Source organism: Bradyrhizobium sp. CCGUVB23, assembly GCF_024199885.1.
In the GTDB taxonomy this organism is placed as follows: domain Bacteria; phylum Pseudomonadota; class Alphaproteobacteria; order Rhizobiales; family Xanthobacteraceae; genus Bradyrhizobium.
Genome location: NZ_JANADQ010000001.1, coordinates 1025748 through 1081068 on the forward strand (window position 1 = coordinate 1025748; position 55321 = coordinate 1081068).

The 55321-nt window shown below is 60.2% G+C and carries 56 protein-coding genes and 5 pseudogenes (1 of these 61 running past the window's edge); 17 read left to right on the forward strand and 44 right to left on the reverse strand.

The genetic code is table 11. The annotated features are described in order from the left end of the window. Positions 1-74 precede the first annotated feature (74 nt). The 10 genes from NLN62_RS04775 to NLN62_RS04820 form a co-directional block, all read right to left on the reverse strand. Entirely contained in the window at positions 75-446 is a 372-nt protein-coding gene (locus tag NLN62_RS04775) for an MmoB/DmpM family protein (protein WP_027550986.1), read from the reverse strand. A gap of 6 nt (positions 447-452) precedes the next feature. Next, the gene (locus NLN62_RS04780; RefSeq protein WP_254107652.1) at positions 453-1523 is read right to left on the reverse strand and encodes an aromatic/alkene monooxygenase hydroxylase subunit beta; all 1071 of its coding nucleotides are present in this window, start codon (positions 1521-1523) and stop codon (positions 453-455) included. Positions 1524-1591: 68 nt separating this feature from the next. Next, a complete protein-coding gene (locus tag NLN62_RS04785; protein ID WP_254107654.1) occupies positions 1592-2632 on the reverse strand; it encodes an FAD-binding oxidoreductase in 1041 nt (346 codons plus the stop codon). Positions 2633-2715: 83 nt separating this feature from the next. Further along, positions 2716-4386, reverse strand: coding sequence for an aromatic/alkene/methane monooxygenase hydroxylase/oxygenase subunit alpha (locus NLN62_RS04790; RefSeq protein ID WP_254107656.1), 1671 nt, complete (start codon positions 4384-4386; stop codon positions 2716-2718). Between the two features lie 1862 nt (positions 4387-6248). Continuing rightward, a complete protein-coding gene (locus NLN62_RS04795) occupies positions 6249-7301 on the reverse strand; it encodes an NAD(P)-dependent alcohol dehydrogenase (RefSeq protein WP_371933098.1) in 1053 nt (350 codons plus the stop codon). Positions 7302-7950: 649 nt separating this feature from the next. After that, positions 7951-9267, reverse strand: coding sequence for an MFS transporter (locus NLN62_RS04800; RefSeq protein WP_254113337.1), 1317 nt, complete (start codon positions 9265-9267; stop codon positions 7951-7953). A gap of 88 nt (positions 9268-9355) precedes the next feature. Beyond that, a complete protein-coding gene (locus NLN62_RS04805; protein WP_254107660.1) occupies positions 9356-10018 on the reverse strand; it encodes a hypothetical protein in 663 nt (220 codons plus the stop codon). A gap of 192 nt (positions 10019-10210) precedes the next feature. Next, a complete protein-coding gene (locus NLN62_RS04810) occupies positions 10211-10648 on the reverse strand; it encodes a CopG family transcriptional regulator (protein ID WP_254107662.1) in 438 nt (145 codons plus the stop codon). 9 nt (positions 10649-10657) lie between these two features. After that, a complete protein-coding gene (locus NLN62_RS04815; RefSeq protein ID WP_254107664.1) occupies positions 10658-12658 on the reverse strand; it encodes a conjugal transfer protein TraG in 2001 nt (666 codons plus the stop codon). Between the two features lie 111 nt (positions 12659-12769). Continuing rightward, positions 12770-14521 (reverse strand): VirD2 family relaxase/mobilization nuclease, encoded by a 1752-nt coding sequence (locus tag NLN62_RS04820; RefSeq protein WP_254107666.1) that lies wholly within the window; start codon positions 14519-14521, stop codon positions 12770-12772. A gap of 451 nt (positions 14522-14972) precedes the next feature. Between NLN62_RS04820 and NLN62_RS04825 the strand changes: the two genes are divergently transcribed. The 3 genes from NLN62_RS04825 to NLN62_RS04835 all read left to right on the forward strand — a co-directional run bounded on the left by NLN62_RS04825 (position 14973) and on the right by NLN62_RS04835 (position 17593). Then, positions 14973-15665 carry a transposase gene (locus NLN62_RS04825; protein WP_254107667.1) on the forward strand — a complete coding sequence of 231 codons (693 nt, stop codon included), beginning with the start codon at positions 14973-14975 and terminating at the stop codon, positions 15663-15665. Continuing rightward, positions 15659-16012 (forward strand): IS66 family insertion sequence element accessory protein TnpB, encoded by a 354-nt coding sequence (tnpB, locus tag NLN62_RS04830; protein WP_247833365.1) that lies wholly within the window; start codon positions 15659-15661, stop codon positions 16010-16012. Before NLN62_RS04825 ends, tnpB begins: the two co-directional genes overlap by 7 nt. A gap of 69 nt (positions 16013-16081) precedes the next feature. Further along, a complete protein-coding gene (locus tag NLN62_RS04835; protein WP_254107668.1) occupies positions 16082-17593 on the forward strand; it encodes an IS66 family transposase in 1512 nt (503 codons plus the stop codon). Here NLN62_RS04835 and ltrA read toward each other — a convergent pair. Then, a complete protein-coding gene (ltrA, locus tag NLN62_RS04840; RefSeq protein ID WP_371933099.1) occupies positions 17521-18849 on the reverse strand; it encodes a group II intron reverse transcriptase/maturase in 1329 nt (442 codons plus the stop codon). The two genes, NLN62_RS04835 and ltrA, sit on opposite strands and share 73 nt — an antisense overlap. Before the next feature lie 511 nt (positions 18850-19360). Between ltrA and NLN62_RS04845 the strand changes: the two are divergent. Together NLN62_RS04845 and NLN62_RS04850 are read left to right on the forward strand one after the other, a co-directional pair. Then, positions 19361-19612, forward strand: a pseudogene (locus tag NLN62_RS04845) (transposase domain-containing protein); the annotation flags it as partial. 224 nt (positions 19613-19836) lie between these two features. Beyond that, positions 19837-20058, forward strand: a complete 222-nt coding sequence (locus tag NLN62_RS04850; RefSeq protein WP_254113339.1) for a hypothetical protein — start codon at positions 19837-19839, stop codon at positions 20056-20058. Positions 20059-20115: 57 nt separating this feature from the next. Here NLN62_RS04850 and NLN62_RS04855 read toward each other — a convergent pair whose 3' ends face one another. The 8 genes from NLN62_RS04855 to NLN62_RS04885 all read right to left on the reverse strand — a co-directional run bounded on the left by NLN62_RS04855 (position 20116) and on the right by NLN62_RS04885 (position 24918). Continuing rightward, complete coding sequence (locus tag NLN62_RS04855; protein ID WP_254107669.1) at positions 20116-21027, reverse strand: lytic transglycosylase domain-containing protein; 912 nt, start codon at positions 21025-21027, stop codon at positions 20116-20118. Beyond that, complete coding sequence (locus NLN62_RS04860) at positions 21024-21533, reverse strand: S26 family signal peptidase (protein ID WP_254107670.1); 510 nt, start codon at positions 21531-21533, stop codon at positions 21024-21026. The genes NLN62_RS04855 and NLN62_RS04860 overlap by 4 nt, the downstream gene beginning before the upstream one ends. Then, positions 21530-21994 (reverse strand): DUF2840 domain-containing protein, encoded by a 465-nt coding sequence (locus NLN62_RS04865; RefSeq protein WP_254107671.1) that lies wholly within the window; start codon positions 21992-21994, stop codon positions 21530-21532. Before NLN62_RS04865 ends, NLN62_RS04860 begins: the two co-directional genes overlap by 4 nt. Before the next feature lie 425 nt (positions 21995-22419). Continuing rightward, a complete protein-coding gene (locus tag NLN62_RS04870; RefSeq protein WP_254107673.1) occupies positions 22420-23316 on the reverse strand; it encodes a replication initiator protein A in 897 nt (298 codons plus the stop codon). A 2-nt stretch (positions 23317-23318) separates the two neighbouring features. Beyond that, the gene (locus tag NLN62_RS04875) at positions 23319-23597 is read right to left on the reverse strand and encodes an AlpA family transcriptional regulator (RefSeq protein WP_254107675.1); all 279 of its coding nucleotides are present in this window, start codon (positions 23595-23597) and stop codon (positions 23319-23321) included. Positions 23598-23747: 150 nt separating this feature from the next. Then, on the reverse strand, positions 23748-24269 hold the full coding sequence (locus NLN62_RS04880; RefSeq protein WP_371932918.1) for a DUF2285 domain-containing protein: 522 nt from the start codon (positions 24267-24269) through the stop codon (positions 23748-23750). A 58-nt stretch (positions 24270-24327) separates the two neighbouring features. Beyond that, complete coding sequence (locus tag NLN62_RS53275; RefSeq protein ID WP_371932919.1) at positions 24328-24522, reverse strand: transcriptional regulator domain-containing protein; 195 nt, start codon at positions 24520-24522, stop codon at positions 24328-24330. A 147-nt stretch (positions 24523-24669) separates the two neighbouring features. Continuing rightward, positions 24670-24918: a DNA -binding domain-containing protein gene (locus NLN62_RS04885; protein WP_371932920.1), complete on the reverse strand. Its 249-nt coding sequence runs from the start codon at positions 24916-24918 to the stop codon at positions 24670-24672. 232 nt (positions 24919-25150) lie between these two features. Here NLN62_RS04885 and NLN62_RS04890 point away from each other — a divergent pair, with 232 nt between their 5' ends. Further along, a complete protein-coding gene (locus NLN62_RS04890) occupies positions 25151-25399 on the forward strand; it encodes a helix-turn-helix domain-containing protein (protein WP_254113341.1) in 249 nt (82 codons plus the stop codon). Between the two features lie 200 nt (positions 25400-25599). Here NLN62_RS04890 and NLN62_RS04895 read toward each other — a convergent pair whose 3' ends face one another. The 6 genes and pseudogenes from NLN62_RS04895 to NLN62_RS04920 form a co-directional block, all read right to left on the reverse strand. Further along, positions 25600-25920 carry a DUF736 domain-containing protein gene (locus NLN62_RS04895; protein WP_018454792.1) on the reverse strand — a complete coding sequence of 107 codons (321 nt, stop codon included), beginning with the start codon at positions 25918-25920 and terminating at the stop codon, positions 25600-25602. A 556-nt stretch (positions 25921-26476) separates the two neighbouring features. Beyond that, positions 26477-27067 (reverse strand): hypothetical protein, encoded by a 591-nt coding sequence (locus NLN62_RS04900; protein ID WP_254107678.1) that lies wholly within the window; start codon positions 27065-27067, stop codon positions 26477-26479. Positions 27068-27096: 29 nt separating this feature from the next. Beyond that, positions 27097-28020 (reverse strand): DUF2493 domain-containing protein, encoded by a 924-nt coding sequence (locus tag NLN62_RS04905; protein ID WP_254107679.1) that lies wholly within the window; start codon positions 28018-28020, stop codon positions 27097-27099. Between the two features lie 329 nt (positions 28021-28349). After that, positions 28350-29411, reverse strand: a complete 1062-nt coding sequence (locus NLN62_RS04910) for a toprim domain-containing protein (RefSeq protein ID WP_254107680.1) — start codon at positions 29409-29411, stop codon at positions 28350-28352. Positions 29412-29443: 32 nt separating this feature from the next. Next, positions 29444-30679, reverse strand: a pseudogene (locus tag NLN62_RS04915) (strawberry notch family protein); the annotation flags it as partial. A 185-nt stretch (positions 30680-30864) separates the two neighbouring features. Next, positions 30865-31284 (reverse strand): annotated as a pseudogene (locus NLN62_RS04920) (DNA-binding protein); the annotation flags it as partial. On the opposite strand from NLN62_RS04920, the gene NLN62_RS04925 reads away from it, so the two are divergent. Beyond that, positions 31183-32700 carry an ISL3 family transposase gene (locus NLN62_RS04925; RefSeq protein WP_371933100.1) on the forward strand — a complete coding sequence of 506 codons (1518 nt, stop codon included), beginning with the start codon at positions 31183-31185 and terminating at the stop codon, positions 32698-32700. The pseudogene NLN62_RS04920 and the gene NLN62_RS04925 sit on opposite strands and share 102 nt — an antisense overlap. Here NLN62_RS04925 and NLN62_RS53280 read toward each other — a convergent pair. Then, a pseudogene (locus NLN62_RS53280) lies at positions 32683-32991 on the reverse strand (ATP-binding protein); the annotation flags it as partial. The gene NLN62_RS04925 and the pseudogene NLN62_RS53280 sit on opposite strands and share 18 nt — an antisense overlap. A gap of 85 nt (positions 32992-33076) precedes the next feature. Next, positions 33077-33982 carry a LysR family transcriptional regulator gene (locus tag NLN62_RS04935; protein WP_254107681.1) on the reverse strand — a complete coding sequence of 302 codons (906 nt, stop codon included), beginning with the start codon at positions 33980-33982 and terminating at the stop codon, positions 33077-33079. Positions 33983-34096: 114 nt separating this feature from the next. Here NLN62_RS04935 and NLN62_RS04940 point away from each other — a divergent pair, with 114 nt between their 5' ends. The 5 genes from NLN62_RS04940 (at position 34097) to fabG (ending at position 37857) form a co-directional block, all read left to right on the forward strand. Beyond that, positions 34097-34993, forward strand: a complete 897-nt coding sequence (locus NLN62_RS04940; protein ID WP_254107683.1) for a sterol desaturase family protein — start codon at positions 34097-34099, stop codon at positions 34991-34993. 238 nt (positions 34994-35231) lie between these two features. Beyond that, positions 35232-35429, forward strand: a complete 198-nt coding sequence (locus NLN62_RS04945; RefSeq protein WP_254107685.1) for a bacterioferritin-associated ferredoxin — start codon at positions 35232-35234, stop codon at positions 35427-35429. A gap of 123 nt (positions 35430-35552) precedes the next feature. After that, entirely contained in the window at positions 35553-35705 is a 153-nt protein-coding gene (locus NLN62_RS04950; protein ID WP_254107687.1) for a hypothetical protein, read from the forward strand. A 7-nt stretch (positions 35706-35712) separates the two neighbouring features. Then, positions 35713-36993, forward strand: a complete 1281-nt coding sequence (locus NLN62_RS04955; RefSeq protein WP_254107689.1) for a coniferyl aldehyde dehydrogenase — start codon at positions 35713-35715, stop codon at positions 36991-36993. Between the two features lie 183 nt (positions 36994-37176). Next, the gene (gene fabG, locus NLN62_RS04960; protein ID WP_254107691.1) at positions 37177-37857 is read left to right on the forward strand and encodes a 3-oxoacyl-ACP reductase FabG; all 681 of its coding nucleotides are present in this window, start codon (positions 37177-37179) and stop codon (positions 37855-37857) included. 197 nt (positions 37858-38054) lie between these two features. On the opposite strand, the gene NLN62_RS04965 is transcribed toward fabG, so the two are convergent. Then, positions 38055-38489: a hypothetical protein gene (locus NLN62_RS04965; protein ID WP_254107693.1), complete on the reverse strand. Its 435-nt coding sequence runs from the start codon at positions 38487-38489 to the stop codon at positions 38055-38057. Between the two features lie 196 nt (positions 38490-38685). Between NLN62_RS04965 and NLN62_RS04970 the strand changes: the two genes are divergently transcribed. Continuing rightward, complete coding sequence (locus NLN62_RS04970) at positions 38686-39051, forward strand: hypothetical protein (protein ID WP_254107695.1); 366 nt, start codon at positions 38686-38688, stop codon at positions 39049-39051. A gap of 309 nt (positions 39052-39360) precedes the next feature. Here NLN62_RS04970 and NLN62_RS04975 read toward each other — a convergent pair whose 3' ends face one another. From NLN62_RS04975 to NLN62_RS04990, 4 genes are all read right to left on the reverse strand, one after another. Continuing rightward, positions 39361-39573: a hypothetical protein gene (locus tag NLN62_RS04975; RefSeq protein ID WP_254107696.1), complete on the reverse strand. Its 213-nt coding sequence runs from the start codon at positions 39571-39573 to the stop codon at positions 39361-39363. Positions 39574-39754: 181 nt separating this feature from the next. Then, positions 39755-40162: a DNA ligase gene (locus tag NLN62_RS04980; protein WP_371932921.1), complete on the reverse strand. Its 408-nt coding sequence runs from the start codon at positions 40160-40162 to the stop codon at positions 39755-39757. A gap of 571 nt (positions 40163-40733) precedes the next feature. Then, complete coding sequence (locus tag NLN62_RS04985; protein WP_254107698.1) at positions 40734-40994, reverse strand: hypothetical protein; 261 nt, start codon at positions 40992-40994, stop codon at positions 40734-40736. A gap of 1230 nt (positions 40995-42224) precedes the next feature. Continuing rightward, entirely contained in the window at positions 42225-42443 is a 219-nt protein-coding gene (locus NLN62_RS04990) for a hypothetical protein (protein ID WP_254107700.1), read from the reverse strand. A 17-nt stretch (positions 42444-42460) separates the two neighbouring features. On the opposite strand from NLN62_RS04990, the pseudogene NLN62_RS04995 reads away from it, so the two are divergent. Then, a pseudogene (locus NLN62_RS04995) lies at positions 42461-42603 on the forward strand (DUF3606 domain-containing protein). Between the two features lie 141 nt (positions 42604-42744). Here the strand turns inward: NLN62_RS04995 and NLN62_RS05000 are convergent. The 3 genes from NLN62_RS05000 to NLN62_RS05005 form a co-directional block, all read right to left on the reverse strand. Next, entirely contained in the window at positions 42745-43119 is a 375-nt protein-coding gene (locus NLN62_RS05000; RefSeq protein ID WP_254107702.1) for a hypothetical protein, read from the reverse strand. Positions 43120-43512: 393 nt separating this feature from the next. Further along, complete coding sequence (locus NLN62_RS52905; protein ID WP_256575882.1) at positions 43513-43644, reverse strand: hypothetical protein; 132 nt, start codon at positions 43642-43644, stop codon at positions 43513-43515. Positions 43645-43740: 96 nt separating this feature from the next. Then, on the reverse strand, positions 43741-43980 hold the full coding sequence (locus tag NLN62_RS05005) for a hypothetical protein (protein ID WP_254107704.1): 240 nt from the start codon (positions 43978-43980) through the stop codon (positions 43741-43743). Positions 43981-44643: 663 nt separating this feature from the next. Here NLN62_RS05005 and NLN62_RS05010 point away from each other — a divergent pair. Continuing rightward, the gene (locus NLN62_RS05010; protein WP_254107705.1) at positions 44644-44844 is read left to right on the forward strand and encodes a hypothetical protein; all 201 of its coding nucleotides are present in this window, start codon (positions 44644-44646) and stop codon (positions 44842-44844) included. 151 nt (positions 44845-44995) lie between these two features. Here NLN62_RS05010 and NLN62_RS05015 read toward each other — a convergent pair whose 3' ends face one another. The 5 genes from NLN62_RS05015 to NLN62_RS05035 form a co-directional block, all read right to left on the reverse strand. Beyond that, positions 44996-45541, reverse strand: coding sequence for a DNA ligase (locus tag NLN62_RS05015; RefSeq protein WP_254107707.1), 546 nt, complete (start codon positions 45539-45541; stop codon positions 44996-44998). Positions 45542-45921: 380 nt separating this feature from the next. Then, positions 45922-46377, reverse strand: a complete 456-nt coding sequence (locus NLN62_RS05020; protein WP_254107709.1) for a hypothetical protein — start codon at positions 46375-46377, stop codon at positions 45922-45924. A 53-nt stretch (positions 46378-46430) separates the two neighbouring features. Beyond that, positions 46431-46844: a hypothetical protein gene (locus tag NLN62_RS05025; protein ID WP_254107710.1), complete on the reverse strand. Its 414-nt coding sequence runs from the start codon at positions 46842-46844 to the stop codon at positions 46431-46433. A gap of 113 nt (positions 46845-46957) precedes the next feature. Further along, a complete protein-coding gene (locus tag NLN62_RS05030) occupies positions 46958-48724 on the reverse strand; it encodes an adenylate/guanylate cyclase domain-containing protein (protein WP_254113342.1) in 1767 nt (588 codons plus the stop codon). Positions 48725-48813: 89 nt separating this feature from the next. Then, positions 48814-49059, reverse strand: coding sequence for a hypothetical protein (locus tag NLN62_RS05035; protein WP_254107711.1), 246 nt, complete (start codon positions 49057-49059; stop codon positions 48814-48816). On the opposite strand from NLN62_RS05035, the gene NLN62_RS05040 reads away from it, so the two are divergent. Beyond that, positions 49051-49242 carry a hypothetical protein gene (locus NLN62_RS05040; RefSeq protein WP_254107712.1) on the forward strand — a complete coding sequence of 64 codons (192 nt, stop codon included), beginning with the start codon at positions 49051-49053 and terminating at the stop codon, positions 49240-49242. The two genes, NLN62_RS05035 and NLN62_RS05040, sit on opposite strands and share 9 nt — an antisense overlap. 107 nt (positions 49243-49349) lie before the next feature. Here the strand turns inward: NLN62_RS05040 and NLN62_RS05045 are convergent, their stop codons facing one another. Next, the gene (locus NLN62_RS05045; RefSeq protein WP_254107713.1) at positions 49350-50261 is read right to left on the reverse strand and encodes a sensor histidine kinase; all 912 of its coding nucleotides are present in this window, start codon (positions 50259-50261) and stop codon (positions 49350-49352) included. 424 nt (positions 50262-50685) lie between these two features. Between NLN62_RS05045 and NLN62_RS05050 the strand changes: the two genes are divergently transcribed. After that, positions 50686-51321: a cyclic nucleotide-binding domain-containing protein gene (locus NLN62_RS05050; protein WP_254107714.1), complete on the forward strand. Its 636-nt coding sequence runs from the start codon at positions 50686-50688 to the stop codon at positions 51319-51321. 1002 nt (positions 51322-52323) lie between these two features. On the opposite strand, the gene NLN62_RS05055 is transcribed toward NLN62_RS05050, so the two are convergent. The 3 genes from NLN62_RS05055 to NLN62_RS05065 all read right to left on the reverse strand — a co-directional run. Further along, entirely contained in the window at positions 52324-54069 is a 1746-nt protein-coding gene (locus tag NLN62_RS05055; protein ID WP_254107715.1) for an adenylate/guanylate cyclase domain-containing protein, read from the reverse strand. Positions 54070-54718: 649 nt separating this feature from the next. After that, positions 54719-54928: a hypothetical protein gene (locus tag NLN62_RS05060; RefSeq protein ID WP_254107716.1), complete on the reverse strand. Its 210-nt coding sequence runs from the start codon at positions 54926-54928 to the stop codon at positions 54719-54721. 54 nt (positions 54929-54982) lie between these two features. Continuing rightward, positions 54983-55321 carry the 3' end of a helix-turn-helix domain-containing protein gene (locus NLN62_RS05065; RefSeq protein WP_254107718.1) on the reverse strand. The gene runs 342 nt beyond the window's last position, so only the last 339 of its 681 coding nucleotides appear in the window; its start codon lies beyond the right edge, outside the window; the stop codon is at positions 54983-54985.

The following is a 55321-nucleotide window of genomic DNA, read 5'->3' on the forward strand; positions in this document are numbered from 1 at the left end:
CGACCGACCGCGCGAGAAAGTGGTGGAGCTGCAATCTGGGTGGATGCAGCCCCACCCAGTCTCGGGAGAAACGGTTACTCGATGTATTCGAACACCTCGTCCATGTTGCCGAACAGGGTCACCGTATTGTCGTCGATGCGAACCATTCGGCCGTAATGCGTTGAGGTGTTCACTTCGAAGATCTCGGCTGTCATTTCCTTCCCGAGAATCTCGCTGATTTCGTCCATCTTGAAGATCAGCTTGCCCTCTCCGTCGATGCGGATCAGGGCTGGCTGATAGGTCACGGTCACGTTCGGCTTCTTGCCCATGAACTCGGCGATGGCACGCGCCTCCACGCTGTCGTTCATCGTGACGCCGCACTGATGGGAAATCGTTTGTTCGAAACGAAGGTCTCCCATCTTCTGGAAGATGTTCTGGTTGGTCGCAGATCTGGAAGCAACGGACATTGCAATTTACTCCTTGGGAAGGGTGAGGCCGAGTTCGCCGAGAATCTTCTTGATGCGTTCGACGGACTGCGCGCGGGCGTCGGCGTACTGCACCGGCTTCGAATGCGGCTGCGACCAGATCGGCTGCAGGCCCGCGGCCGCCTTGTTGGCAAGCGCCACATGCTTGTTCACCCAGCCCTGGAACAGCTTCTTGTTGTGGGCGGCATGCTGATTGTCGGTGACGAGCAGATGCATCAGGTCGATCGTATTCGCGAGGTTGCGCTCGTAGTCGGCTTCAGCCGCCGAGATGACGGGCGGCGTGATGAAGTCCCCATTCGATGAGGCCACCTGCATCAAGAAGCCACTACGGAACAGTTCGCCGACGAGCGGCTCGAACACGATATTGGTGGCAAAATACTGCTCAAGGTAATCGGCCGAGCCCATGATCGACTCGATCGCTTCCCGAGTGCCTTGCCAACCCTTGTCCTCGAGCCAGGTGTGCTTGCCGGCTGCGTCGTCGAAGCTCGGAATATCCATTCCGATTTCGGCCAGATAGAGTGTGATATCCTGGGCGAGGCGGAGCTTGTAGGACGAGTTGGTCAGCGTCGCGTTGTTGATCATCTGGGTGTAGCCGTAGCGCTGAGCTTGCATCAGCGAAGTGCCGAGCCCGAACTCGACATGCTTCCACGCACCGAGATGATTCTGCAGGATCTTGATCCACGCCTTGTCGAAGGACTTCGGCGCGCCGGACTTGCGGCCGTTGGCGATCACCGCTTGAACCATCGCCTCGATCTTGGACTGCCGCTGGTAATGGGTCCGTTCCCACTCCTGGTCCGGAGCACGGAAGGCATGCCAATTCGAGCTCAGCGCCGCCGTGTTGTCCTTGGTGTAGGCACCCTTCCCGTTCGAGAACGAGATGATCCAGTCCTGCAACAGGTAGCGCTCCGGATCGGGCTGAACGTCGACAGTCACGTCCTCGTAATGCGTCGCTCGCTTGCTGCGCGGCTCGAAGTACCGATATTTGCGGCTGTCCGAGTCCGGAAACACCGCAGCGCCTGCTGCACCGGAGCCCGCTGAAACGCTTGGAACGGCAGTCATAGTCTTTCTCCTCCCATTGGTGGCTTTACACTTGCTGGATCGACACGCGGAAAATCTCGATTAAAGTTTCAGTTATTGGCTGGTGTGAACTTGTCGAAGAAGACGCGATCAGACTCGACATCGTTCATCTGCAGCACCGGCGTGAGCGCCTCGATCATGGGCGATGGACCGCAGGCATAGACGTCGACGTCTTCGCCATATCCGGAAGTGCGCAGGTGAGCTCCGACCGCCTCGTGCACGAAACCCTTTTCTCCATGCCAGGTTGCGTCGTCGACAGCGTGGGAGAGCACCGGGACGAACGTAAACTCCGGATGCTTCGAGGACAGTTCCTTGAATCGATCGAGATAGAAAAGATCGTTTTGCGTACGGGCCCCGTAGAAGAAATACACGGGACGCACTTCGCCTGAGCGAATGTGATCATGCAGGATCGACCACAGCGGCGACATTCCCGATCCTCCGCCGACCAGGATCATGGCTCCGGTTTTGTTTTCTCGCCGGAAGCAGGTCCCGTAGGGTCCCTTGATCCCGACCTCGGTTCCGACGGCGAGGTCTCCGTCAAGTCGGGAGGAGAAGCGTCCGTTCGGGTACTTTTTGATGATGAATGCGAGTTTTTGGCTTTCGCCCGGCGAATTTGCCATGGAAAACGAGCGCGTAATCGTCTCTGCCCCCGGGAGCGTGATGTCGACATATTGACCCGCCCAGAACTTCAGAGGTTGCTCCAGCGAGATTTCGAGCCGCCGAATGTCGTGGGTCAGCGCGGAGATGCTCGTGACTGTGCCCGTGAAGTCCTTGACGGGGATCGACTTCGACAGCACCTCCTCGTCGTAGTTGAGGAGCTCCACTTCAAGATCCGAATAGGCCAGCGTCCTGCACAGCAGGATGTAGTCCTGGCTGCGCTCTATCTCGTTGAGGGCGAACGTCGAGTATTTCTTCAGCTCCACATCGCCGCCGGTAAGCACGCACTTGCATGCTGAGCATTGGCCTTCCTTGCAACCATGCGGCAGTGCGATGCCCTGGCGGAAAGCGGCGTCGAGAACGGTTTCGTTCTCTTCGACCTCGAATTCTATGCCTACGGGGTGCAGGCGAACGACATTAGCGGGCGCGCCCATAGGGGCCTCCTCAAACCAAGGCTTGCGAATCTTCCGGTGATTGGCAGGGAAGGAGCCAGCGGAGCCGGCTCCTTCTCCCACGCTTAGTTGCAGGGATTGATGGTGAATCCCTTGCGATAGTCGGCGAGATGCGTCTCTCGGTCGGCCGGGCTCATCTCCCGCAGGGTGAGCAGCGGGCTCTTGAGAATGTGGCCGCGGACATCGTCGAGCGTCCACATTTCCTTCTCGTCGAAGCGCAGGTGCGGCTGGGCGACCAGGGTCTTGCCGTCGGTACGCACGAAGCCCAGATCCTTGATGGCGTCGGCGATATCCACGTTGTGATAGACGCTTTCCCACTCGCGACGGCCGCTGAACCGTCCCATCGCCGGGGTCGGACGCCCCTCATATTCGCCGGCGAAAGCTTCAACCGCCGTCCAGCGATCGATCTCATGGGCGAACGTGTAGAGCTTGCCGTCGATCTCATCCGTGACGATATCCTCGCGGATCAGGCAAGGCACCAGGCACGACCAGCAACGATGCGGATAGACATAGCCGACATCGCTGTTGAAGAGGATGTTGGTCTGGCCGCGATGCGATAGCTTCTCGTACCACTTCCAGAACTCGCCGAACTGAGCATACCAACCCGGGTACTTGTGCTCGAACCACTCGAAGTCCTTGTCGGTCTGGGCCTCGATGCGCCAGAAGTTCGCTGACCAGCCGACCGCAAAGAACTGCGCGACCTTGTGGACGTAGTGCTTCTCGGTCAGCCGTTTCCACGCGGTCTGAACGTCGTCATGATGGATCTTGATGCCGTACTTCTCGAGCGGCAGCATGTAGGTCCGATAATAGTCCTCGAAGATCCAGCGGTGCCACATCTCCGCGTAGGACTCCTTGGTCTTGTCGCGGTTGGTGGTGCCGTACTCGATGAAGGTGCCAATGGCGGCATCAACGATGGCGTGGTTCTGCCAGAACGCGTAGCGCATGTCGCGCTCGAGCAGAAGATGGTTCTCGGGCTCCTTCAGCATCGACATCAGCATCGAGTGGCCGTTGCCGATGTGGCGGCTCTCGTCCGACTGAACCGAGAGGAAAACCGTCGGCAGCGCATAGTCGCCGTTGCGGGCCGCTTCCGATGGCATGGCCACGAACAGCGTGTTCGTGAACGCGGTCTCGGCGACCACGGTCAAGTAAACGTTCGCCGACGTGATCGCGTCGCCGGTGATGAATCCTTCACCGAACTGGCGGCCGATGGTGGTGGCGTAGCATTTCCCGAACGCCTCCTCCGTGATGTCGAACCCGGCCGGGTCGATGTAGTTCTCCATGTACCATTTCTTCAGGTTCATCTGGATTGTCGAGTGGCGGAACTCGTCAACCATCTGCATTGTGAAGCCGGTGCGCAGATCTTCACCCGGGGCAAGGCGCCCGACCATGGCCATGGACCGCGCAGCGGAGATCTCAGGGAACGGGATGATCGCCAGGAAGAGCTTCATCCACTCGACCCAGCGCGGCTCGACGTTGCGGAACATGTCGCCGCGCAAAGCAGCATCGAGCGCGCCGTACACGCGGTTGTCCTTTTCTTCCTGCATCGGGAAGTAGGAGCGAAGGACTTGCTTCATCGGATCCTTCGGCGCCTTCGTGATTTTGTAGTCCGTGGGGAAGGTCATCGCTTCCTGCACGTAGGACGGATTCCACCCGAGATCCGCAATCTTCTTTGCAGCTTCGCCGACGGAAATGCCGCGCTGAGCGGTGATCTTGTTGAGTGTTAAAGTTCCAGACATCTAGTCTATCCTCCTGATCGGGTCAGAGACCACTTCGATATTCCGCCTGCCCAGACCTCGACGGGCCGGGCAGTGCTTACCCGTGCGTTACGGGCCACCTCGCGGCCGTTCGCACGACCGGACGTTTGATATCGGCAAGGGTCATAGGATGACTGTGGAGCCCTCCAGCGATGATCAGGGACGATCTTCGGACCCAGCGGCCCCCGATCGCAATTGTCCCATCCCGCATGAAAGCGCGCCTTCAGCTGAGCATCCCCTTCCCTCGTTCTTTTCGCGGCTCGCCCCAGACGGAGCAGTCGGCGTTGTTGTGCCAAGAGCTTTGCAATGGGCGTGCCAGCGCGTCTTTGGGGGCCCGCCGAGTAATTTCTGATTGAGTAAGTGGGGAAATGAGCGAACGCCGAGGGGCCACAATGCCTGGGTCGCGACTAACTGAGATGCAATTTGCGACACGAATTGCAAAATGAGAATCTCAGTGACGCGTATGGGCGCCTATTTTGCACCGCAATGTTTGCGCCGCAATATCGATCGGTCGCCTGGATGCCGAAATTACTTTGTTCGCTGTTGATCGATGGCGCATTGAGAGGACCAGAGACAGACTTTTTAAAGGTCCTCTCTCATCCGGCCAGCAAGCACTTGTCGGCGATAGGTGCAGATCGAAACCGGTCCTGACTTTTCGACAGCACATCCCTGGATCACCAGCAGACTACATGTTGGATGACGCGCTCTTGACCTGGTGCATCTCATCGAGATTGAAACGACGGCGTGGCAGCGCTTCTCCTACGGGGGCCAATGGTTCGGCGCTCCTCTAGATTGATCACTTGGCCGCACTTTGCAATCGGCGTTCTTTCGCTCATGCCGGCGGCCGCGCGTTGCGAGCTGGTTCCTTGTTCGCCCGCTCGAACTAGCGATAGTCTTCCACGCCGGCTGAGTGCGTTGATTGCCCAACTCTCGACATCCAGCGGCCGGAATAGAGGGCGTAACAATCATGATCGCAAAAGGGCAATCCGGTACTGAATTCTTTCAGATAGCTTGCATGTATTGGCTCACAGCAAAGCATGCAGAACGTTTTTGGACATGGCGTCCTGCCGTTCACCAGAATGAACCTCATGTGGCGCGTCCCAATGCGAAGCATTACAATGCCACTATGTCATCGTTGAACACCTAAGCGGCTCGCAACCAGCGGAGCCATCTATGGTCGGCCTCCCTGCGCACTCTGAACCGGGCGACGCGCTTCCTGGAGCAGAGCGCCGTGCGCCAGCAGTAGTAACGAATAAGCCCAAACTTTCCGCCGCAGACGGCGCAGCAACCCGCTGAACCGTGGTGAGGATTCTTGGAGCTCTTGCCCATTCTGGCCTCCTGTCGATATCGCGCGAATAATTCTCCGAGCTTCCACATAGCACCGCGACCACACGCGAAGTGCGGCGTCAGCGATGGCGTTGGCTTGCAATGTCTCGCGGCGGATACGGACGCCAGGCGCAAGAGTTTGCCTCTGAAGTGCGCCTCAAGGCGAAGCGGCTCGTTCTTGGCCGTATCGGTGTGCTTCGCCGGCGAGTACCTGCAAGGAGGTGTGCAACGGCCGTGCCAGATCGTTCGAGGGCTTCTTTCGGATCGTCTTCTGAGCAGCAGAAGACAGAGCTGGGCGACATTGGATGATTGCGGGTGTCGCCCTGAGACCGGTCGCGTTGCAGATTGCGACGACGACGCAAAATGAGACTTTGTGCGAACCGCGCGGGGTACCCGTCCAGCACTCGCAGCGTTTGCGCCGCAACATGAGCAGTCTGTGTGCGGTCACCTGGACAGACGGAGGGCCGTCAAATCCACCGCGAGAAGTGCATTCTCGCGATGGATGACGTGGTTCTGAATCAAGGAATTAAAACAGCGCGTCCATGAATCTTGCCGGCGTTGAGATCGTGCAACGCCTTGTTCGCATCCGCCAGGCGATACTCGGCGGTGGCGAGTTCAACCAAACCTCGATCCGCGAGGGCCATCAACTCCGTTAGCTCGGCCCATGTGCCGACCAGATTTCCGATGATGTTTTTCTCGGTAATCACCATGTCGACGGTCGGAACACGGATGTCCTCACCATAGCCAACGACGTAATAGCTGCCCATCGGACGGGTCATCGCCAGGCCTTTGGATGTCGTGCCCTTCTCGCCGACGAAATCGATCACCGCTTCCGCGCCGTTTCCGGCAGTCAGAGCCAGCAATGCTGCCACTTCGTTGCCGTCAGCTTTCACCAGATGATCGGCGCCGGACTTTTCGGCCAATTTCAGCGACGCTTCGGACTTGTCGACCACGATAACGTCGGCAGCACACATTGCCTTGAGGCATTGGATTCCGATGTGGCCTAACCCACCCGCTCCGATAACGACGCAGAATTCGCCTGGCAAAAGGTGACGCGTGGCCTTCTTGATTGCGCGATAGGCCGTAAGGCCCGCATCCGCGTAGGGCGCTACATCCTTCGGAGCAAGTGTCCGCGGCAGCGGCACGATATTTCGTTCCGAGGTGCATAAGAATTCTGCGTAGCCGCCGTTGCAATCGAGACCCGGAAACGTGCCGGGACCGTGCATGTCGAAGCCACGGCGACAGGCGAGACACGTGCCGCCGGTGATCTTCGGATGAACGATAACCGGGTCACCTTTCTTCAGGCCCTCAACTTCCTTGCCAACCTCTTCGATCCAGCCCGCATTTTCGTGTCCCATGATGATGGGTAGCAGTTTATCGCCGGTTGGATCCATATGCGGCTTCCAGACGCCTTCAATAATATGAAGGTCAGTCCTACATACGCCAGCGCCGCCGATACGGACGATGACGTCCGTCGATTTGGTTAGCTTGGGATCCGGCACTTTTTCCTCGCTGACCCACCGATCGTTGGACAGCTTTTCGTCATACGCTCTCAATACTTGGGCTCTCATGTTGTCCTCCGTCTGCCCGGCGAACTTCGCGCTCGCCATCGCCGAGGCGGCTCAGCATTTTTCGTGCCAGTGAATTTGTTATTGCAGCGCAAACGACCGTTCCAACAATCGGCAAGCCGCGCGTCGATGTAGCAGCTTGGCGCGTGGTCCAGATCTCCGAACGGCCGAAGATTTCGGAACAAGCTCTGCCCGGGTATCGGGTCGTCCCTTCCCTGTCCTACCCCCAAACAACCCAGGAGTGCTCTCTGGTCTGCTTGCGCACCAGGAGCTGCCGTAGTTGGAGTGTCATCCGTAGCTTGTCACCGTAGCTACAAACGAACTCCCTCTCCACACCGCTTAAGAAGTTGATTCAAAACAATCACTTAGATTTCGCGGTTTGGAGGAGCCCCGTTCCGTCGTTTTCATCGACGGCGCAAGCGCCATCTTTCCTCGTGCCGTGGCCGGAGCGATGCCGTGCTTGTGCAAGATCAGGTTGCAAATCGTGTCTCCGCCGTCATTGTCGTCGGCCTTATCTGCGACCGCTCTACTGATCGCAAAAACAACGCCTTGTGTTGTGCCGAATCCGAGCGATAAGCCGATGGCGGCGCCTATCGCTGCACCTACAGGGCCTCCGATTCCAAGACCTGCGCCCTCATAGAAGCGACAGACGTTACCATTCCGTGTCTTCGTGCGCCTCCATGATCGGGATATCGCTAGGCGGAGCGGTTACTTCAAACGAAGCACCTTGTCGCGAGCGGTGATGCAAGAGGGATCTGACGGTCCTGCCACCTAATTCTCGAACCCAGGAAACGCCAAACCAAGCCAGCGACGCGACCTGTACGGCAACGCTCAACCCGAAGGCAACTTGGTAGGCTATCAGTGGATAGTGCCCATCTTGAACGGGCCATTGCTCGAGTATGAGTCCAGTTCCACACTGAACCGCGAAGGCCCACCCGAAATGCAAGACGTTTAGGCTTCCATTGGCGCGAGCCGCGAGCTCGGCTGGAAAGTATTCTGCAATTGTCGCGTAGCTAAGGACAGTGGCGGCGCCGACAACAGCAACCACTGACCATGGCAGCATCGACGGAAGCGGTAGACGCAGGATCAGTGCGAGCTCAGCCAAGACGAACAGTAACGCCATCACTGCGAGCAGCGTTTCCGAACCGATACCGCGCCTTCGCAACCGGTCTGCAATCGTGCCCAGCAGCAAGGCGCCGGCGCATACGCCAATCGCCGTGACGAACAATTGGGTCACCAAGGTTTCGCGGTTCAGTCCCTCGACATCCCTGAGCCAGGGCGCGGCCCACAATGCCTGCAACGACCAAGCCGACCCAACGCAGCTCGCCGAAAGAGGTGCAATTCGCCAGAAACGGCGATCCGTAAAGATCGCTTCCAGCCGAAGTCCGGCCGGTCGCGCTTGCTGTGCAATCTTGCTTTCCGGGACCGCTAGAAAGATCAGAAGGGCGGCTGCGAGCGTTGTGATCGCCAAAACCTCGAATATTCCGCGCCAACCCGTCGAGTTCAGCAACCATTCGGCAGGTCGGGTTGCCGTCACCGCACCCAAAGCACCCAGCATAATCATGTAGCCGTTCATCAGCGCGACCCGTTCTCTGGGAAACCAGAGGACGATCGCCTTCAGCCCAGCCATCAATGCGGCCGCGACGCCGAGTCCAATCATTGCGCGGGCGAGCAGGAGCGACAGGAATCCGTTCGAAGCACCGAACAGAGCGGCCCCTAGGGCCGCGCCCAGCAACAAGGCGCTCTGAACCCGCCGTGGGCCAAAGCGATCCAACAAGATTCCGATTGGAATCTGGGCGGCCCCGAAGATCAGGAAATACACAGATGTCAGCAGCCCGAGACTGCCGGCATTCAGACTAAGGTCGGCCGAAAGGGGTTCAGATATCAGCGTATTGATCGTTCGGAACAGATAGGAGAGATAGTAGCCTGCCGCAAACGGCAGAAAAACGCCGAGTATCAACCGCGATATCGGAAGTCGCCCCGCGGCACTTGCCTCGGGGATTGTGGGTGCGGCAGATGGGACGAGCGGGACCTGGCCTGCCCTCCTTCCGGCCGACTCAGTCGAGTCGGCAGAACGCGTTTGGTAAGTTTCGAAAGTTGCGGTTGCTGCCGCCCTCCTGGACGGCAGCCATCTGCTTGGCTTCCACGTCTGTAGCGGCGTCCGCGAGGACGTCGATCTGATCTTCTGAACGACCGGACACGGTTTCCCCATCGCGCTCAGGCGGAGGGACGTCGCGCTCGGTCATACTGAGACTGGCGATCGTCTCCCGCATCAGCGGCCGGCCCGAGCGCACACGCCGATCAACCTGCTCGGCCAGGGCCTTGAACCGCCGATAGCCCAGCACACACGCGTCGCGCTGTTGCGACGGCGGCATCGGCGGCGTCACCGTGACGTGATAGCGGACGTGCAACGCGACCGTCTCGGCGATGATCGCAAGTTCGCTCTCCAGGCGTTCAATCTGATCGCCGATCCGATGGAAGGCTTCGTGCACCATTTCTTCCACCCGCGGAGCCTGATTCAGGAAACGTTCGAGAGCGGCCTGTACGACCGTGCTCTTGCCGGCGCCCAGCCGGCCGGTTGCAGCTTCCAACCGTTCGAAAACCGTCTCAGAGAGCTGAACGCTGAGCTTTCTGGTTCGAGGCGGGATCGGCGAAGTGTTCGCCTCTGTTTGATCCAAACTCAGGCTGACCTGTCCGTCGCGTTCGACTTCGACCGTCATGATCTCCCCTCCTCGTGCAACTAGATCGATCGGTGCAGCTCGCGCTCGCAATCAGCGAGGCGAGATCCGATCGAACGAATGAGCCGTCTTCGAGGGCTGCAGGGTCACAGAAGGAGAAGTTCCGTTATTGCTTCAACCGCACAGGCATCGATGTCGCAATCTGGCGTAGGATAAGAAAGAAGCGGCGGGCGCTCAGGCCGGATCAGGTTTGTCGCTCGAGCGAACACGCGGCTCGACGTCCAAGGTGATTTCCTGCGCTAAGCTCTGGCCTCGTGCGAGCCGCCGACCCAACGCTTCAATGAACCCTTCATAGCGCTCGCGCCCCTTGGCCTGTGCAGCAGGTTGTGCGGTATCCGGCAGGGGTGGGGTCGCCGTCAGCCAGAAGCGAACGAACAACGCCAGCGCTTCATTCGAGATCGTCACGTGACGCTCGAGGCGCTCGACCTGGCGCGTCAGCCGGTCCAATCGCCGGCCGAGGGCCGCTTCCATGCGCTCGGAGCCATCCGGAGACAGGAATGATGACAGCGCCGATTCGACGACGAGGGCCTGTGGCACTCGCTTCCGGTTCGCGTAGTCCGCTAACTGGCTGGCAAGATCGGGGGGCAGGCGAAATGTATGTTTGCTCCGCATCGCCTCACCTTAGAGATCAAGGCCATCATCAGGATCCATCGCCGCCTGACGGGCGACGCCGGCGGCTGCGTGACGTAATTCGCTTGCGCGCTGGATGTCATCATCGGAATCCTCGTCGGTGAACTCGAACTCAGCTTTCACGGCAGTCCGATCTGGCGCCACGTCTTCGTGCTCGGGAAGCTCCGGCTCTCGCCTGATGCCGCCATTGGCCGGATCGTCCGCGGACTTGCCGTCCTTGCCGTGAGCAAGTGGCATCTGACCGCCGCGCGAGTTGCCCGGCAGGGGCAGCTTGCTCCAGTCGTCGTCGGGCGATCGGACGAGGTTCTCAACAGTCCCGGATAGAGCCGGTGCAAGCACTCGCCCGCGGAATTGTGGGTCTTCGTAATAGCGCGCCTTCTTCGCACAAATCGGTGGACACCCCGAGACCAGGATCAACTCGTCGTCCGGTGGTAGCTGCATCACCTCGCCGGGCGTCAGAAGCGGACGTGCTGTCTCCTGCCGCGACACCATGAGATGACCGAGCCACGGGCTCAACCTATGGCCGGCATAGTTCTTCATGGCGCGCAATTCGGTCGCTGTTCCCAGCGCCTCCGACACGCGCCGGGCGGTACGTTCGTCGTTGCTGGCGAAGGACACCCGGACGTGGCAGTTGTCGAGGATCGAATTGTTCGGGCCATAGGCCTTCTCAATCTGGTTGAGGGACTGGGCGATCAAGAAACTCTTGAGCCCGTAGCCAGCCATGAACGCGAGCGCTGACTCGAAGAAATCCAGCCTGCCGAGAGCCGGAAACTCGTCGAGCATCAGCAGCAGACGATGCCGACGCACGTTGGCGTTCAAATCCTCCGTCAAGCGGCGACCGATCTGGTTGAGGATCAGCCGCACGAGCGGCTTGGTCCGGCTGATGTCGGATGGCGGTACGACGAGGTAAAGAGTAGTTGCTTGGTTCGCCTCCACCAGGTCGCGGATCCGCCAGTCGCTGTGACGTGTTACCTGCGCCACGACGGGATCACGGTAGAGCCCAAGGAACGACATCGCAGTTGAGAGCACGCCAGAGCGTTCGTTCTCGCTCTTGTTCAGAAGCTCGCGCGCCGCAGAGGCGATAACCGGGTGAACGCCGCTATTACCAAGGTGAGCCGTCGACATCATCGCGCGCAAGGTCGCCTCGATTGGGCGCTTGGGATCCGACAGGAATTTTGCGACGCCCGCTAAGGTCTTGTCTGGCTCGGCATAAAGGACGTGCAGGATCGCGCCGACCAGCAGAGAATGACTGGTCTTCTCCCAATGATTGCGCCGCTCCAAGGCACCTTCCGGATCGACCAGCACGTCGGCGATGTTCTGGACGTCCCGAACTTCCCACTCGCCGCGACGAACCTCCAGAAGAGGGTTATAGGCCGCCGAGTTGCGGTTGGTCGGGTCGAACAGCACGACCCTTCCATGGCGGGCGCGGAAACCTGATGTCAGATGCCAGTTTTCCCCTTTGATATCGTGTACGATGCAACTGCCCGGCCATGTCAGGAGCGTCGGCACCACGAGGCCGACGCCCTTGCCAGACCGCGTCGGCGCGAAGCAAAGCACGTGCTCGGGGCCGTCGTGCCGAAGGTAGTAGCGATCAAAGCGACCGAGCACGACACCATCCGGGCCCAAGAGCTGCGCGCCGCGAATTTCATTCTGCAGCGCCCACCGGGCCGAACCATAGGTGGCCGCGGTCTGCGCCTCCTGCGCCCGCCAGATCGACATTCCGAAAGCGACGATGATCGAGATCACCCCACCGGACGCCGCGATGCAGGCCCCCTCGACGAAGATTTTGGGGGCATAGGCATCGTATGCGTACCACCACCAGAAGAAGGCAGGTGGAAGGTAGATGGGCATGCCGAGCTCAAACCAGGGCGGTCCAAGTCGCGGCTGAAATCCCAGCCTCCAGGCAACCCATTGCGTCGCTGCCCACGTGGTGATGAGCACGATGGCAAGGACAAGCGTGATCTGGCCCCAAAGCACTTTGGTTGTCGACATGGCCGAGATGCAGCAGGGCTACCCGCGCGACATCAAGGACAAGACGACCCCAAGGGTGCATTGTGCGGTCCCCGCGCAGTAATCGGATGGACCAGGATCTGGTCGATATCGCTAGAGGCCCAGCCCGCGCTTGCGACCAAAATCCCAATCGATCCTGCCGCCCGGCATCATTACGCCTGTCACCTGCTTTCCGAGATGCTGCTCCAGGGCCGGCCGCCATGGCACGAGCTGGAAACCTAGACCATCATCGATCATGGCAAAGCGGCCCGAGGCAAGGGTCACTCGTTGCCTGTAGATGCCGGAGATTGGATCGCCCTCAGCAGCCAAACGGTGGTCAAGCCCCGTTTCAGTCGCAAGCTTGGCGGACACGTCGTGCAGCTCCCGACGCCGCAATGTCGCGAGCAAGTCGCGCGCGAACACCACGCGCTGCCCCTGCCGCCGAGCCAGACCCTCCTCGATGAGGTGATCGACGCGCGCTTCCATTGCATTCCGCACCTCAGCACCAAAACCACCACGGCTGAGCGGCGGATCCTTGGCGAGGAACTGGCGGTCGAGCCACGTGCTGCCCTTCGCGGTGACCTGTTCGTCGATAGTCAGGTCCGACCGGATCGCGAGCGACACGCGCCGGCGTCCGTTCGCATCATCGTAGGCGCGCGTCTCGACGACGGCGCCGGCTGGCGCATCGCCGGTCATCTCGATATCGCCGAAGCGCAGGTGGTGCGTGCGACCATCGACGCCAGCGATGATCGCGTAAGCGGACCCTTTGAGCTCATCGTCGAGACCACGGTGAACGAGGCGCCCCAGAACGGGATCGGCCGGTTCTTCGCCATGCAGGGCAAAGGTGCTGACGTCCGGCTCGCGACCGGCCCCACTGAGGGCCTGGTGCATCGTCTTGATGATGTCACCGCGCATCCCGATCTGGCGAAGCGCCTGGTCAAGGCCAGGTTTCAGGGTCCAACAGGCGGGGCCTGCGGGCTCTGCCAGGCCAAGGCGCTCGAGCTTGGCGGCCCTGCCCAGCAGTAGGCCGCGCAGTTCAGGGTCCTCGACATCCGGGCTCGGCCTGAGATCTGCCACGCCCCCGTTCGCGTCGGAGATGTCCCGGAGCGCACGGTCGAGGCCGGTCCAGCGCTCCGCGTCGACCTCCCGCTCGAGGCTTGCGCGGATCTCGTGCTCGCTGCGCGGCCCCAGCTCAAACGTAACTCGGTCGGCCGCCCGATCGCGCAAACCGCGGCTGATATACTCGCGGCTGATCACGAGGTCCTGACCGTCGTCGGCACGCCCGCGGATGAGGATGTGGACATGCGGATTGTCCGTATTCCAATGATCTACCGCGATCCAGTCGAGCCTGGTTCCGAGATCCTTCTCGACGTCACGCATCAGCTCGCGCGTGAACGTCTTGAGGTCCCCCAGCGCCGCGCCATCCTCGGGCGAGACGATGAACCGGAAGTGATGACGATCCTCTTCGCAACGCGCGGCGAAGGCGCGCTCGTCCGCCGCATCAGAGGTCTTGTCAAACATGCGCGCGTCTTCGCCGTCACGCGTTACGCCATCGCGCTTGAGATAGGCCAGGTGCTTGGGCAGGGGTGCCGATCGAAAGCGCGAGCACTTGTGACGCACGACGCGCGCTTTTGTCACGACCCGCCGGGCATTCGAGCGCAGGCGGATCGAGACTGCCGCGCGGCGGCCGCGCCCGAAGTGGGAGCGACTGTGCGCCTGGCTCGATCTGAAACTGTCGCCGACGTGCCCCGCCCTCTTGGCGGACCGCATCACCTCCCCGACGAAGCTCTTCGGGCGCTTGGCCCCGCGGTTGCCGTGGTGGATGCGGCCGGGGCGGATCCGCAGGTCGTCGTCACCTGACGTCACGGCTGAGAAACCTTGCTCTCGCGCAGGTGTATGGCGCGCGAAGCATTGATTGTGTTCGAGGAATTGCGGAAAGCGCCGGCAGGAGACATTACCCGCCTGACAAAATCCCCCGCCCAACCAACCACATAGGCAGGACCGCAGGCCGGCCTTTTCCCTTGCCATCCCCGGTCGGTTGTAAGCGTCCGAATCCTGCACGACTTTTCGATGGTGTGTTCTCGTTCCATTTCGGGTTCTCTGCTGCACTGGAGAATCTCCGGTGGGTCCAAAACATTTCCAGAACAAAGCCAGGCGTGAATGGTGGTCGATTCACATCGAAGCCTGGCGGCGCAGCGGCACTTCGCGCAAGGCGTATTGCCGTCAGCATCGACTGGACGAGGGCACGTTCACGCGCTGGCTCAAGGTTCTTGCTGGCGAGGAAGCTGCACGCAAGCTCACGGAATATCAGACGGAATTGCGCCGCGAGAAGCGCCGTGAAGAGCGAGAGAAAGGGCTGCGAAAGCGCCGCCGGCAAGCGTTCGGCATCAGCACGGACGTGCGCAATCGCGCCATGCAAGCGTTCTGGGCGATGCATGTGGAGGCGATGAATTGGAGCGGCATGGGTGTCCGCGAATACGCCGCGGCGTTGTCGCTTTCGCCGTACGCGCTGCGCACATGGCGTGACCGATTGGACGACGGCGAGGTCGAAATCGACTGGCGTGCGCATCTTCACCCCTCCGCCCGCCCCGTCGCTAGCACTAGTGCTAAGGAATCGACCTCCGAAAGCAGCTTGACAGAAGCCTCGAACGACGCTCCGCCTACGCCCGCGACGCCGGCTCGGCGCTTCTTCAGCGACGAACAGAAGTTTGCGATCGTGATGGAAACCGAGCAGCCGGGTGCCACGGTCTCCGGTGTTGCCCGCAAGCACGGCATTGTCACTGGGTTGCTGTTCCGCTGGCGGGTGGAGTTCGGCGTGGCGCAGAAGACGCGCGCAAGGCTTGCTTCCGTCGCGCTGGCGGACGACACGACGACCGCTCTCGTTGTGCGACCGCCGGAAGGAATGATGGCTGTTGATCTGCCCGATGGGCGACGTGTCTTTGCGCCCGTCGGCAGCGATCCCGATGTTGTGCGGGCGCGCGTTGAGAGCGGAGAGATCGCGCCATGCTGATTGTTCCTGCGGGCGTGAAAGTGCACCTGGCGCTTGGCTACACGGACATGAGGAAAGGCATAGATGGGCTCGCCATGTTGGTCCAGGAAGTGCTGAAGAAAGATCCGTTCTCCGGCCATCTGTTTGCCTTCCGCGGCAAGAAGGCATCGATGTTGAAGGTCCTGTTCTGGGACGGCAACGGTCTTTGCCTGTTCACCAAGCGGATCGACCAGGGTCGCTTTGTCTGGCCGGTGATGGCGGGTTACGACGGTTCGATCACACTGACGCCGGCGCAGCTTGCGATGTTGATCGAAGGCATCGACTGGCGCGCACCTGAACGTGTGTGGAAGCCAGTTCTCGCTGGGTGAATCACACAGACCCGCATCAAACAAGGTGAAGTTGCTTCTTCGAATCAGCGTGTTCGAGTAGAATCGAACATGCAGCTCGATCTCAATAATCTCCCGACAGATACAGTGCTTCTGCAACGCCTGGTGCGCGATATCGCCACGGCGATCGAGCACAAAGACGGCGAGATCGAGCACCTCCAGTCGATCATCAAACAGCTTCAGCGAATGCAGTTCGGGCGCCGCTCCGAGCGTATCGACCCTGACCAACTGGCGCTCGGTCTGGAGGATATCGACAGCGATATCGGCCGCATCAGGGAGAGCCGTCCAACGGTCGTTACGGACAGCCCGGATGCGCCGTCGCGGCGCAAGCCGTTGCCCGCTCATCTGCCTCGCGAAGACGTCGTGCTCGATGTCGAGAATAAAGTCTGCACTTGCTGTGGCGGGACATTGCATGCCATCGGCGAGAGCGCCAGCGAGATGCTGGACTGGGTGCCGGCACAACTTCGTGTCGTACGCATCGCTCGCCCAAAGTACGCGTGTCGCTCCTGCAACAAGGTGGTGCAGGCGGCCGCGCCGGAGCGGCCGATTGCGGGTGGCCCGGCATCGCCGGCGCTGCTCGCGCAAGTGCTGGTCAGTAAGTATTGCGACCACACTCCGCTTTATCGGCAGTCGCAAATCTTTGCCCGACATGGTGTCGATCTCAGCCGTTCGACGCTGGCCGGCTGGGTTGGTGGCGCGTGCTGGTGGCTGGAAGCCCTGCACGAACGATTGTGCAAGAACGTGTTTGCTTCCGATCATCTGTTCGCCGACGACACGCCCGTTCCTGTGCTTGATCCCGGCCGAGGACGGACAAAGACCGGGCGTCTTTGGGTCTATGCTCGCGAACAGCGGCCGTGGTGCGGGCCTGAGCCGCCGGCGGCGGTCTATCTGTTTGCGCCTGACCGCAAGGCTGAGCGTCCGGCAGCTCATCTTGCCGACTTCAAAGGTGTCCTGCATGTCGACGGATATGCCGGCTTCGAGCAGCTCGCCACCAATGAAGACGTTGTTCTGGCCGCCTGCTGGAGCCACACGAGGCGCAAGTTCTATGAGGTCGCAGAGGCAACCGGATCGCCCGTGGCGACCGAAGCCCTGCGCCGGATCGGCGAACTCTATGCCATCGAATCCCGTGTCCGCGGGCAGTCGTCGGCTCATCGGCTCGCCGAGCGACGGTCCTTCTCCAAGCCAATCGTTCAAGCGTTGCATTCCTGGCTGGAGGCACAGCTTCTCCTCGTCTCTGGCCGCAGCACGCTTGCCGAAGCGATCCGCTACGCGCTCTCGCGCTGGGAGGGGCTGACGCGGTTCCTGCATGATGGTCGGATCGAGCTCGGTAGAGTCGACGACTGGCGCGGTGACCGTAGGTCGCGAGGCTTTACTGGTCCGGCTGCTTTCGCCAGTTGCCGGTGTCGCAGTTCGCGCCATAGTTCCGTTTCCAGTCGCCGCTCGTCAAACCGGGCATGCGGATTTACCGCACCCGGCTTTCACTTGTCTCATCAGGCCTTCGCGCTCGATCGGTCGTTACGGCGAGCCGGGATGCGGAAGAGTTTGAGGGTATCGTGCAGGTAATCCTGCGGATACTCTTTGAAGCCCCTGCCACGTTTTCCTGCTCGTTGTATCAACCAGTGCCGCAGACGCCGATCGACGTATTGCCTGATGAAGTCATAGGTCTTCATGACAGGACCTTGGTCGAAGTAGCCGCACCAGCCACGAAGAAAGCGACTGATGACGACGACAGTGTTCTCCGGTGTGTCCGGGTACCACTGCGGCGTCGTGCGTTCGTGGATTCGTCGGAGCAATCTCATGACCGCCTTCTTGGACGGACGCGTGCCGATGAAGGCTTGTCCGTCCTTTCCGTAGAACCGCCCGATCGTGTAGCCCAGGAACGTAAATCGTTCCGTCGGCAACAGAGCGATGCGGGTCTTGGTCTCGTTCACCTCCAGCCCGAGCCTGTTCATCAGTACCGTCATTCGCTTCCTCGCCGCCTCGGCTTGACCGGGGCGGCAGCAGATCACGAGATCGTCGGCATAGTTGACGACGTAGGCGTCGAGTTGTTCTTGGTGTCCGTGGTCGCGCCAGGCCAGCAGAAAGCGTCGAAAGTAGATGTTCGCCAGCAAGGGACTCAGGGGAGAGCCTTGCGGGGTCCCTTTCTTAAACTTGCGCGCATCTGCCGTCCGTATCGTCCGTCTTCCGCTCCGTTCGACCACCGGAGCTGTCAACCAGCCTTTTATGGTCGAGAGGAGTCGTCCGTCGGCGATCCGTCGTGTTAGGCATCGCATCAGCGGGCCGTGTGGAATCGACGTAAAATAGTCGCGTAGATCTGCATCGACTACCTCGCGGCGTCCCCGGTCCTTGATGTGCCAAAACACGCGGCGCACGGCCATCTTGGCGTCCAGCTTCGGACGAAATCCATACTGGTTGTCCAGCAGGTCCGCGTCGAAGATGGGACCGATCACTAAGACCGTGGCCATCATGACGACTCTGTCACGAATACACGGAATTCCGAGTGGTCGGCGTCCGCCATTGCTCTTTGGTATCCATACTCTCAGAAGGGGCTTGGGATGGTAGGTGCCATCCTTCAGCTCCTGTCTGATACTTTCCAGCCATCGCTCTTGTCCCTCGGTTTCAATCTGTTCGAATGTTATGCCGTCCACCCCGGGGGAGCCGTCGTTTTCACGACACCTTTGGTAAGCTTCTTCCATGACATCCGATCGGCAGATTTTGTCCCACAGGGAGTAGAAGCGGTATGCCGGTTCGGTCTTAGCTTTCGCCTGTAGCGAGCTCTGCAGCTTCTGAACGCTTAGTTCCGGTGTTGCTAGACTCATCGTCAATCGCCGTGCTCTCCGCTTCGTTCTCGCTTAATACAAGTCAGGGCCCCTTCCCTCTTCCGGCGTTACCCGGTGTCATAGGTAGTACGGACCCATCCGCCATCTGCCGCCGCCGACGCTGGCCCTCACGGGTTCGTCGTTGTCCGGACTCATCATCCTTCGTCGGCAGCAGACTTCCCTTGTTGCCCACTGTCCATGTCCCGCGCGTGCTGTCACCACTACTCCGGTGGGATCCTGGGGTGCTTTTCTCGCTCGCTTCCCCCCGGACGCCGGCCTTCCCCGTTAGTATGGCGGGTCGACTCCCACGATGACGCTTTCGGAGCCTGCTCAGTGTTCACTCGCAAGTTGCGGCCCGCGCGGACCGATGACCCCCAAAAGGGGCCTTTTCTCAGAGTGCTTCAGGTCATTCGTCGCCTCCTGACCCGCTCCGAGTACTTCCGGCTGGAGCGAGAGTTTGCCGGCCTGGATTTTCACCAGGGAGAACAGTGCGCCTTGGCAAGGCACACACACCAACCCGGTCGAACGCGCGATCAGGCCCGTGGCGCTTGGCCGCAAGAACCACCTGTTCGCCGGCAGCGACGGCGGCGGGCATCGCTGGGCCGTCGCCTGCTCGCTGATCGCGACCTGCAAACTCAACGACGTCGAGCCCTACGTCTATCTGCGTGACGTGCTGCAGCGGATGGTCGACGGACATCCCGTCAACCGTCTCGACGAATTGCTGCCGTGGGCGTGGGTTCGCGAAACTCATGTCAATGCCTGATTAGGTGCAAGCTTCGGACGCTTACGGTCGGTTAATTCCTGCTCCCTCCCCACCACTCTCCAACCTGCGCCAACCTTCGACGACATGCGACGAAATGCGATTGCGATCATTGGAAGTGCTCCTCACCCGATCGCTGGACAAACTCGGCGCAAGGACAACGGTAGTCTGTTGCAACGACACTGCCTGAGGGTCGATAATTGCAATGTGATGGAGATAAACAGGTGATGCAGTCTTCCCGAAACGAAGTAGATGCCAAGCTGTTCTCCGAAGCCATTGCCCCGCTTCGCGAGCTGGTCTCACGCACGCGGGAAGCTAACGATCGGTCGTTCGACGACGGCCATTCGGTTGATGCATGGAAGAGCGATGAACTCAGTGCCGCGATAGAGCGCGCCGAAGCAATGATCACGAAGGCGGAAGCTGCGCTAGCTGGGCCTCGTGCAGAATAGGAGCTCGCCGGGCCGGCGCTTCGCCAGCATATGCTGGGCCCGAGAGCACTAAGCCCATCAAGACCCGACGTCATGTGGAGCCCCCGGATGTATGCGGACAAACAGGCCCGTTGCGCGAGGTGCTAAGGCAAGCGCACCCCCGTTGAGAATGTCTCTTGACGACGTCAGCAAGCGCGCGGGGGATGCCAACAGGGCGTTAGATGATGAGCTGTCGGACTGCTGGACAAAAGCAGGCGCCTGCCGCCAATTGACGACGTGTCTATCGATGGAGATGCCGCGCTCGCGCTGCTCAATTCCCATCAACGGTGCAAGTCTCGCAACATAGTCCTTCGTTGCATCCGGAAGCGGCCGACCCGCCGCTAAGTGCTCCTCATACCGTTTCGGTCCCGCGTTGTAGGCTGCGAGAAATCCATCCGATCCAAACCGGTCGAGCATCTCGCGCAGGTACGCCGCTCCAGCCAAGATGCTGTCGCGAGGGTCAAAGGGGTTGATGCCGAGCTCATACCGTGCCCTCAGCTCGCCCCAGGTTCCGGGCATGATTTGCATCAGCCCGAGTGCTCCCCGGGGCGATACGGCGTGCGGGTTACCGCCGCTCTCGGCTCTCATCACCGCGCGAATCCAGCGCTCCGGAATCGCAAACCGGCGGGCCGCCTCGGTCGTGAACTCTGCGTATTGGATGGCAGACGAATTCTGTAAGGAGGGCGCAAGGATGGCGGTTTCGGCTGTCGCAATTGAATGCGATCCGACTGCCAGCAGGGCGGCGCCAAGAACGGCAAGCCCCGGAAGGGATCGAAGCCCTGTCACGGACACAACCGTCCACTGCAATGCTCCGGGCCGCAGGCGTCGCGGTCGCAGCGATGCGGGGCTATGTACAATGGAGCTCATGTCGTTGGCCGGGACGGAGGAAGGGTGCTGCGAGCCGACGGCTGGAGTGGCTGCAGTTGGACGAACCGAGATCGGCATTTTCATTCCTCGCTAGTCCACACAGGAAGTGCCTGACCAATCGCGGCCGATGCTGGAATCGGCCCGAAATAGCGACCGTCGAGAGAATCCGGCGACTGCCAGTTCATGACGAAGATTTCACCGGCATCAATCACGCGGCATCCCTGCCAGCTTGGTAGTGGCCGGCGGCGGCTATCGCGCTCTCGGGCCTGCCCCATCTCGATGCTATCGACCGTGATAGTGAGCCCGCTCCTACAGACGGTCTGCCCAGGCAATGCGAGGATTCGCTTGAGCATGGGCACGCCGATCGGCAGGTAGCCGTTCAAGTCGAGAAAGCTTGCAAGCGGCTCCGGCGGTCGAATTGCCACGAGCTCAGGGACGGTCAGTTGCTCGACCGGTTGCAATCGATAGAGACCGAGCGGAACGCTTTCTGAGACATTCCAGATGTAGGATGGAGGAGCTTCGTCAAATGTAGCGAGCACAAGGGTTAGAGCTCCAAAAGTCATAGCTATGGTGCGAATTCGATTGGTCATGCCCCTACCCTCCGACGATGCAGCCAAGCCTGGTGACGAGCGCGCGTGTAGCCTCTTGGCGTTTCGTTGACCGACAGGCGGTTGTGCACATGATGCCAATAGTCGGGTGCGACCTCAGCGGGATCGATGCTGAGCGCCTCGACCGCGTCGATGAGCTGCAGGACTCGCTCGACCTTCGGCCAGCCGGATAAGCGCAGCAGGCTCTCGCCACCGGGAGTGATCCAAGGGACGGTCGAGTAGCGTCGACCAGGCTCCGCCGCTCGCAAAATATCGACTCGGGACAATAGCGTGCCGAAGTCGTTCGAAGTCCAACGGACGAACGCGAACATGCTGCCGGATGCGAACGAGAGGACGCGTCGATGACGGTCAATGATTTGTTCGCGTACCGGATGGCCGAACCGAATCCTGTTCTCGATACGCTTTTCGACCCACATGAGTTCGACGGTCGTGAAGTCATTCATAATGCAGCTCCGTATCGCCGAATGGGAATGCGGTGTTGCCTGGGCGATCGACAGAGGCATTCGACACTGACGTCGGCCGGGATGGAGAACGCAACCTCATCTGGCCTGCAAACCGCCTGACCGTCCGTGTGAGGTGGTGCTGGAGAGCGGCAAACCTGCACGTGATCCGACTCCAGGCAAGCTGCTCCAGCTCGCGAATTGGGGAGCCTGTGCACAAAGCCCGGCACCAGTTCGCAAGACCTTGTGCACCGACACGCGGGATACCCGGTCCGTTAGAAGGAATCCGAAGGATTCCAAGTTAGGAAAGTTAAGGGAGCGGGAAATCCTTGCGTAGCAAGGTGTTGGCCAGGATTTTGGTCCCTGATAGCACGAGGATCCCGTCCCCGATGGCACGAGAGTCTTGGTCCCCGATAGCACGAGTTGATTCACAGCTTATCCCCCGGCTCACGGGTGTCGTGCTCACGCGGTCGTCCCGCAAAAGGATCGACGAGAGCGGGCGCAAAGTTCAGTCGTTCGGTGCCGCGTGGATCGCAGCTGATGACGAGTTGGTAACCTGGCAGCGTTTGACGACGAACGATTTGGCGCAGATCGTACGCAAAGTGCTTGAGCGGTGACAAGCTGCCGGACTTCGCGTGGAGATGCACAATGTCGAAGCTCCAGCCGCCTTCCTGGCGGCCGCCGTGCTTGCGCACCAAGCGATAGAGCCAGCGCTCCAGTCCGCCCGTAAGATCGAAATACGCGCGGTCGATGGTGAGCACGAGCGCTTCGTTCAGAACGCCGGTGTAGAACCAATCAGGCAGAATGAGCTCCAACCCTCGGGGATGGCCGTGCATGTCGGCTGTCTCTTTCCATTCATTGATCCAGGAGAAGCGATGACGCCGGCGTTCGGTCGGCTGGCGGATCGACGTCATCACGGTGGTCGACTGCAGCCGATCGAGCGCAGCCTTGAGGCGGTCGTAATCGCGCACGCTCGTGCCACGGCCGACGAACGTCAGGATCTCGTACGGCGTGGCGGCCATCAGCCGGGACGTCTTCAGGCCGGCGTCGCGTGCTTCTACGATCTGCGAGGCCGCCCAGATCAGAACGTCTGCATCCCAGATGGTCGCCATGCCGTGTTCCGGCACGGCTTCGACACGAATCGAGACTGTTCCCACGTGGAAATCGATCGGTACGATCCGCTTGGACTTTGCCAGCGAAAAGAACGGATAGGCCATCAAGTCCTGCGCGTCACGTGGCGCAAGGTCGCCAGGAAGCGCACGGAAGAGATCGAGCTGATCGCGCTCGGAACGACGGCGGTGCGCGGAGGTAATGCTGCCGGACATGGTCAGCGCCGCTCTTTGCCGGCATAGGGAATGGGCGCGTGCCGCTTGGCGGGCAACACACCACCCGCACCTGGATCGCTGGTCGAGGTCTTGGCGCCGCGATCAACCCAGGCCTTCAGGTCATCGACCGCATAAACGACGCGACCGCCGAGCTTGCGGTAGGTTGGGCCGGTGCCGTAGGTGCGATGCTTTTCCAACGTGCGACCGGACAGGCCCAGAAAGCGTGCAGCCTCGGGCGTGCGCAAGTATCGCGGCGGCAAGCCGGCGGCAGGATCGGGCATTTGAAGGGCTCCGTGATCATGTGGAGCGCGAGTGAGTTCTGCTTCGCGTCGACGGTCATGATCGCGGAGTAGGCCTGCGCAGGGGGATGCCGAAGATGAGGGGGTCGATTTCCGATACCCCGTCGCGGATGGGACGCTTCGGGAGATGCTCTACCGACTTCGCTTTGCTCGACGCAGCAGCGCGCGATAGCCGCCGCGCATCATAGACACCCCTGTTTGAACCAGGCGTATCGTGCGGTTGCGCAAGTCGTGGGTCTTCCAGCCCCGCTCGGGAAGGCGCTGTCGCCCGAACAAGCCGATTGCGATGTCGCGATAGCTATTTCCCGCCAACCAACCGTCCAATGCGCGCATCGAGAGGATGAGGCGCTGTCGTCGTTGGAGGGAAAGTGAAAGAAGGGATGGCCCAGACGGTCGCTGTTCGAGCGCCAACCAAAATCGGAGCGCCGCCTGCGATCGAGTGTCGAAATCGGAATCGAGTTGCAGTTCGACAGCGATCGACGAACCGCTGACCGGCAGCTCTTGCAGCCACAGGCGGTGATTCACCTTTCCCAGCGGCAGGATGGCATGCCATCCGTCTGCTGCGTGACGAAGCTCACCATTCAGCAGCATCTTCGGATCGAGATCGTACCGCTTGGAATCCGAAGGCACGAGCACCGTGCGGAGTTTCAGCACGGTGGACAGAGCCTCGGGTGACCAGAAGATTGACTGCTGATCGAAAGACTTTTGCGGGTCAGCTGCGAAAAGACAACCCCCATTGTTGACGGAAATCGGCGCTCACCGCGCTCGATCGCTGGGCGCTGGTCAGGCCTCTATAGGCCTCCTGGTACCCGCCATCGCGGCGAAGCCACTCCCATGCAATTTCCATTGTATCTGCCCTATAGACACCGTCATAGGCAGACTCTGATCTCCAGTCGAATGATGACATCGTAACTTATTCCCCACTTTACGAGCGCGAGGAATTGCAGCATGAGAAATGCGACTATTTAAGGTTGTAACAATAGGTTTGCCGAATAGACCGATTTGCCTTCGCTATCGGCCATCATCAAGAATACACGTTTGCTTCAAACGAAATTCATCTTTCGTCTTTCGGCCCCTTCTGCAGCAAGTGACGATAGCCGTGGCGCGCGGCCCACTTTGCACGTGCCAGATGACTGTCGAAACTGCGGCGTGCGCGATCCGGATCGAGCGTGGGATCAAGATGAAGGACGATCCGCGCGACCTCGCGCCAGTCGGCGTTTTCCGCATCGGCGTCGAGGAGACGCATATACGTGACAGCATGTTCGTTGTCGTAGGACGTCAGCGTCGGCTCGTCGGGGGCCAAATCCGCAACTACTGGACTACGCGGCGGCACAGCATGAAACTCCTATCGTCCCAGAAGCTTCGACCCAGCGAATCCCGACAAGCATTGTCGTATCGCGCCGCCTACTGGTCTACAGGTTTTATGCATACCAGAGATGAAATATTTTTCGAGTAGCGACGTCGAGGCACTCTGATCGCCTTTTGTAGAGAATACTCCGTGGAGAAATACTCTTCAAGGCGCTGCCCTCTTGGCCATGAAGGTTCGAGAGGTTTTGGCGCTGAATGTGCGGAAGCTTCGGCAGGCAAAAGGCTTGTCGCAGGAAGAGTTGGCGCATCGCGCAAAAATAGACCGCACTTATGTCAGCTCGATCGAAAGATGCCGCTATTCCGCCGGCGTGGATGTGGTGGATCGTCTTGCACGGGTTCTCGGGGTTGAAGCATCCGATCTGCTAGTGCGCCCCACCCCGGACAGCAAAAAGGGACGGAGTTCGTCCCCTGCTTAAGAGTAAAGCCTGTGCCTGAGCGGGCACTCACTTCGCCATAGGCAAGCGAAGAATCGTCAGCCGCTTGCACTGGAACAGAAGTGCACTGCTGGCCGGCACGGGCTCGGCTTTGGCGACAACTCGCGGCACTTTGATCTTGCTTTGCAACCTCGGAAGCAAAAGCCCCGCCCGGATGGTCCGGGCAGGGCTGAGCGGGCGCTCTACTCGCCGTTCTTGCGCGGCCGTGACCAGAGCAGGGTGTAACCCTCGCCACCTTCGTCGTCGAACAGGTTCGCGTAGATCGGCGCGTTGAAGGAGGGGTCGTCGAGCTTAAGCGAGAGGTAATCGCGGCCCTCCTCGGAGCGTTTCGACCAGGCTGCCCCGATCTCGGCGCGGCCCACGTAGATGCGATGGCTCGGGGCGTTGTCGTTGGACCGGTTCGTCTCGGCGACGATGCGGACGCCCTTGGCTTGCAGGCTCAGGGTGACGATCTCGCCCTGGAAATCGTTGCCGACTTTCTTGAAAGATCCGATGTTAGCCATGTCACTTCTCCTGTTGTGTTTCGAGCCCGCGACCACCGCGGCCTCGATGGCGATCTAAAGGCCGAGGACGATCGGCGACGCACCCGCTGTCCGCGGGCCGGAGCCCAGCGGAGGACGCCGTTGGAGCGACTTTCTTGCCTCGCGAGGAATGGGCGCAAGCCCAGGGGAAGAAAGTTGCATCAACGGCGTTGCGGCTCAGACGATCGAGGCGAAGCCGGTCTTCGGCCAGATCAAGCCATCAACGAGGCCACGTGCGTCCGCGTGCTGAACCGCAATCTCGGGAGAAGACGTGGCGTATCTCGGTTGTGCTGAACAAGTGGTCGCAACGGTTCGGTGCAGAAAAAGAAACAATCTGCTGCAAAGGGCGGTCTCGTCTGCGAAGGAATGATCAGGAGCGGGCACGCCGCCCCACGCAGCAATGTGGGTCAAGCCGAAATGGCTGCGGCTTGTTCGAGGCACCTCGAGGAGGACTGCCTCTGCCCGCTCAGGTCCCAATCATCCCTCGCTCAACGCGCCGATCTATGCGCCTCTGTTCGACGAACAACGCGCTGAATGGTTATCCCCCGCGCGTAGCGGCCGTGAGAACTGGTTGAGACGGATCGTCCACCACCCCAGCCGGCTCGAACGGGCGGATCTCCGCAAACACGGTCAAGCGCGTCCACGCCGTGCCGCCGATGCAAACCGCGCCCAGGCAAGCCAAGATCTCACGCCAAGCCGGCGAAAGCACGCCGATCTGCGACATGGCGAACATCACATGATAGCCAGCGACCGCGGCGGGAACAGCGAACGCAGTTGCGATTGCGATGCGCAAGATGAAAGATCGACTGACGGCGACAGCGACCTGAGCGACGGCAAGCGTGAGCGCGCCAGAGGCCATTCCGATAAGCAGCGCGCCAACGACGCCGGCGCCGCCATGAAACGCCATCATCCCGATACTCAGTGCGACGAAAAACGGCAAGGCATATACCGCCAGCGCAAAGATCAGCCAGCAGAACAAGCCGATGCCAACAGTGTTGAGGACAAGCCCAAGGGGAAGCATGGTGGTGGCTCCATGTGCAAAGGTGTAACGGTTGCGCCTTCTACCACCACCGCGGCGCAACTTTGGATGTATTTTCCAAACGAGGCGGAGTTGCGGCGTGCAATCCACCTCGCTTCTTGATATCGAGCAGGCGGCGCTCACGCGCCGCCGAATTTCCAAACCAGGATGCCGAGGCGTTTCGCCTTATCGGCGAGATTGTCCTGAATTCCCGTGCCTGGGAAGTGCATGACACCAATCGGCAGGAGTTCGAGCATGGCGTCATTGCGCTTGAACGGGGCTGCCTTGGCATGTCTCGTCCAATCGGGCCTGAAGGCGATCTGTGAAACCTTGCGGCTGGATGCCCATTTGGAGGCGATCAGTTCGGCACCCTTCGGCGAGCCGCCATGGAGCAGGACCATGTCGGGATGCCTGGCATGAACCTTGTCGAGGCGGTCCCAGATGAGGTGGTGATCATTGAAGTCGAGCCCACCGGTGAGCGCGATCTTCGCTCCTGGTGGCAACATGACCTCGGTCTCGGAACGATGCTTGGCGGCGATGAAGTCTCGGGAGTCGATCATCGCTGCGGTGAGCGTGCGGTGGTTGACCAACGATCCTGACCGAGGACGCCAGAAGGAGCCGGTGTGGACCTCAAATCGTTCGATCGCTTGGTCGCGGAAGAGTTCTAAGCAATTGCGACGCTCAATGAGGGTGATGCCCTCGGCCGTCAATCGCTCGAGTTCGACAGACCGCACTTCCGAGCCGTTCTGCTCGCGCTGGCTTTTTTGCTGCGACTGTTCATTGTCGTCGAGCTGGCGTTCGATACGGTCGACGGCACGGTGGAACAGATTGACGGTTGACCAGAGCAACTCGTCAAGGTCCGGTTCAAGCCGCGTGTCGCTCAGTGTCACAACCAGGGCGTCGAAGATGTCGGCGACGGCGCCGGTGATCACCTTGCCGTTGGGGAGCGGCCGTGGATCGGGCTGGTCGTCGAACGGACGATAACCGAAGAGCTGTAGTTCGGTGAGGACGTGGTCGGTTGAAGACGAGGCGTGCGGTGGTTCGATGTCGTCACGGTCGGTCATGGAGGAGGTCCTTTGCCGGATCGGCCGCGCCCATCGCGGCCTTCGTAGCGATCACTCAGATGGCGAGCGGAACGGGCCAGAACCCGAAAGGGCCGAAGCGGCAGCGGAGGATGGCAGAGGCCGGCAATTTTGCCTCGCGATGCAAAGCGCGCCGTTCAAATGGTGATGTGTGTTCGCATCGCTTGCGCGCGGCGGAAAATAGCCGGCCGCAGCCATTGCCGGCCCGGGCCGCTTGCCGTCCGATCGCCATCTAGAAGGCCGTGGTCGCGGCCCCTTCCGGCATTGGCCTGGCCACGACTGACCTATCACGCTCGATCGAATCGCCGCGCCTATTCGGCGGTTAGCGTCGACGAATGCAGGAAACGGGCGACATCCTCGGGTACGAGCTGAATCCGCAAGGCTGCTCGCAGGGCCTCGAGGCCGAAGACGTGCAGATCTTCGTTGAAGTCGCCGAGGCGAGGCGACAACGTGATCGCCTCGATGCCTGCGTCCGCAGCACGATGCGTCAGGATCGCCTGCACCGTATCTCCTGCGCCGTCGGCATCACGGGCGATGTAGAGCCGACGCAGGCTTGACGGCAGCAGCATCGCCGAGAGGTGATTGGCGGAAAGTGCTGATGCCATTGGCATGGTCGGAAGCACGTAGCGCAGCGACAGCATGGTTTCGATCCCCTCGCCTGCAGCGAGCACGTCGTCCGCCACGTCGAAGCGAACCGCATTGCCAAGGAGGTCACCCATGGCGCGCCGCGGTGTATCGATCGGAGCCTTGCCGAGCCGAATGCGATCAAAGCCGTCCGGGTCGAGCCAGGTGCGGTGTACGCCGGTGATCCTGCCATCGAGATCCGTGACGCAAGCGATCATCGCCGGCCAAGTCTCGGTCGGCAATTGCTCGTCCGGCCGATAATAGCAGCGTGGGTGGAAGCGGAGGCTGCCGCCATAATGGATGTTGGCTATTCCGCGACGTTGCAAATACGTCTCGACCACCGTCTCTTCGATCGGGCCGGACATCGCAAAGAGCCGACGGGCGGCATCCTGTGATCCGGATGGTACTAGCGAACGAATGGGTCTCGGAGCCATTTGCTGCTCAAGACGAGGTAGCTTCAGAAAGCGCCTCGCCTCCTCGGCGACCTCGCGGAAATCGCGCAAACTAAGGCTTTCGCGAATGATGTCGAGGAGATCGCCGTGCTCGCCGGTTGCGGCATCAATCCATTTGCCGGCGGGGCCTTTCCTCGATTCCTGGAGCCGCACGAATAACGAGCGTCCCGGCGTGTTGTGGACGTCGCCGACCACCCAGTAACGTCCGGCACGCTTGCCATTGGAGAGATAGTGTCGGCACACCGCCTCGACCTCGTGCGCGAGGCGGCGTGCCAGTTCGGATGCATCGCGGGGCATCAGGCTGCCTCCCGCTCGCAGGCACGCTCGACGTGCTGGAGCCTCAGGCCCGCGCGCCCCTGCTGAGAGGCCGCCTGGTCGCCGCGCTCGCCCTTGCCGCCAACCGCGTTCTGCATGGCGTGGCTCTCGTCGAAGACGATCGATCCATCGAAATCCGAGCCCAACCATTCGACGATCTGCCGCACGCGCGAAAGCTTTTCGCCGCGCTCGTCGGTGCGCAGCGTGGCGTAGGTGGTAAATAGGATGCCGTCCGAAAGCCGGATCGGGGGGCGCTGGCGAAACCGCGACAGAGGCGTGACCAGCAGCCGCTCCATGCCGAGTGCAGACCAGTCCTGCTGCGCATCTTCAATCGGTTGGTCGGATTTGCTGATCCAGACCGCGCGGCGGCGGCCCTTGAGCCAGTTGTCGAGCAGGATGCCGACGACCTGACGTCCCTTGCCCGCGCCGGTGCCGTCGTCAAAAAACCAGCCGCGGCGAAAGCGGACGGCATTTTCTGCGTCATCGCGCGCGGCCGCCACGACATCAAAGGTCGCATCGACCGTCCAGGAGCCCGCGAGAAAATCGGAACGCGCCTCGCCGGCATAGATGATGCTCTCAAGCTGAGCGTCCGACAGGATGCCATCCGCCACGACGTTGGCCGGCAGGTGCGGCCGATAGGAAGATCTTGGCGGTGCGACGGATGCCATCGCAGCCGACTGCACGAGCTTGGTCGGATGTGCGCACGATCCGGGAATACGGATCGACTGCAATCCGTATTCTTCATAGAGAGCATCGGAGAGTCGGGTGCCTTCCCGCGCCGACCATTCGATCGTCTCGTATGAAAGTTCTACACCTCCTGGCGTAATGCCGGCTGCGGTCCATGCCGCCAGCTTGAGCGGGATCGGCGTCGAGAATTGCTGAGGCGCCTGACTATCTTCGGAGCGCCGCGTGTGGGTCGGCAGAAGACCGGCCACTCGCGCAAGCATCGGCAGGATGGCTGTCGTCGAGCCAGCCTTGGCGCGCATGGCGGGGCCGAACTTGCGAAGAAACAGAACGGTTGCCGCCTCGCAGATGTCGTAGGCGGTCTTCCAGTTCCAGGCACCGGCCGCGTCCGCGGCGTCGAAGGCTACCTCTATGGCGCTGCGCAGAACGGCGGCATTGATGCGACGGCCGCGTTCCAGATCGGCCAAGAGCTGTCGAGCGGCCCGGATGGCGGCGGAGGTGAGACTTGCAGCGGCACGGATCGAGGACGGCGCGGCGGCAGCGCCGCCGGCGAGAGTTTCGGTCATGGGAAGATTTCTCTCGGAGAGCAGGAATGGGTCGAACCGCCCGGCGCTCTCCTCAAGACCACGGCGATTCAAACCCTTCCCGGCCAGCCTCTCCCTCTCAGCTGCCCTCAACAAAAATGGGGACCGGCGCGGCTCACGGGTCCCCAAGCAACTGCCGGACTGCAGGAGCCGCCCGCTCCACGATGTTACTCAGCCGCGTTGAGATGTTGCGGATCCTCGTCGCTGGCGTTCGCCGGATCCTCCTCGTCGGCGAGGAATTCTGGCAGCGGGCTCGCCTCGCCCTCCTCCTTCGCTACTGCCGCAGTGGTGTCGGCGAGACGCAGCGGCTCTGGCAACCAGCCCGAACCATCGAGGAGACGCTCGGCCTCCTTGGCCATGTCCGCCTTCTTCAGGTGGTCAATCAGTTGCGCGGAAGATTCGCCTTTGGCTTCCAGCACCGCCTCCAGAATACGAGGCTTCGTGACCCGCCCGAGATAGTTGTCGACCGTTGGCCTCCACCCAGCCTGAACCAGATCAAGTCCGACTGCGCGCGCGAGGACGTCGGCCTGGTCGAGCCGCGTGCGAACGCCCTGAGCGGAGACGCGCCCCTGATTGTAACGGTTTCCCGACGTGTCCATAGCCACTATCGAAGACACGTGACCGATTTGCCGCTCTCGGGGCGGATGGTCCAGCTTCTGGTGATCGCTCGCCGCTTCCGCTGCGACGCCGTCCTGTGCGGGCGCGAAATCTTCACTGAGCGCTTTGCCGAAGGGGTTCTGGCGCCGTCGGCGCGACGCACGGCGAGGCTGGAGTCTATCGTTCATCACCTTGGTCTGGCGCTTGGCGGTCGACCGGCAGCAGGCTTCGCAAAACGGCTGTTGCTGCCGGTAAGCAAGGATACCCTCCTGCGCGTGGTCCGACGCCGTCACCGTCCGCCGGCTGACCCGCTCAAAGTTATCGGCATTGATGATTGGGCCTGGCGGCGCAATCACCGATACGCCAGCATCATCTGCAACCTGGAAAGGCGCCGGATCGTCACCCTGCTGCCAGATCGTGAGCCGGCGACCGCCCAAGCCTGGCTCGCCGCTCATCCCACGATCGCGATCGTCGCCCGCGATCGCGGCGGGGGATATGGCGAAGCTGCGGCAAAGGCCCTGCCGCACGCGGTTCAGGTTGCAGATCGTTGGCATTTGATGGAGAACGCCAGTCGAGCCTTCCTCGATGCCGTCCGCAAATCGATGCGCCAGATCCGCAGCGCAATCGGGGCGACAACAATCGATCCCAAACTGCTCACTGCGGCCGAGCGCTTGCAGTATGAAGGATATCTTCGCCGCGAAGAGACCAATGCGACGATCTTGGCCCTGTCGAAAAGCGGAACGCCGATCAAGCAGATCGTGCGCCAAACCGGTCATAGCAGGAAACTGGTTCGACAGGTGATCCGTGGCGAACGCCATGATGTCTTCCGAACTCGGCAGAGCTCGCTCGATCAGCACCTGCCATGGCTCGACGATCAGTGGGCCGCCGGCTGCCGGAACGGCGCTGAACTTTGGCGGCGCCTAAGGGCGCGCGGCTTCCGAGGCTCCCTTCGTGTGGTCGGCGAATGGGCAACACGCAGACGGCAGGCCGAAAAGGTCGATGTCGAAAACCTTCACCGGATCCCGTCGGCCAGAACGATCGCTCGTCTCATGACGGTCGGACGGGATACGCTCTCGAAGGCAGAGACGGTCACTGTCGCGGCGATCGAAGCTGGCGTACCAACCCTGGTCGAGGCACGCGAGATCATAGCCGAATTCCACTTGATGATCCGGCGCAGAGCCGCCGCCGAGTTGTCACGATGGATCGAGCGCGCTCGCGCCAGTCTCGTAGCCTCATTCGCCCGCGGCGTTACGAATGATGAAGCGGCGGTTCGGGCGGCGATCACCTTGCCTTGGTCCAACGGACAGACTGAAGGTCAGATCACCCGCCTCAAACTCGTCAGACGGCAAATGTACGGCCGCGGCAAAATCGATCTGCTTCAAGCCAGACTAATCGGCGCAGAATAAAGCGGAGCTGCACCAAAAATGCGTCAGAGCCCAAATTTGACCCCTCAATTTTGCCCCCTTCGTGCGGCGTGGTTTGCTGGTAACGCTCGGCTCGTCGGGGCTGGCCGGGGTTGCGGAGACGAGACGAGCACAGGTTGCTTGGTCATAGTCGCGGCTTTTGAATCGCCAGCTATCGTTCCCGGTCTCGGCGATGTCACAGTGATGGGTCAACCGGTCTAGCAGTGGGGTAGTCATCTTGGCGTCGCCGAACATGCTGGGCCCTTCTCCGAATGCGAGATACGAGCCGGCGACGGGTTGGCTTTGGTAAGAAAATTGTCTTAGGGGTATGAAGAGGCCGGCATTCCGCACCGGACCATGCGTCGGTGCTATAGGGCGCCTACACGTTGATCTCGCCCGCGGCCCGCACAATCGCTGCAATGGCTGCCTTGGCTGCCGGCGACGAGGTTCTCCCTCGCAAACGCACGATGCCCGTGCTCGACGGCGGCGACAGCCAGCCCTGCACGACAAGCCGGACGAGCGCGCCGGATTCCAGCTCCTCCCGTACCGCCGCGTTCGTCGCACCCAGAACGGTATCTGTGGTGAGCGCGACCGTCTTGAGCAGGCCGTAGTTGTCGCACTCGAGCGCAATGGTGGCCTCCTGGCCCTCAGGCAGGCCCAGCAGGGCGGCCAGGTCCACCTTTGAGGGGCTGAGCAGCTTCGGTACCGCGAGACCGTACGCCCAGACTTCCTGCAACGTGTGCTTGCGCCCGGCCAGCGGATGGCCTGCCCGCACATACAGCTCGGCCGGCTGCCCCCCGATCAGCTGGATGTCCAGCGCGGCATCCCTGGGCATGTCGCGCACATCGGCGGCAAAGAACTCGATGTTCTCGTTACGCAGGCTCTCCAGCAACTGCACCCAGTTGCCGACCTCCATGCGCAGCGCCACCTGCGGATGCTGGCGGCGCAGCGCCACAAGTGCGCGTGGCATCAGGGTGGCCGTCAGCAGCGGCCCGACACCGAAGGGTGTCTCGCCGAGCTGGCTGTCGCGGTAAAGATCCACGTCGCGCTGCAGGCAACGTGCCTCGAACAGCAGCTTGCGCGCCCGCTCGATGACGAATTCGCCGGCAGGGGTGGGGCGGACATCACCAACGTCGCGCTCGAACAGACGGATACCCAGGTCGCTCTCGATGGCCTGGATGCTGCGGCTGAAGGCCGGCTGGCTCAGATGGGCGACTTCGGCGGCGCGGGCGAAGTGCAGAGTGTCGGCAAGGGCGACGACGTGGCTCAGGCGGCGCAGATTCATTGCATTGCTCTCTATGCATTAGAACAATGAATATTATGCATTGGACGCATTGATATGGCACCCCTAAAGACGCTTTCACAACCCAAAACATGAGAGCGGTAGGAGACGCCCCATATGAGCTCGCAGCTGCAATACCTCCTGTTCGGCGCCTGCATTCTGGGCTTTGCCGCCATGGAGTTCATTACCCGGCGCTACCAGGCCACCGTGCGTGGCAACGCGACAGTCAACGACACCTGGCTAGAGGTGCTGATGTTCGTCAGCCTGATCGCCATCACCCAGCCGATCGCACTGCTGGGTAGCAACGCGCTGTGCAACTGGCTCATGCCCGCGCAGCACAACGCCTGGGCCAACCTGCCGTGGTGGGCCATGGCCGGCCTGCTGCTGATCGGCGATGACCTCACGCAGTACCTCTGGCACCGCGCCTCGCACACGCCGTTGCTGTGGCCGCTGCATCGCGCGCATCACAGCGCGGCTTACATGAGCGTGCGCATGACCTACCGTAACAATTTCTTCTACTATCTGATGATGCCGGGCCTGTGGATCGGCGGCGTGGCGGTGTACCTTGGTTTTGGTCCGATCTACGCGGCGTACCTGGTGATCAAGCTGGCGGTCATCCTGGGCGCGCACTGCGCCTGGGCGTGGGACGCGCCGCTGTACCGCATCCGCGCTCTGCATCCGGTGATGTGGCTGCTGGAGCGCACCATCTCCACGCCGGCCACGCACTGGGCGCACCACGCGCTCACCAACGAAGATGGTATCGGCCACTACAAGGGCAACTTCGGCAACCTGCTGTTCTTCTGGGACGTGCTGTTCGGCACGGCGCATATCACACGCAAATATCCAGCCAAGACTGGCCTGCAGGATGACATCCTGTTTGGCCCGGAGCGCTGGACCACGCAGATGTTCTACCCGTTGGTCCACTCCAAGCGCGAACATTCGGCGCTGCGCCCCGGCGGCTATGGCTTCACCGAAGCCGACTCACAGACCGAAGCTAAACAGGAGGCTGCATGAACGACCGCGCCAGGTTCGACGTGCTGGTTGCTCCCGCCCGTGTCGGTAGCGCAATCGAGACGCAGCAGTAGGCGTTCGCGATGCCTCGGAAGCAGCTAAAATGCGCAGCCATCTGGTCCGCGAGCGGCCTCATGGCCACGCCGAGATGACCCGAATGGAAACCATCATGCTTGCGGCTGGGTGGAGCACCGCTGTGGCGGCCTTCATCCGACTCATTGGTACTGGTTAGGAGAAGGCAATGATCGTCTGTTCTTGCAATGTGTTCAGCGACCATCAGGTGCGGTCAGTGGTCGCAAAAGAGGCGCGACGGCCCCGTATGAGCGACGTGTACGCCTGCCTCGGATGCAGCGCCCAGTGCGGCCGCTGCGCTCACGCTATCAAGCGGATCATGGATGAAAGGCCCGGCCCCGTTCATGCGAACGCAAGCGTGCACTAAGTTGGAGTTGATACAGTCACGGTCACCCGCGGGCCCTCCTGCTTAAAAACTTCGACACCATCGCCGCTGGCCTGCGCCCCTTGCCGCGGTCGGCAGGCGAAAAACCAAAAGAAAGGGAACATCATGAACGTGCCTGTCAATTCCCGTTCGATCGGCATTCCCACTGAATTTCAGTCCTGCTTTGACAAGCAGCGTGCGGCTTACCTGGCGGCACCGGAGCCATCCTATGCTCAGCGCATTGCTGACTTGAAGTCGCTGACTTCTGAAAGACAATAAGGACGAGTTGATCGCAGCGATCAACGCCGACTACGGCAACCGGTCTGAATTCGAGACGCTGTTTGCGGAATATTTCGTTGTCCTCGAAACAATCGTCGACGCCACAAAACATTTGAAGAAGTGGATGAAGCCGCAGCGCAGACATGTTGACTTCATGACCTATCCGCTCGCGCGCAATCGCGTCATCCCGCAGCCGCTCGGCGTTGTCGGGGTCATCGTTCCCTGGAATTTTCCGCTCAATCTCAGCTTCTGCCCGCTCGCAGCGATTCTGGCGGCCGGCAATCGAGCGATGGTCAAGATGTCAGAAAATTCAAAAGCGCTCGCCCAGGTTCTGATGCGCGTTTCCCCAAAGTATTTTCCGATCGAGAAGCTTGCTTTTTTCGAGGATGGCGGCGGACGAGGACCGGGATTCTCGTCATTGCCCTTCGACCATCTGCTGTTCACGGGATCCAGTGCTACCGGTCGCTCGGTCATGGCCAACGCGGCCCGCAACCTCACCCCTGTCACGCTTGAATTGGGCGGCAAGGCACCTGCGATTGTTGGGCCTGACTTCCCGGTCAAGACAGCGGCGGAGCGCATTCTCTGGGTGAAGATGTTCAATGCCGGTCAGATCTGTACGAATGTCGACTACATGTTTCTACCCAAAGGGAGTGAGGACGAGTTCGTCCGCCATTGCCGGCGACTGTTTGCCGAGCGCTTCCCGGACATCAATGGGCAGGACTATACGTCGATCATCGATGAACGGTCTTTCACGCAGCTGCAGGCGACGTTGGAGGATGCCCGTGCAAAGGGCGCGGTCCTCGTCAATCTTGCTGAACAGCAGATTCCGGACGCGAAGCATCGCAAATTTGCACCGCACCTCGTGCTAAATCCGACGGAAGACATGATTGTCATGCAGCGCGAGATCTTTGGCCCGATCTTGCCGATCAAGACGTATGCAGATCGGCAGGAGGTCGCCGACTATATCAATGGTCACGACCGCCCGTTGGCAATCTATCCATTCACTCACAATGCCGAACTGCGCGACTTCTACATCTCGCGGGTCATGTCGGGTGGCGTATCGGTCAATGAAGCGCTCCTGCACGTCGGCCAGCACGACCTGCCATTCGGTGGGGTCGGGGCGAGCGGCATGGGCCATTACCACGCGCGCGAGGGGTTCAATACCTTTTCAAAATTGCGCCCGGTCTTCTACCAAGGCCCGCTCTCGCCGATCCAAATGCTATTTCAGCCGCCCTACACCGGTCTCGCAATGAGCGTCCTGCAGACGATGATCAAGTGGAAGACGTGACGCGTGACCGTGGCAGATCGCGCCAATGATGTGCGCCGCAAGCCTGAGCAGATGCTAGGCTTCATCGGCATCATCCCAGTATCCTCGCGGTCGATCTCAGCCAGGGCGGCGCACATGCAAATGAAGCTCTGCTGACTATTGTGGCTGCGGCCTCGATTCATTCTCATTCGCACGGAGACCACGATGAAAGGTAAAGTGTTTGTCATCACCGGCGCGTTGGGCGCGCTTGGCAAGGTGACCGCCGAGGAAGCCCTTTCGCGCGGCGCGCGAGTCGCCGGTATCGATCATGCTGCGTCGCAGCTCGCGGCAACAGCCCAGCGGATCGAACTCGGCCGCATCGATTTGACCGATGCGGCACAGGCGAAAAAGGCGATCGATGCCGCCGCCGCTCATTTCGGCGCGATCGACGCGCTGATCAATATTGCCGGCGGATTTACCTTTGAGACCATTGCCGACGGCGATTCCAAGACCTGGCAGCGCATGCATGCTCTCAATGTCGAGACCGCGCTGAATGCCTCGCGCGCGGCGATCCCGCATCTTCTCAACTCGCGAGCGGCCCGCATCGTCAATATCGGTGCCATGAGCGCCCTGCAGGCCGGCTCCGGCATGGGTCCTTATGCGGCCTCGAAGGCCGGCGTGCATAAGCTGACGGAGTCAGTAGCTGTTGAGTTGAAAGGCAAGATTACCGTGAATGCGGTGCTGCCCTCGATCATCGATACTGCGGCAAACCGCGCCAGCATGCCGGAGGCCGATCCTGCCAAATGGGTTGCGCCGAAGGAACTCGCCGATGTCATCCTCTTCCTGGCGAGCGACGCCGCCAGCGCCGTTACCGGCGCTCTGCTGCCGGTCAACGGACGGGTCTAAAGCGCGGTTACGCCGCAGCGTCCTGGGACAGCTGCGAGGACGGAAGTCGGCATGTCGCCTTCGGGTCGCAGCGGCCTACGGTAGTTGCCGCGCAGATGGTCAGCCGCTTGGATGAGGACCCACCGACCGCACTACTCGGCGGCCCGCTCCGTAACACAAGGGCTTCCTGACCGGCGCGATGAACGCGAACACCAAAGCTAACGGCGAAAGACTTCCGCAGCATCCTGTCGCGCTTCACGTCCGAGGCGATGGCCGCTAACTAGGCGCGAACGACAACGAGATACCGCATCGATGCGGCGGCGCCCGGTGTGCGCGTTGATCGAGGTCCAGATCGCTCTGCGATCTGCAAAAAACTCCGGCTGGCAATGCCAGTTGTTGCCGGGCCGCTGCATCGCCGAGACCGCGGCGTAGTGGAGGCGGATGTCGTACTTGCCGGCCCTGCGGTGCCACACCGCCATCGCCGGGGCTGGAGCAGCTGCCACGGTACGGCTGAGGTCCCCGCCGTTCACGCGGGCGGGCCTGCTTTCTGGACGCTGCTTGCTAGGCTTCGATGCAAGAAACAGCGAAGTGCTGGCAAATTGATGCAAACGCTTGTTTGGCTTCAGCAGTCTGAAAGCAAAACCGCGTCCCAACCTCCCCGCGCTCGACCCACCAGTCGATTTTATTTCCTCGCGAAATGCGGGATGCTTCTCCGCGTAGCCGATCTAGCTGGCTTCCAACAGCTCGTACAATCAAACAATTCGTCTTTGCCATGGAAAACTCCTCGTATAAAAGCAACGGCAAACACCAACCTCCGTTCCTAGGTGAGCCTGATTCTTCAACCGGGCGGTGGAACGACTCTTCGCAGAGCTAGTCATCTCCATGCTCTCGGTGAAAGCCCCCAGAGAAACCACGCCGAGAGAAAACCTTCCTACAAGGTTGGCGGCCTCGGCATCCCTCTCGCTGGGGTCGCTTGTCGGAGAGGCGGCGCGTTTCGTGATGTTAAACGAGGCACTTCTGGATGAGCTGAGACAGCTGGAGCGCGACACTGTTGAGGGTGAGCGGCGCCTCGCGGAACAGGAGGCGTTGGTCATTAGTTTGAAACGGCAGAATCAAGACACCAGCAACGCTCAAGCCGAACTGGAAGGATTGCGTGAGAACCAGCGCTGCCTTCAGCAAGATCGTCATCGCATCTTGTCGCTGCTGCAACCGTAAGTCCCTGATCGTGGCTTTCCGTATGTCCAAAAGTGAACATAACTCATCCGCATTCCCGGGTATGCTTGAGGTCATGCTCACGCAAGCGCGCCCGAGCGAAGCAGTCAGACCGCGGCCTCCTTCCTGCGACGACTGCCGCATGCCAGCTGCGTTCAGAACCGAAATTTCTCAGGCGCGAGACGGCCAGTCTGTACGCGTGTACCAGTGCGCCAACTGTGCGAAGATTATCTGGGGCGATTAGGCGGTCCCTCAACTGCCGGCCTCGTCTTTAGCCGCCTCGAGCCGTACATCATAATCGTGCGCCGGAGTTCAGTCTGACGCTTTACGCCCCTTAGTAGTCAGCTCGTATCGATCGTCGTTCTTCATCAGCCAACCGCCCTCGACCAGGCGGAGCGCAAACAATTTCTTGCAAATTGGATGAAAGGCGCCGGGGTGATAGATCTGATCGTTTCGCTCGATCAGGTAGCCGTAGAGCCGGGCCTGTCGCAAAGTCCTGCGTACCCCTTCTGAAAGCACCATCATAACGCGTTCAAGCGTCGGCCTGACAGATCGTTTCTAAGAATGGCGAGGCACTGCGGTGTTGCTTATTGCCGCACGCGGTCTCAGCTCACGCTCCATCGCGGGATGGCTGCGATTCTTGACCTTGATCCAGAACTTTTGCCGACCGCCGCGGTATGGCCGATCGGTGCTTGGAGACTAGGCCCTAGAGGCCCATTCGGCAGGCTGCCCGGAATAGGTCCGGCCCGATCTCTCCGCGCTCGAAAGGCGCCACAATGATCCCATCCGGTCGGCGCGCCAACAGCCGCTCCAGGTTGGTCTTGCGAAGGTGCAGCGGCAGATCGCGAAGGTCGTCACCATCCATCGCAAGTATAAACGCGTAGAGCTGGACTTCGTGATCGTGCTTGCGGGAATGCAGCGCGTTGAAATCGGAAATGCCGTCAACGCCGAGAATCACAGCCTCGCCGTCGATGACGAAACGCTTCTGACGATTCTTAAGCGCGGCCTCGGCGATCCACGGGTACCGCTTCGTCCAGTCGCTCCCGTTGCGGGACAGCAGGCGCACGCGTTCGTCCTCACGGATGACCAGCATCCGGTAGCCGTCGTGGTTCACCTCGTGGAGATCCAGTCCGGCCCTGAAGGGACCTGCCTGCCGGCGGTCGCCAAGCAGAGTCTCGTACATCATACGCATGGCCTGAAAGATAGAATTTTTCCAGCGCCTTTGGCGTCGGGAACAACTGGCAATGTTGGGCCATCTCTGTGCAAAAGTGAACCTTCAGCGCTAGGAGGTGTCAGCTAGGACTAAACAGCGCGCGAGTGGCAATGCGAAACGGCTCCAGCATTCCGGATTGAATGCTGGAGCCGCTTGTGACCGTATTTCTTATAGAGAGTGAGATACGAACTAGGCTGGGCCGAATATGTTTCCTCGGGTTCTAAAAAACGGAGGCCCCAGTTCAGGGGGGACAAGCTGGGGCCATTCGTCACGCGGGTACCTGACGGGGACCAGGTACTGCGGCTACAACCTGCCTCCGAAGTTCTTCGTTCCTTGTAAGGCTCAAAGAATCGGAATCTGAGCTCCGCTTCTACTCTGTCCAAAAGTGGACATAGCAAGATCCCCGACCAGTCTATGCTTGATCTGCTTGGTCCACCCTATTACGCCAAGCTACCTCCAACGGCCCCGGCATCTAGGGTTGTGCTGGGGCCGTTTTTACGTCGGCTTTTATCAGCCGCACATAGGTCCCGCTCTCGTGCAGCTGCTCTAGCCCTTGCTCTATTACGCGCAGGTCCTCCTCAACGTGCCTCAGAGCCGGACGCGGATTGATGCCGGGGGCGGCTTGTAGGCCTCCGAGCAACTGGCGCCGAAGTTCACGCATGTCCTCCAATGCTCGGCGGTTCTTCAAACGTACATAAGCGGAAACGATCGATTCGATGGTGTTCGATGGCATGGGTGCTCCGAAAATACGCTTCCTGAAAAATGCGCTCGGGCTGGAAATACAGATCCCCGCAGCGCGGTATTTTCTAACTAGGCACTGAAATCCCAGTTCATTTTTACTATGCAATGGGCATGCCACAGGTTTGTGACGGTCCCGACAGATCGCGCGCAGGTGGCACTTAGCGGGCCCGTCCAATCCGCTGCACTTGCAACTAAAAAGATGGCCTTTGGGCAAATTTGGCGAATTGCTGATAAACGTTTATTGTTCCCTTTAACGTTGTGGGTGGATGCAAAGCCGTGAGCCTGTATTTGTTGACTCTCGCGGGATGCGTCGTTGGTGGTCTCCTTCTGCTCGCATTTGGCCGATAGGACCGGCGCGGGCGCATCAGTTGCCGCGAATCACCATTCGAAGACGGAAATCAAAATTTCCGGCTGGTTAGTTTTGACTGTGCACGGGTGTGCGCATTCACTTCCAGCATGGACGCGATCATTTTTTGGATTTCCGTCTTTATCCTTGCAGTGGGCGCGGCGATCCTGATCGCCCACGCGATCGACGCTTTCCGCTCTTGAAACTGGTTCTTGCCCGCCGTCGTCGGTCTGTCCACTTTTGAACATTCGAGTCGGGCCGCGCCGTCCGTTCCAAAGTAAGAAAGCGAACAGATTGGGCGGCCCGAATCAATCTAGCGTCGCGAGGCTTGGCAAATCCCAAATACCGCCAAGGACCTCCAACGGCCCCGGCCCCCATCTCACCCAGAAGGCCCCACGGCCGGGGCCGTCTTTACCCGGGGCCATCATTCGTGGTCATCGCGTCAAGTGCCCCAGCAAACCGGTTTGCCCCGGCCGGGGCATCTTGATCAGAGTTGCTATTTTTCATTGTCGGCCCGTGTCAGCGACTCTAGGAGCTTCCGAGCCTGCTCTTCTGACAATTCGCGAGCCAAGCCGCGTTCTAACCTAGCAGGCCCGCGACACTTTCTATCCCAGACCATCCACTTGCCCGCCACAGCGCCTTTCCTCAAGACGAAGCGAGACGTGGTTGCCTGCTGGTCGGTCATTTTCCCTTCGCCCTCAGCCCGATCTCTACAAGCCGGCGGATGGCCTCGGAGCGGCCTGGCTTATCGGCGCCGCGAGCACCAATTTTAAACGGCCCCCAATTGGGGGGCCGCCAACCCGACGATGCGGGTTTTCCTCCAGCAGTCGGGGGGCACCTTTCGGCTGGGGGCTCCAAAAAAGTAACTCTGCCAAGTCATGTATTCTCCAACTCTGAGGAGGTAACTCTTCTAGTCAGGGGAACGTCTTGCTTGCGTTGATGTTCGGTGATGCCAACATATTCAGCGACTTGTTTTTGCGGCAAAGAAAGGAGGTGCTCTCCCTTTTTGATGGTCATCCCTGCGGCGTGGGCTTTCGCCTGTTCCTCGGCGGTGGTGCTGTCGACCTGTTCGGGGCGCGTGCGGCGGCTCAGCATGTCGTCCCAATAGAAAAATCGAGAGCCAGGACTACGAGGTTCGTTATGAGGCCAAGAAAACTGGCAGATCCTCGCAGGCAGTGAAGAAGGCGGTCAAAAGGTTGGTGTTAGCCGGAAGAAAGTCGAGCGCAGCCTCTCCCGCGGAAAGCACAGCACGTAGAAACGCTAGTGGACCTGGAGCGGTTGAGAATGCTCGACGGTATCAATCACTGCGCGATAGAGATTTTCCGCGATCCTGCGGCGACGGCCTTTGGCGCCTCCTACTTGGCAAGGCACGATCATTGCGGTCCATTTTGGTGCCTTAGGGTTCTTCTTCAATTTCGTCAGATGCCGGAAGCTGAGCGATTTGATTGATGCATTCACCCAGGCAATCGATCACCGACGCTGTCTGAGCAAATAAGGGTGGCGGCATTCCCGCTAAATCGTCCCATCTGTCTGACCAATCGGGTTGCGCAATATAATCGCCAAAGGGATATGAAAAGGCCAAATGCGCATTAGAGCGCTGGTCCTCTCGCAAGTGAGAGGCCAGCAATGGGATCACGGCCTTTGCTACAGTTACTGCAGCGAATTGATCGGCTGGCGACATGGCCTGCTTAAGCTGCTCGATTAGGAATGTTAGCGTGTCCTCAATGCAGTGGCGAAGCTTGGTGGAGCTCTTTTCTGGACCGTCATTCATTTCGCCCTCGCCTTCAGCCCGATCTCGACCAGCCGCACAATGAGGGAATGTCCTGTAATCTGGGACTGAGGGCAATAGGCCGCGTTGGCGGACGCCATCATAACTCCCGCGTCATCGCGGGATGCGTCCGGTTTTTCACCTTAACCCAATGATCGCAGCGGCCAGCCCGATAGGCACGATCGCGATGCTTCGAAACCAACCCTTTCAATCGCCCGAACGTTCCCATTCGGCCCCATGCGGGGCTTCCAAAATCTTGGCCCCAACCCGGTGAGGCTAATCCGAGGTTGAGGCCAAGTTGCCCAAGCCAGCGGTCTTCGGGCCACTCTGTGTCTTTGGAGTTCGGATCGCTCGGATCAGAGGACCTGTAGTCCCTCCGAGGTAGTCCGGCTGCGTTCAGCCCGATCTCGGATCTTCGAAGAAATGGCGGGACTCGGCACGCAGCCGCTCTACAGCATCTCTCACCGCATCAAGTGAGTTTCGCTGATCGTCGCGCAGATAACCCGCCGCGATCAGCTTCTGGATCAAACGAAGGCTGTACTCTGAATAAGGAAGCTCGCTCGAGTTAGACATTTACCCGGCCCATTTCTTCGCCGAACACTGCCAGCCGGCGGGATGGCCACCCTAGACCGCGCCCATTTTCACGCAGATCGCCCAAGCAATGACAAATGCAGGGAGAAAGAGGAAAAACCATACGATGCCGTTCGGCTCGCGATGCGGTGCGAACTCACGGTTTGCGTCCGTCTCACGGCCATGGGGCACGTCTGAAAAGACCTGACTTGGGCGTCTACGTCTGGCTGCCTTCTTTAGGAGCTGCTTGACGGCGGTTTCGTGCTCGACTGTCGTGGCGTCTCGATCGGACATCCGCGCGTTACCTCCTAACCAACTATCCAAAGCGCGGAAACGACCGCGCATAGAAATACAATCCGGCTACGATAGCGAGACCGATGAGGAGGCGTTTCTGGCAAATCCGTCGACGGTCCTCGCCGCCATAGCAGCGCAAGCATCGTGCAAAAGCAGACGGCCCCGGCCCAGGGCTGGCAATGCCGGAGCCGCCCGCTCCTCCACAGCGCCCATCCAGAGCGCAATGCCACCATATCGGGAAAAAGTGGCAACGGGGAAACCATCTATGGGTATCCCACCGTATTTGGGTTGCCAGCCAACGGACGACTCCGCTTCACTGCCTCTCCGCGGGGGCGTTGGCATCGCTGGGCGGTTCAGCCGGCGATGCTGGCGGCGGAGTTTCCGGCGCAGCCGTGCAGTCGCCCGCCCATAGCTTGGTGCCCCTTACCGTGCCAACCAACTTGCAACCCATTGGCGCTTGCTGCTTTGCCTGAACTGGTGGCCTTTTAGCCGCCCTCGGTGGAGCAGTTTGAGCAAACGCGCTAGTCGAAAAGAGCAGTGCGACAAGTCCGATCAGCGGCTTCATGGTCATCCCCAGAGTTATTTCCCGTTCGCCTTCAGCCCGATCGTGACCAGACTGATGGATCGCGCCCACCTTCACACAGATCGCATAAGCAATCACAAATGTATCGCGCACGCGACATGATTGAGTTGGCGGCGCTGGACAGGATGAACCCAGCAATAGTTCGTCAACGATTGAGGAGCATGCTGGAAAAGTCGCGGTGGGGGATGATCCTTGAGCCCAACCACCCTTCTCACAGCCGCGACTGGATAGAACGAAAGCCCGTCGGCGAAAATGCCGGCGGGTTTTTCTGCCATGTGTGAACCACCTCACAAACGCAGCAGGGATCGTCTGCTACTGACGGTCCATTGTTTCACCTAGGTCATACTTGAGATACGCCCCCGGCGCGCAAACGCTGGGGGTTTTTCGTGGACTTCTAGAGCTCGCGCTTCATCGCGGGATGGCTGCGGTTCTTCACCTTAATCCAGTGCTTCTGCCGGCCGCCGCGGTACGGCCGATCCGATGCTTCGACACCAAGCCCTCGAGCCCCACACGGCAGGCTGCCCGGAATTGGTCGGGCCCGATCTCGCCCCGCTCGGACGGAGCAACCGTGATCCCATCCGGCCGTCGCACCAGCAGCCGCTCCAGGTTGGTCTTACGAAGGTGCAGCGGCAGAGCGCGCAAGTCGTCGCCGTCCATCGCGAGGACATCGAACGCGTAAAGCTGCACCTCGTGGTCATATTTGCGGGAGTGCAATGCGTTGAAATCGGAGATGCCGTCAACGCCAAGGATCACGGCCTTCCCGTCGATGACGAAGTGCTTCTGCCGGTTCTTCAGCGCAGCCTCGGCGATCCAGGGATAGCGCTTCTTCCAGTCGCTGCCGTTGCGCGACAGCAGGCGGACGCGCTTGTCCTCCCGGATGATCGGCACCCGGTAGCCGTCCGCTTTCATCTCATGAAGCCAATCCGGCCCCGATGGGACCTGCTTGCCGGCGGTCGCCAGGCAGAGCTCGTACGCCATACGCATGTCCTAAAGATAAGAATTTCAAGAGCCTTTACGAGTTCGGAACAACCGGCAATTTTGTGTGTTCTCGACGTGCTCCGCGCCTGCCGAAAGTCCGCAAGGCCAAAGCCCACCGGGCATGCAGAGCGCTCCAGAAGGATCAAGCAAAACAATCGCCGCGCCTCGCCGGTGGCTTTGAGCTTGTAGAGGAACGGCGCGTTGATCTTCTCGATATGGATGCGGCCGTCTTGCACCGGCTCGATGCCGGCGGCGATCTCGACCGGCTTGCGCGCTGCGGCTTCCGGGTTGGCGAAGGGACGTTCGGTGGGTGATTTCTGTCCCAGATAAAAATCGGTCCTCCGGTATGCTATTTCTAGCTTTCATCACCTTGAGTCAGCCTACGTCGTTTTTTCATCGTGTTGCCTGACAATCTCTGTCATCCGATAAAACCGATAGCTCAAATGAAATCCAAGAAAAACCCAAAAAACCCCACCGATCATTGACCAAAATGAGAACACGCCGACGACGCCTTCAAATATCGTGTACAGGCCAAAAAATCCGATGATGTATAGCGAATAGAGATATGGAAGAAGTCCGAGCTGAACTAGGAGAGTCTTCCGCCTCTGCTTGCGATCCACTGATACAAGAAAAAAGTAGGTAAAAAGACCTACCGAGGCAGCAACGCCGCCTAGAACTGGTGCGTAAGTGTAAAAGTAGTGATCTAGAGACCAGCCCCATCGAATGAATCCGACGATACCGTAAATCATTACAACAAGAATGGGCACTTCGATTCTGGCAGCGACGATATCGCCTTTCGTACCCCTCAGCTCGGGTGCAACAGTAATGGACTCCATTTTAGATGATCTCCTTCTAGGCATTGCCAGCAGCCGGCTTGGCTAAATGAGATTCACCGCTCCCCCGGCCACCAATGCGATGGCGGATCGCTCGCCGAGATCTTGGTTCTCCGCAGCGCAACGAGATGACTTCTCTTATACGGATAACCCCGCAGCTCCGAGCAATCCTTGCACCGGATGTAGCGCTCCAGCTCATGAACCGGCGTTGACTTCGGCCGCCGCACGATGTCGAGAGCGACCGGCTGATTGGTGTCGCAACCGAGACATCGGACTTCCAGGTAGCCGTAACCGGCATTGAGCGCGTCGCCGAGCGTCGGCGATGGCTGCGCCGGTCCTCGAAAGCCGAGCATTCGTTTGTTCCACGCCGCGACGGCGAGCGCGTCGGCTTCCTTGCGCGCGTTCGCCGCGCGCTCAGCTGCCGCCCGGACTGACGCGCCGTAAATAGTCTCACGTGATTTGGTGCCCATGGCGAGAGGATGCGACGAGCGATCCGGGGCGGGCAAGCCGCTACGGGTTGCGGTGGATAACAGATCGGATACAACGGACACGACCAAGGGCCGAACCTCAAGCTGTGAACTCATCAGCCCTCAGGCACCTCGGCCAACCGCATTCCCTCGCAGATGCGCTCACGCCCAGCGAGATAAGCGGGATTGTCGGTCGATGCGCCATCGTGAAACCGACGAATGGTGAAGGTTGGATCGAGTGCAAGCCCTGCCTTTGCTGCGGCCTTCGCTTGGTCCAGCGAGCCCAGCAGCGCTAAGGCGGCAGCGAGAGAAATATGACTGATGGGATAGTTTCGATTGACCTCGATACTTCGGAGTAGCGCGCTTGCGGCCTCAGCATCGTGACATAGCTGAAGTTTCGCGAACCCGGCCACCAGAAACCAACGGAAAGCGACGACATCGCGAGGAGAGAGGCGGATCGCTTCACGGATGTGGGCTTCGGTTTCCTCACCACGCCCCACGAAGTACTTACCGAGACCAATGAAGCTGTGTCCGTCGGCCAAATTACGGTCCAGTGCCAACGCATGTTCGCATTCCGCTAAGCCTTGAGCCGCGCGGTTCGTATACATTTGAACGGCGCCCAAGAGCATATGGGCAAACGCATGGTTCGGCACGTGGGACAATGCCTTCATTAAATTTGTTTCTGCCATAGCAAGTCTTGCAGCGCGATCATCGGCTATGAAGGCCCCCGGAACCGCCATATCAACACTCGCCACACCCACCATTGCTTCGATATTTAGAGGGTCCAGCGATAACGCACGCTCAAAAAGGCTCCGCGCCTTTGCCATATGTTCTGGAGTAAGCCCTTTGTTCCACCAAGCCTTGCCCTGAAAGTACAAGTCCATCGAGCTGGGATTTGATGAACGTTCCGAGCGTCGGGCCTCAGCTGTTATGAGTTCGGCATTTAGAGCGTTGGCGAGCCACGATACGATTTCATCCTGCATGTCAAAAACGTCGGCAACAGGCTTGTCAAAACGCTCGGCCCACAGGTGGTTACCCGTTTCGGCATCGATCAACTGCACGTTCACCCGGAGGCGATTGCCGCCACGTTGCACCGAGCCTTCAAGCACATAGCGGACATTCAGTTCGCGCCCCAGTTTTTTTGCGTCGATGGCCTTGCCCTTGAACGTAAACGCGGTGTTGCGCGCGATCACGAACGCACCCGAGATGCGGGACAGATCCGTGGTCAGGCTCTCGGTCACCCCGTCCACGAAGTATTCTTGCTCGGGATCGCCACCGATGTTCGCGAACGGTAGCACCACGATGGACAGGTGCGGAGCAGAAGCTGTCAGGGGGCTGGTTTGCTGAGCGCCGTTCGCACGAACACCAACCGCATAAGCATGGACTGGCCGCGCGATGTTCTTGAGCGTCTGTTCGCCAAGATCAGTGAACTCGACCGCGACCTTCTCGCGAACCTGTTCGTAGGCGGATGACGAGATGCAGATACCACCGGGCTCCGCGATGCCCTCTAATCTTGCCGCGACGTTGACACCGTCCCCGAGGATGTCGGCGCCCTCGATCAGGATGTCCCCGAGGTTGATCCCGATCCTGAAAAGCATCCGGCGATCAACCGGCACCACTTCGTTCCGTTCGGCCATCACTGCCTGAACAGCAACTGCGCACTCGACTGCATCGACCACCGAGGGAAACTCAAGCAGTACACCGTCCCCCGTGGACTTCACGAGGCGACCGCCGTGCCTTGCTACCAGCGCATCGATGACGACGCGGTGCTCGCGGACTGCTCGGGCCGTGCCGGCTTCGTCGGCCCCCATGAGCCGGGAATAACCGGCGACATCCGCCGCCAGCACCGCCGCCAATCGCCGCTCGACGCGCCCGCCCGCCACGGAGGCCCTCGCTGATCCACTTTGGGCATCAAACCACAGGGGATTGGGCACTTCCAGAGCGAGAAAGCGCCCGAAGGCGCGGTCGAAGGTCACGGGTCGAGCGGCTCGCCGCTCTCGTCGGCCTTCTGGAGGCAGAGGTTTGCGATTTCCGTGCGCACCTCAAACACAATCCGCTCGATGCTGCGCCGGGTCGCCAGATCGCAACGCGGCGCGCACCGCGCAGGCAGGCTCGACAGGGCGGTCAGCGTGACACCAGCGAGTTGATCGATCAGTGCATCGACATCCTCCCGGCGCACCGGTTCGCGCCGCTTCTCCATCAGACGCAGTTGCAGCATCTCGGTCTTTGCCCTGACGTGATCAGCGTCGGCCTCACTGCGCGGCGATTGCTGCCGCTCGCGCCGCAGATGTCGCGGGTAGGCAACGCGGCTCTGGTCGAGCGGGAAGCCGCCACGTTGGCGCTGGATTACGCCTTCGGCTTCGAGTTTGCCGATGTGGGCACGGCTGCAATCGAGGTGTAGCGCGAGTGCCGACGCGGTGACGGGCCCGTCATCGTTCGCTCCTGTTGCGTCGGGGACAGGATAACTCACTTCCGCTTCCGGGACATAGCGGACGATTAGCGAAACCCCTATAGCTTGGGCTTCTGCATCCGAAGTTCTACGCGACAGCCCGGCTGTGCATCCGAATACACTAGCTTGCCGTTTAACTGTTGAACCAGTAGCGCGACTACCTTCGAGCCGACGCCTTTCCTCGATTGCTCGGGGCCGGGCATTCCGACACCATCGTCTGAGACCGAGATTACCAGTTCGTCGTCTGCGTGGAGCTTGATGAGGATTTGCCCCGGTCGCTCATCGGGAAACCCATACTTGATACTGTTCGTAACCAACTCATTGATGATAATCGCGATTGGTACTGCGACCTCGCTGTGCGCGTACGCTTCGTCTAGCTCGCAGCGTACCGCGACTGGCTTCTCGCCGCCAAGCAACATCAGCCTGCGCACAATGTCGCCGATGTATTCCTTCAGGTCGACAATCTTCGTCTGGTCGCGCAGCATAAGATGATCATACACTTCGGCCATCGTTTGGATGCGCTGCGACGTCTCTTCTAGCGCGTCGGATACCTCCGGCCCGAGAGTACGAGACTGCAATCGCACCATTGCGCTGAGCATCGCGAGATTATTCTTAGTCCGGTGCGCCATCTCTTGGAGCAAGAGCGACTTAGATCGCTCTGAAGCGACCACTTTTTCCATCTCTTTGCGAAGGAGCTCGGCAAATGCGGCGAAGGCGAACCCTACAAAAACAAAGAAAACGAGCGGAAGTGCGAGCGTGGAAGTCCATTGCGTACGCAACAGCCACAGCACGCCCGCTACTGCCAGCAGGGTAGCGAAGAATGCGCTTCCTCGATCAAACATCAAACCTGCGAGAAAAATCGCGGGCAACAGAATGTACAGACCGATGAAGCCGCTTTGCGCTTCCATCGCGGCGAATACGGCGAGGCTGCACGCCATCAGAAGCGCTGATACGCCGTAGCGTGCTGCCAAAGGCTGCGGTCTGGGGGCAAAAGGGATAAGAGGCTTTCCATCACGGGGAAACCGCCAACTAATCGCCGCTGTTCCGGCCCGTTCGTTGCGATGCGGAATTCTGATCGTTATCGGGGCGTAGCAGACATTGAATAGGCCTTCCCTGCAACTGCAACCACGAATTTTCTCGCGGCAGATATTCTCAATAGAAGCGGTCGCGCGTCCCCCGCATTTCTCATGCGCCTCAGAGGACCCCAGTGCCAAAGGGACCGACCCGCCTGCTCAGCAAGTGGCCTCCTGACCTATCGGGATCGGGCATTGTCCTTTTGTACAATGAACTTTCGAGAACTTGACCGCTGTAGCGTTGCTTGGCTGAATGCAACCTCGGGACGCGGACGACCCGGTCATTCCGCCTCCATCATTCATGCAGCAGCGGGGTAGGCCCATGTTTACGCGCGTCAGCATGATGAGTGGCTCGTCGGTCAGCCTGAGCGAATTCACGTACAAGAAAGGAAGCGAAATCTTCCGCGAGAACGAGCCCGCCGACTGCGTGTATCAGGTCCGGACGGGCGCGGTGCGACGTTACAAACTTCTTTCGGATGGTCGTCGGCAGATCGGCGCATTTCACTTGCCCGGCGATGTCTTTGGATTGGAGAACAGCACCCTCCATCGCCTCACTGCAGAAGCAGTGACTGAGACTACCGTCAGGAAAATCAGCCGGCAGACACTTGAGGATGTAGCAGAGACGGACGCCGTGGTGTTTCGCAACTTGCTCACCACGACCACAAGCAACCTTTGCCACGCCGAAGACCACATGCTGTTGCTCGGGCGCAAATCATCGATGGAAAGGGTCGCCGCGTTCCTGCTTGAGATGGACAACAGGCTGACCAAAGCCGGGATAATGTCGTTGCCGATGGGCCGTCGCGACATCGCCGATTATCTCGGCTTGACGCTGGAAACTGTGTCGCGTGCGGTATCGCAATTGCACGGAGAGGGTATCCTCAATTTCGTCGGAAACACTCAACGCGAGATCGTGATCCTCGACCGGCGACGGCTCGCTAGCATCGATATGCCAAGTTAGAGGTGCGGCGGCATTCCAAACACCTCGCCATGAGGTCGTGACACCGTTCAGCGCACGGCTAGCGGCGGCATAATGCGCGTAGCATCGAGGCCGCAGAAAGGCCGTACAGCGCGCCGGAAGCGCAGCGCTACAAGAACACCGGGCAGGCCCGCGCCAGCGCACAGGCGGCCTCGCGGTGACGTTCGTCCCGCATGGGCGACGCCTGAGAAAGGCGCATCCGTCCCTATGCCTATTTTTCCTATCGTCACCAAGGGAACGGTCGATACACGTATTGATTGTCCAAGTAGGACCTTCGGGCCTCGCGCGGTTCCGCGCTTTTCGCCCCATTGCCCCCAAGAGCGGAACCGCGCTCACCTTGAGTGACGCACGGGACTTGTGACGCTCATGAACGACACCCATCAGTTGGTAGTTGCGATGCTCGTGCTGGTCTGGGCTGGCGTGATGTTGGTCACTGGTCAGCTTTACATGGAGTATCGTGCGGCACGAGCGCCCACAGTTACGATCTCTGGTACCGACAGGAGTGCATCAGTTTTGTCGACGGGAAGACCGGATTTCGTTAAGGCAAGGTTGGCCGAGCGAACCAGACTGGGGGAACTGAATGAAAGCAGCGCACGTTGATCCCTCATGCTTTGTCGAGAAGAACTTCGACCGCTCGCTGTAGTGATGGCAGCTATTGTGCTTGGTCTGGTTGTGAAGGAGAGAAGCCTCAGTCACCACACCATCGTTCAGGCACCAGCAGGCATCGACTACGCAGCAACTGAATAGAGCACGCCGCGCGCGCGGCATCGCAGCACGTCCACATCTATCGTCGCGCACCGGGAGCGGTGGCGCAAGTTGTCAGCGGCCAGCGGCGCGAGAGCGGACAATCCGGGACCGCCGCTTTGCGCCCAATGGCATAGGTTTAGCGGGTCGATCAGGTGGCGGCACGAGCCTGGCCCGGCCATGTTGGCGCTGGGCCATAAGCCGTCATTTCGATTCCCTCATCGGCACTGCGCAGTGGGCTCATTCGGGCAACCCCGCTTTCCGAAGGCCCTCGATCAGCAGCTTCGAGTTTGATTGCCCGCCCCGAGCGACATACCCGGATATTGTAAAGGCGGGATCGGTCTCAAGCACGTGCGCCGCCGCCTCACGCGCCTCCTCGTCGCGTCCGAGATGGACGAAGGCAGACGCGAGACAGCGGTAAGCTGTCGAAAAGGAGGGGTTCTGACGTAGGGCTTTCCTCCCTGCCGCGATGGCCTCGTCAAACCGATCAAGCTCGATGAGGGCATACCCCATCCCAGTAAACGACCGGTGGAGCAGCGGGTCTACCGGGCTCATGCGAATGGCGCGTTCGAAGCTCCGGATCGCCTCCTCCGGCAGCCCCGCAACTTTATAGACCCAACCTCTACAGTACCATGCGTCAAATAAGTTCGGGTTTAGCACGACCGCCCGGTCGGCCATTTCGGTCTCACTTTCATAATCGCCAATCATGTACGCCGATGTTATGGAAACCCATGCCAACGTTTGCGCATCCCCCTCATCGACGCTCGATGCCAGGTGAAGAAGCCGAACCGCTTCCTTGCGGTCGAATTGACGGTCGACAGCGTGGCCCCAAACGACGTTGCGCATGTGACAGAGGCCTGCGAGAGCAGCGACAGGACCGAACCGCGGGTCCAGCTCCAACGCGCGGTGCGCCAGCATTAGCGCCTCGGCCACCCCTTCGCGGGTCGTTAGGTAAGACTGTTGCATGGCTCGGAGATAAAAATCATAGGCGGTGAGACTCTCCGGTCGCCGCCGCGTTGCCATTGCAATTTCTGTTTGAAGCAACTTTGGCTGAATGGCTGAGACAACGGCGACAGTGACTTCGTCCTGGAGAGCAAAAACGTCTGTCAGGTCACGTTCGAACCTGTCCGCCCAAATGTGTGCCCCCGTGATCGCATCAATCAATTGCCCTGTTATGCGAACTTTCCCCGCCGCTTTGCGCAGGGACCCCTCAAGGACATAGCGGACGCCAAGCCTGCGTCCGACCTCCTTGACATCAACGGCTTTGCCTTTGAACGTAAAGCTCGAGTTTCGGGCGATGACGAACAACCATTTGAAGCGCGAAAGCGCTGTAATGATCTCCTCAACCATCCCATCCGCGAAATACTCCTGTTCGGGATCGCCGCTCATGTTCTCAAACGGCAGCACGGCGATGGATGGCTTGTCGGGTAGCGGAGGTGCGGCACTTATCCTCTCGATCAGCGCGCCATGCTCGCCTGCACGGACAGCGTAGGCGCGAACCGGCTTGGTGATGTTCTTGAGCTGCTGTTCGCCTCGGTCCTCGAAGCCAACGTCCAGCTTACCCTCGACCTCGCTATACACCTTTTCGGAAATCAGAATGCCGCCTGGATCGGCTGACCCTTCCAGGCGGACAGCAATGTTGATCCCGTCGCCAAAAAGATCGCCGCCGGTTCCAACGATTACGTCACCAAGATTGATCCCGATGCGCAGCTTGAAGCCATGGCTGCCCGAAGCGAGACCATCCTGTATCTCAACCGCGCATCCCACAGCGGCTAATGGACTGGCGAACTCTGCAAGTGCGCCATCGCCCGTTGTCTTGATAAGTCGGCCTTCGTGGCGGGAGAGGCTTGGCTCGATCAGTTCTCGCTTGAGCCGCTCGAACTCGGCGTAGGTGGCTTCTTCGGCGCGTTGCATCAACGCAGAGTAACCGACCACGTCGGCAGCCAAGATCGCCGCTAATCGCCTTTGAACCCGCTGCTCCGCCACAGCGCCCTCCGAACGACCAGGCAAAACGCGTCCTTGGGACAGGGAGGAGCCTAGCACTTTGTTGTGGACCCGTGAGCGGTAATCGCGGGAGGGCCCTGTTGCCCCAAGCGGCGGCCCGTGGCACGGCTCAATGTGTCAACTCGGGAGGTCCGAATTGGGTCTCAAAAGCGGTAAGGCTCGGAGCGAGCGACCGGCGTCAGGGGCGAGGCCGTAGGAAGGCCGCACCGAGCGGCAGGGAGCACCGGACGACCGGGCCGCAGCGGCGGTGGCAAGGCCGTAGCACCTATCGCAGCGTCCTTTGCTCCGCTGCCACGTCGGCTTCCAGGATTTCAAGCTGGCTCGCCAGACCACTGAACGTCCGGCTTATGTTCGTCAGAAGGGACGCTCGTTTTTGAGAAATTCCGGATTGCCTTGCTTGAGCCCGATATGCGGATGCAATCGAACGGTATTCAGCAGGAGGCATTGTGCGGTGGGTCATGCGGGGATAGCTGCCGCAAGCCCGACCAGTGTTCAAATTAAAGATGGGTAAGTCGCAGACGGGAACATGAGCACGCTCCAACAACGGCACGAGAGCGGATAATCCGATACCGTTGCTTTGGGCCCGCAGGCTACATCGGAGATCAAAGCGGCCCGCCAGATTGAGGCGACTTCAATTAAGGTGCCGACGAAGCTTTTTGATGATTTCCCTCAGGTCGTTCGCGTACTCCTCGATAATTCGACGCGCCTCCTCTAAGCGCGAGGGCTTGGTCGTCTCCTTGTTTTGGCGAGGTTCTTCGGGCGGTTTCATTCCCTGACGGTCGGGCAGAACAAAGACGGCGCATTGCGCTAAATCAAGGGACCAACTTACCTCGGCAACCATCGAGAAATCTCAAGGGAGGGCAACTGGCAAGCGTCTAGCTGACTTCCGTCACATCTAGCTTTGCAGAAAGCTCGCAAGCCGCTGTCGGTCGAGGATTGTGATCTCCCGTTGAGTATTGCCGATGAAATCGAGGACGCCCGCTTTCCGCAGTTGTGACACGACACGCGATACTGTTTCTAGCGTTAAGCCAAGGTAGTCCGCAATATCCCGACGTGTCATTGGCAGCGACATTACTTCGGCAGAGCTCAAGCGCTCGTCCATCTCATGCAAGAACGCAGCAACTCTCTCTTGCGAGGACTTGCGTCCCAACAATAGCAGGTGGTTCTCCGCATGCTGCAGGTTGCTGGTTGTCATGCCGAGCAGGTTGCGTGAGACGACCATGTCACTGTCGGC

Excerpts from the sequence above, each read along its gene's own strand:
- NLN62_RS04850 (WP_254113339.1), top strand. The coding sequence starts at position 19,837 with ATGCAGTCTTCCCGAAACGAAGTAGATGCCAAGCTGTTCTCCGAAGCC.
- NLN62_RS05000 (WP_254107702.1), bottom strand. The coding sequence starts at position 43,119 with ATGAATGACGGTCCAGAAAAGAGCTCCACCAAGCTTCGCCACTGCATT.
- NLN62_RS04975 (WP_254107696.1), bottom strand. The coding sequence starts at position 39,573 with ATGATGGTGCTTTCAGAAGGGGTACGCAGGACTTTGCGACAGGCCCGG.
- NLN62_RS04805 (WP_254107660.1), bottom strand. The coding sequence starts at position 10,018 with ATGACGGTCGAAGTCGAACGCGACGGACAGGTCAGCCTGAGTTTGGAT.
- fabG (WP_254107691.1), top strand. The coding sequence starts at position 37,177 with ATGAAAGGTAAAGTGTTTGTCATCACCGGCGCGTTGGGCGCGCTTGGC.
- NLN62_RS04835 (WP_254107668.1), top strand. The coding sequence starts at position 16,082 with ATGCAGCTCGATCTCAATAATCTCCCGACAGATACAGTGCTTCTGCAA.
- NLN62_RS04795 (WP_371933098.1), bottom strand. The coding sequence starts at position 7,301 with ATGAGAGCCCAAGTATTGAGAGCGTATGACGAAAAGCTGTCCAACGAT.
- NLN62_RS04910 (WP_254107680.1), bottom strand. The coding sequence starts at position 29,411 with ATGCCCCGCGATGCATCCGAACTGGCACGCCGCCTCGCGCACGAGGTC.
- NLN62_RS04790 (WP_254107656.1), bottom strand. The coding sequence starts at position 4,386 with ATGTCTGGAACTTTAACACTCAACAAGATCACCGCTCAGCGCGGCATT.
- NLN62_RS04860 (WP_254107670.1), bottom strand. The coding sequence starts at position 21,533 with ATGACCAATCGAATTCGCACCATAGCTATGACTTTTGGAGCTCTAACC.
- NLN62_RS05015 (WP_254107707.1), bottom strand. The coding sequence starts at position 45,541 with ATGGCGTACGAGCTCTGCCTGGCGACCGCCGGCAAGCAGGTCCCATCG.
- NLN62_RS05025 (WP_254107710.1), bottom strand. The coding sequence starts at position 46,844 with ATGGGCACCAAATCACGTGAGACTATTTACGGCGCGTCAGTCCGGGCG.
- NLN62_RS04785 (WP_254107654.1), bottom strand. The coding sequence starts at position 2,632 with ATGGGCGCGCCCGCTAATGTCGTTCGCCTGCACCCCGTAGGCATAGAA.
- tnpB (WP_247833365.1), top strand. The coding sequence starts at position 15,659 with ATGCTGATTGTTCCTGCGGGCGTGAAAGTGCACCTGGCGCTTGGCTAC.
- NLN62_RS04935 (WP_254107681.1), bottom strand. The coding sequence starts at position 33,982 with ATGAATCTGCGCCGCCTGAGCCACGTCGTCGCCCTTGCCGACACTCTG.
- NLN62_RS04875 (WP_254107675.1), bottom strand. The coding sequence starts at position 23,597 with ATGCCCGATCCTGCCGCCGGCTTGCCGCCGCGATACTTGCGCACGCCC.
- NLN62_RS04940 (WP_254107683.1), top strand. The coding sequence starts at position 34,097 with ATGAGCTCGCAGCTGCAATACCTCCTGTTCGGCGCCTGCATTCTGGGC.
- NLN62_RS04775 (WP_027550986.1), bottom strand. The coding sequence starts at position 446 with ATGTCCGTTGCTTCCAGATCTGCGACCAACCAGAACATCTTCCAGAAG.
- NLN62_RS04945 (WP_254107685.1), top strand. The coding sequence starts at position 35,232 with ATGATCGTCTGTTCTTGCAATGTGTTCAGCGACCATCAGGTGCGGTCA.
- NLN62_RS05035 (WP_254107711.1), bottom strand. The coding sequence starts at position 49,059 with ATGCTGCAACTGCGTCTGATGGAGAAGCGGCGCGAACCGGTGCGCCGG.
- NLN62_RS04780 (WP_254107652.1), bottom strand. The coding sequence starts at position 1,523 with ATGACTGCCGTTCCAAGCGTTTCAGCGGGCTCCGGTGCAGCAGGCGCT.
- NLN62_RS04895 (WP_018454792.1), bottom strand. The coding sequence starts at position 25,920 with ATGGCTAACATCGGATCTTTCAAGAAAGTCGGCAACGATTTCCAGGGC.
- NLN62_RS05050 (WP_254107714.1), top strand. The coding sequence starts at position 50,686 with ATGTTTACGCGCGTCAGCATGATGAGTGGCTCGTCGGTCAGCCTGAGC.
- NLN62_RS05020 (WP_254107709.1), bottom strand. The coding sequence starts at position 46,377 with ATGGAGTCCATTACTGTTGCACCCGAGCTGAGGGGTACGAAAGGCGAT.
- ltrA (WP_371933099.1), bottom strand. The coding sequence starts at position 18,849 with ATGAGTCTAGCAACACCGGAACTAAGCGTTCAGAAGCTGCAGAGCTCG.
- NLN62_RS04950 (WP_254107687.1), top strand. The coding sequence starts at position 35,553 with ATGAACGTGCCTGTCAATTCCCGTTCGATCGGCATTCCCACTGAATTT.
- NLN62_RS04855 (WP_254107669.1), bottom strand. The coding sequence starts at position 21,027 with ATGAAAATGCCGATCTCGGTTCGTCCAACTGCAGCCACTCCAGCCGTC.
- NLN62_RS05010 (WP_254107705.1), top strand. The coding sequence starts at position 44,644 with ATGTATCGCGCACGCGACATGATTGAGTTGGCGGCGCTGGACAGGATG.
- NLN62_RS04890 (WP_254113341.1), top strand. The coding sequence starts at position 25,151 with ATGAAGGTTCGAGAGGTTTTGGCGCTGAATGTGCGGAAGCTTCGGCAG.
- NLN62_RS04985 (WP_254107698.1), bottom strand. The coding sequence starts at position 40,994 with ATGCCATCGAACACCATCGAATCGATCGTTTCCGCTTATGTACGTTTG.
- NLN62_RS04990 (WP_254107700.1), bottom strand. The coding sequence starts at position 42,443 with ATGCTGAGCCGCCGCACGCGCCCCGAACAGGTCGACAGCACCACCGCC.
- NLN62_RS04905 (WP_254107679.1), bottom strand. The coding sequence starts at position 28,020 with ATGACCGACCGTGACGACATCGAACCACCGCACGCCTCGTCTTCAACC.
- NLN62_RS04870 (WP_254107673.1), bottom strand. The coding sequence starts at position 23,316 with ATGTCCGGCAGCATTACCTCCGCGCACCGCCGTCGTTCCGAGCGCGAT.
- NLN62_RS04865 (WP_254107671.1), bottom strand. The coding sequence starts at position 21,994 with ATGAATGACTTCACGACCGTCGAACTCATGTGGGTCGAAAAGCGTATC.
- NLN62_RS04815 (WP_254107664.1), bottom strand. The coding sequence starts at position 12,658 with ATGTCGACAACCAAAGTGCTTTGGGGCCAGATCACGCTTGTCCTTGCC.
- NLN62_RS05005 (WP_254107704.1), bottom strand. The coding sequence starts at position 43,980 with ATGTCCGATCGAGACGCCACGACAGTCGAGCACGAAACCGCCGTCAAG.
- NLN62_RS05060 (WP_254107716.1), bottom strand. The coding sequence starts at position 54,928 with ATGGTTGCCGAGGTAAGTTGGTCCCTTGATTTAGCGCAATGCGCCGTC.
- NLN62_RS53275 (WP_371932919.1), bottom strand. The coding sequence starts at position 24,522 with ATGTCATCATTCGACTGGAGATCAGAGTCTGCCTATGACGGTGTCTAT.
- NLN62_RS04810 (WP_254107662.1), bottom strand. The coding sequence starts at position 10,648 with ATGCGGAGCAAACATACATTTCGCCTGCCCCCCGATCTTGCCAGCCAG.